Source organism: Pelagibacterium nitratireducens, from assembly GCF_037044555.1.
GTDB lineage: Bacteria > Pseudomonadota > Alphaproteobacteria > Rhizobiales > Devosiaceae > Pelagibacterium > Pelagibacterium nitratireducens.
The window spans coordinates 3,434,680-3,490,488 of record NZ_CP146275.1; the positions used below are offsets into that span (position 1 = coordinate 3,434,680).

The window sequence follows — 55,809 nt, forward strand, 5'->3', positions numbered from 1 at the left end:
TCAAGATGGAACCCTTTCCCCGAGGCGCTGACGATAGTTTCGTACCGCCCGCAAGGTGGATCGGCCAATAGCCATGGGAGACTTGATATGCGGCAGACCTGGCGTTGGTTCGGACCAAGCGACCTCGCAAGAGTCGAGGATATGCTTCAAGCCGGCGTTGAAGGTGTGGTCTCGGCTCTCCACCACATTCCCAATGGCGCCGTATGGACGCCTGCGGAAATCGCGCGTCGGCAAGCACAGATTGCCAGCCGCAGCGACGGCACGCCATCCGGCCTGAAATGGGAGGTGGTGGAAAGCCTGCCTGTTTCCGAAGACGTCAAGAAACAGAAGGGCGACTGGCGCACCCACATTGCCAATTACAAGTCCAGCCTCGAAAACCTTGCCGCCGCCGGCATCGAAACGATCTGCTATAATTTCATGCCGATACTGGATTGGACACGCACCGATCTCAACTGGCGCGTCGCCCATGGCGGCACGTGCATGCGGTTCGACATCATCGATTTCGCAGCCTTCGACATCCACCTGCTGGCGCGGGCCGACGCGGCGTCCGATTATGCCCCCAAAATCGCGGCCAGCGCCCATCAACGGTTCGCCACCATGTCCGAGGCGCGCAAGCTCGAGTTGACAAACAACGTCACCGCGGGCCTGCCCGGCGCGACCGAGCACTTGACGCTCGAGGGCGTGCGTCAGCAATTGGCCGAGTACGATCACATTTCCATCGACCGTCTGCGCGCCCACTTCATCGCCTTTCTCGAAGAAGTGGTGCCCGTGGCCGAACGCCTGGGGATGCGGTTGTGCTGCCATCCCGACGACCCGCCCTTTGCGCTGATGGGCCTGCCGCGCATCATGTCGACGCTCGAGGACTACCTGGCGGTTCTTTCGGCCGTGGACAGCCCAGCCAACGGGGCGACGCTATGCTCGGGTTCATTGGGCGTACGCCCGGACAACGACCTTCTCGCCATGATGAAAGCCCTGGCGCCAAAGGTGCATTTCATCCATCTGCGCAACGTCAGGCGCGACAATGGTGCGATCGCCGGATCGTTCTTTGAGGACGAGCATCTGGCCGGCGACACCGACATGGTTGCACTGATTGCGGCCATCATGACCGAGGAAGCCCGGCGCAAGGCCGAGGGGCGCGCCGACCACCAGATTCCCATGCGGCCCGATCACGGCCAGGACATTCTCGACGATCTGGGCCGCAAGGCGCAGCCAGGCTATCCCACGATTGGAAGGCTCAAGGGTCTGGCCGAATTGCGTGGGGTAATGCGTGCCTTTGGTCATCCCGAACTCGGGCTGAAAGGGACAGGTGCCAATGACTGAACCCCTGCTGCATCCAGACCGCCTGTTCCCCGCAGAACCCTCCGTTCGCGCCATCGCGCGCAATCTTTACGAAACGATCGCGGAGCTGCCCATTGTCAGTCCGCACGGGCACACCGACCCGCAATGGTTTGCCGAAAATGGCGCCTTTGCCGATGCCGCTTCGCTTTTTCTGATTCCCGACCACTACGTGCTGCGCATGTTGCGCTCGCAGAATATCGCCTACGATGCGCTCGCCGTGCCGCGGAAGGATGGCGCGCCGGTGGCCGATGCGCGATCCGCGTGGCGGACGTTCTGCACCAACTGGCCGCTCTTTGCGGGAACACCGTCCGAACTCTGGATCAACCATTCGCTGTCGAGAGAATTTGGCATCGACGCCCCGTTGAGCGCACAGACCGCCGATGCGACCTTCGATCTGATCGGGGCGAGACTGGCCGATGCCGATCTGCGCCCGCTCGCCATTCTCGACCGCGCCAATGTCGAGATGATCGCCACCACCGAATTTGCGCTCGACCCGCTCAATCACCATGCGACGATCAAGGCAAAGGGCCTCGGTGCGCGCATACGCACGACCTATCGACCCGATGATGTGACCGACCCCGAGGCTGCGGACTTCGCAGCCAATCTTGAAACGCTGGCCGAAATCACCGGCGAGGACGTCTCGACATGGTCCGGCATGATCAAGGCGCACGCCACCCGCCGCGCGCACTTCCGCGCCCATGGCGCGACCGCGACCGATCATGGCGTGCCCACAGCGCTCACTGCCGATCTGGGGCCGGCCGAAAGGCAGGCCCTGCTGGACGGCGCGCTGAAGGGCGTGCTCTCCGCCGCCGAAGCCGAGCAGTTCCGTGCCCAGATGCTCACCGAAATGGCCGGGCTTTCGGCCGAGGACGGCATGGTGATGCAGATACACGCCGGATCGCGCCGGGCCACCGACCCGATGCTGCAGGCCGAACGCGGGCGCAACCTGGGTGACGATATCCCCCAGCGTACCGATTTCGTCGGCGGATTGTCGGCCCTTCTTTCGCGGTACGGCAATGCCGAGAATTTCCGGCTGATCGCCTTTACGCTCGATGAAAGCACCTACGCGCGCGAACTGGCGCCCATGGCCGGATACTGGCCGGCGCTGATGGTCGGCCCGCCGTGGTGGTTTCACGACAGCTCCAACGGAATCAGGCGCTATCTCGACGCCATGCATGAGACGGCAGGTTTTGCCAATATGGCCGGCTTTAATGACGACACCCGCGCGCTGCTTTCCATTGCGGCCCGGCACGACGTCTGGCGCCGCGAAGTTGCCGGATTTCTCGCGAAAATGGTTGCCGAGCACAAGATCGGCCAGGCCACGGCGCGCGATCGGGCACGCTGGCTGAGCTATGACGCGGCAAAGGCCGCCTACAGAATTCCATGACCCCGCTTCAGTCACTCTCAGATCTTCCGACAGCCGTTGCAACGCCGCGCTATGATCGCGACGCTGCAGGCGTGGGCATCGTCCATGTCGGGCTCGGCGCCTTCATGCGCGCCCATCTCGCCGTCTATACCGACGACGCATTGGTAGCAGAGGGAGGAGACTGGCGGATCACTGCCATCGGCCTGCGCTCGCGTGACGCAATCGATGTGCTGAATAAACAAAATGGGCTCTATACGCTTCTTGTCCGCGACGCGGAAACGAGCGGTCGAGTGATCGGCAGCATTGCCGATGCCATTCATGCGCCATCGGACCCCGCGGCGGTCCTGGCCGCCCTGGCCGCACCTGGAACCCGCATTGTTTCGATCACCATCACCGAAAAAGGTTACGGCATCGATCCGGCGACCGGGGGGCTGGACGACACCGTTCCCGCCATCGCCGCCGATCTGGCATCGGACCTTTCGGCGCCCCAGAGCGCCGTGGGCCTGATCGTTGCCGGTCTCGAACGGCGTCGGGCGCACGGCGTTGGTCCGTTCACGGCACTAAGCTGCGATAACCTTCCGGAAAACGGCCGCATCCTCAAACGCCTCGTCCTCGATTTCGCCCGCCGCCGCGATGGCGATCTTGCAGATTGGATCGAAGCCAATGCCTGCTTCCCTTCCACAATGGTCGACAGGATCACGCCACCGCAGACCGAAAAGACCCGCACCGATGCCCGGGCACTGACCGGTGCTGACGACCTGGCGGCAATCGAAACCGAACCATTCAGCCAATGGGTCATCGAGGACGATTTCCGCGCTGGCCGGCCGGCCTGGGAAAAGGGCGGCGCGGTGATGGTCAAGGACGTGCATGCTTACGAGCGCATGAAGCTCGTCATGCTCAACGGCACCCATTCCATGCTGGCCTATGCGGGCCATGTGGCGGGACATAGGTTCGTCCGCGACACCATGGCCGATCCTGACCTCAAGCGCCTGATCGACCGTCACATGCAGACGGCCGCCGCCACCCTCGACGCCGTGCCGGGGATCGATCTCGATCAGTACCGTCAGGCCCTGCTGGTGCGGTTCGCCAACCCGGCCATCGATCATCCGACCTACCAGATCGCCATGGATGGCACCCAAAAGCTGCCGACCCGGATTTTCGATGCGACACTTGCCGCGATGACCAGGGGCGCCGATTTTGGAAGCTTCGCCTTCGCCACGGCAGCGTGGATGGCCTATGTCAAAGGCGCGATCGGAGGCGCCTATGCCATCCGCGATCCGCGCGAAGCCGAGCTGCTGTCTGCGGCGAGTTCAGCGCAATTGGCGGACGGTTTGCTCGACGCACTCCTTGCGCTCCCCGGCTTGGTTCCGACCGAGCTAAGGGCTCACGAGACCTTCCGGCAGACGGTCCTGTCGCGGCTGCGCGTGATGCTGGGTAATGGCATGGGCGCTGCCATTGCCAAAGAGGCGGCAGCGCTTTGAAGGCTTATCGCTGCGCCAGTTCGATAACGATGCCGTCCGGATCGAGAACGAAGGCAACCCGGGCGACGATCTCCTTGTTGTACGCTTGGCGGGGTGCCTCGACGATTTCGACGCCGGCAGCGACCAGGCGCGCGAACACCTGATCGATGTCATCGAACCGAAAGGTCAGATGCCGGATGCCCGCCGAGGTGTCAGGCAGGCACGGCGCCGGTGTTGCAACGCCCGGATCGGGGCAGATCAGCTCGAGCTGGCCATTTCCGGTGTCGAGAAACGCCAATTCGCCCTTGCCGTTGGGCATCTGTTTGCGCAGCACCAGATCGAGCCCCAGGAGGTCGCAGTACACCGCAATGCTGGCGTCGAGATCGCTGACCGCCATGCCCACATGCTCAAAGCCCAAAAGCCGCCCGCTCATCGACCGACCGCCAGACCGTCGGCGTCGAACAAGTGCCATTGGCTGCCCCGGGGCGCAATGTGAAGCACGTCGCCGCGCCTGGCCAGGCTTTGCCCGGCTTCGTGGATCAGCACCGGAATGTCGCCCTTGAGCGTGCAGTGAAGATAACTGCTCGCGCCATACTGCTCGGCGACGCCCACGGTGACCGGCCAACCGGCCCCCACTTCCCGGGAAATGACGAAATCTTCAGGCCGAACGCCAAGGGTGACGCGCTCGCGCGCGCCAAGCGAGGGGTTGGTGTCCGGCAGCGGCAAGGGTTGAAGGCCCTCGGCCTCGAACATGATCTGGCCGGTGTCGCTGTGGGACAGGCTGCCTTCGATGAAATTCATGCGCGGCGACCCGATGAACCCGGCCACAAACAGATTGCGCGGGTTGTTGTAGAGATCGAGCGGCGCGCCGACCTGCTCGATCACCCCCTTGCGCAGTACGACGATCTTGTCGGCCATGGTCATGGCCTCGATCTGGTCATGGGTCACATAGATCATGGTATTGCCCAGCCGCTCATGGAGCTTGGTGATCTCGATCCGCATCAAGACGCGCAATTCGGCATCGAGATTGGAGAGCGGTTCGTCGAACAGGAAGATCTTGGGGTCGCGGGTGATGGCGCGCCCGATGGCGACGCGCTGGCGCTGGCCGCCGGACAATTGCTTGGGGCGGCGTTCGAGAAACTGTTCGATCTGCAGCAATTGCGCAGCATCGGACACCCGCCGTTCGATCTCGGGCCTGGCCATCCGGATGTTTTCCAGCCCGAAGCTCAGGTTTTCCCGAACCGTCATATGCGGATAAAGCGCGTAAGACTGGAATACCATGGCCACTCCACGGTCGGCGGCGGGCGTATTGACCACACTGGCGCTGTCGATCCTGATATCGCCATCGCTGACGCCTTCCAGGCCTGCGATCATGCGCAGCAATGTCGATTTCCCGCAGCCCGAAGGGCCGACGAAAACCACGAACTCCCCATCATTGATTTCGAGATCGACGCCCGGGATCACCTCGACGACACCGAACGACTTCTTGAGATTTTCCAGCGTGAGATTGGCCATAAATCGGACCCCTTATTTGATCCCGGTCGAAGCGATGCCACTGGTGATGTAGCGTTGCAGGAAGATGAAGGCGAAAGCGAGCGGCAGGGCCGTAAGCGTGGTCATGGCCAACAGCAGATCGTAGCGGATGCCGTACTCGGTCTGGAACGAAGCCAGCGCCAATTGCAGCGTGTACGATTCCCGTCGGGTCAGAACCACCAGCGGCAGGAGGAAATCGTTCCAGCGCGACAGAATTGAAAAGATCGCAACCACGGCCAGGGCCGGCGCCGACAGCGGCAGAATGATGCGCCAGAAGATACGCCACTCGCTGGCGTGATCCATGCGCGCCGCTTCGATCAACTCGTCGGGAATGGTGAGCATGTATTGCCGCAAAAGAAACACCCCGGTGGGCGTGGCCACGGTGGGCAGGATGACGCCCCATAAATTGCCAACAAGCCCCAGTTGCGCAACGATCATATAGGTCGGCACGAGCACGACCGTGGCCGGGATCATCAAGGTCGCAAGGATGGCGACCAGCGCCATGTTCGACCCCCGAAAGCGGTATTTGGAGAGCGCAAACGCCGCCATCGAGTTCATGATCAGCGTGATGATCGTTGCGACGACGGTTATGAAGAGGCTGTTGAACACATAGCGCCAGATCATCCCGCCGGTGCTCGAGAGCAGGTTGGTATAGTTCTCGCCCGCCAGATAGATCTGGCGCACCGGCTCGGCGTTTTCGACCGGAATGGTCAGCCGCTCCTCGGGATTGGCCGGATCGATCATCTGTGCGTTGATGCCGACGCGGCGCAATTGCGCAAGCCGGACGGTCTCGCCCTCATCGGTCGTCACGTCGAACAATGGCAGCGGATCGTCATAGCCCTCGACGATCACGGTTTCGGCCGCATAGGGCAGAAGCGTTGGCGGGAACTCGGTGAGGTTGGCCGGTGTCTTGAAGGAGGAAACCACCACCCACAACACCGGTGTGAACATGATCACAAGGCCAGCCAGCAAATAGACGTAAGTGAGCCAATCGGTCCAGTCGAGCCTTTTGCGCCCACGCCGCCGTGTGATGAAGGCCCCTATTGATGAGCCTGACTTGACCATGCCGAGATCAGTCATCGGTCCCCCCTCTCGAAATACGCATCTGGATGGCGGTGAAGATCAAGAGCGCCAGCCCCAGAAGCAGCGAGGCTGCGGCGGCGAGCCCGAAATTGCGCGGCTGGCTGGCAAAGCCCACCTCATAAATGTACTGCACCATCAGCATGGTCGCCGAGCCCGGGCCCCCGCCGGTCAGGACGTAGAGCTCGTCGAAGGTTTGCACCGAGCGGATGACGGCAAGGATGAAAACCACGAGCAGCACGGGCTTTAGCAGTGGCAGGGTGATCTTGGTAAACGATCGCCACGGGCTGGCGCTATCCATGCGCGCAGCCTCATAGACATCGCGCGGAATGGCCTGCAGTCCGGCCAGAAGGATGATTGTGTAAAACCCCATATGCGCCCAGACGGTGATGAATACCGACCAGAAAAATGCGGTGTTGGGAAACACCAGCCAGTTGACGGGTGTCAGTCCCACCGCCCCCATCAGGCCGTTGAGGGCACCATTGCGCTGCAGGATCCACTGCCACATCAGCGCAACGACAACCGGAGACAGCATCACGGGGAAAAAGAAGATGCCGCGGAAAAAACCGCGTCCGCGAATGTCGCGATTGAGACAGAGGGCCGTGATCAGCGCCACGCCGATCATGACGGTCACCTGGATGGGCACGAAGACCATAGTGTTGCCCAGGGCGCGCCAGAAAAGATCGCGCGAACAGGTCGATGGATCGAGATAATTTGTGCAATCGAAAAGCGTCGCGTAGTTGGCGCCCCCGATCAGCGTCCGGTCCCAGGGAAAGAGCCGATCGCTGCCGCTGACGGAATAGAAGATATTGATGAACACCGGCAGCAGGGCAAACAGCAGCACCGCCGTCAAATTGGGGATCAGAAAAACCCACGGCATGCGTTTGATGCCGACCAGGCGCTGCACCCCATACATCAACGGCTCGATCACCCGCGCCGGCAATGCTGCGATGGTGCCGGTGGCTGTCGCAAATTGGCTCCGTGCGCTCATCCATCCATCCTTCAATGACCGGGACAAAAGCCGCCCCGCACAGGCGAGACGGCCATTCGCTTGTTAGAGGCCGATCAGCCGCCCGCCTGGATGGCGAGATTGACGTCTTCCTCGATGCGCACGAGCGCCTCATCGACGGTCAATTCATTGTTGAGAACCTGGCTGATGCGGGTGGTCATCGCATTCATCATGGCGCGCTGATAACGCCAGCCCTGGAAACGATAGGCCGCATCATCCATTTTGGGAATCTGGGCAATGAATGTCGCCAAGGCTTCCGATGTGCGCTCGGAGGCCGAGGGATATTCAACGCCGTTCTCGATCTGCGACACAGCGGAAGGAATCTCGACCTCTCTGGAGATATAATAGTCGAGGTTCTCGGGCCGGGCGTAAAAGTCGACCAACTGGCCGGCGATATCGGGATTTTCCGAGTGATTGAAGACGGTCATAGCCCCGCCACCCGGCATCACCGTGCATGAAGACGGACCACAGGGGGCCGGCACCACGGCCCAGTCGAACAGGTCACCGACTTCGGTGTCCATCTGGGCCAGTGTCCACGAGCCGCCGAAATACATCACCGTCGCGGCATTGAGGAAGTCGGAGAACAACTCGCGGTGCGTTGCACCACCGACAGCGCCCCAGAGATCCATGGGCATCGTGCCGTCCTGATGCCAGGCAACGAATTGTTCGATTGCAGCCTTGAGGCCGTCATCGACCACCGGATTGCCCGCTTCGTCGACGAGTTCGGCGCCGTAGCTGATGGCAAGGCTGGCAAAGCGGTGCCCCGAGCGGTCCATTTCCATCGGGAAATCGGTCCCGGTCGCTTCGGCAACCTGGCGTGTGGCTTCGGCCCATTCTTCCCATGTCGCGCCCTCTTCGGGCACAGGCACGCCGGCCTGCTCGAACAGCGTGAGATTGACGTAGCCGCCGTTGACGGTCAGCGTCGTCGGCATGCCGTAAATTGCCGTCGATTCAGTATCGTCGCCGCGCAGCCAGCCAAGGGTCTGACCCCATTCCTGTTCGAAATACTCGGCATCGACGCTGTCTGTAATATCGACATAGAAGCGGCTCAGACCGCCGAGATCGGTAATGACCGCAATATCGGGGCCTTCGCCCGCTTCCAGTTGCACCGGCAGACTTTCGACCAGCGTCTGATAGCTGACCTCCTCGACCACGACGTCGACGCCGGGGTTTTCACTTTCGAACTGCTCGGCCATTTCGGCAAAAATTTCACCACCGGTTCCGGTATCATCAGTCCAGAGCGTGATCGTCTGGCCGACGGCTGTGGTTACGGACGCACTGACCATAAGCAGCGCAAGGGCGGTCGTCGTCGTCAACGTCATTCGTAGCATTGCTTCCTCCTCCTCAGGACGCCATCGCTTGAGATGCGACAGATTTAAAAACCTCTTCTGGTAAGACCAAAATGTCAAGCCTCTGGTTTGACCAGAATTCAACTCGCATCATCGTTTCCGCTCAGGCAAGCGAAAAACAGCGAATTCGTCCATGATTTCCGTGCAAATTGATAAAACGCGATGCCATAATCACGCGGACGGCGGCTCGAAGACCCCCTTGACAGCATAGGTGAATTTCGTTCTGGTTTGACCACAGCGACCATATCGGCCGCGCAATTGGCGGCCAGCCGACGTTCCGGAGGACAGTTTCAAATGCTCAGATTTGCCGCTATCGGCATCGACCACGGCCATATCTTTGATCACGTCAAGGGGCTGATGCGCGCGGGCGCAGAGTTTGTGGGCTACTGCCCCCAGACCTCGATTCCGGGATTGATGGACACTTTCGCCCAAACCTACCCCGACACTCCGCAGATCGATCGCGAGACGCTTCTGGCCGACGAGAGTATCGATATCATCTGCACCGCTGCCATCCCCCGCGACCGTGCCGGTATCGCCATTGCGGCCATGCGGGCCGGCAAGGATGTCATGAGCGACAAACCGGGCGTCACGACGTTCGACCAACTCGATGACATCCGCAAGGCAGTATTGGAAACCAGGAAGATCTTTTCCATCTGCTTTTCCGAACGCCATTGCGTGCGCTCGGCGGTCAAGGCCGGCAAGCTCATCGCCGATGGCGCCATCGGCACGGTGATCCAGACCATCGGCACCGGACCGCACCGGTTGGGCCAGTCGCGCCCCGACTGGTTCTGGAAGCGTGACGCTTTCGGCGGCATCATCGTCGACATCGCCTCGCATCAGATCGACCAGTTCCTGTTTTACACCGGCTCCACCAAAGGCGAAGTCGTGACGTCCCAGGTCGGCAATTTCGCCAATCCCCAGGCGCCCGAGTTCGAGGATTTCGGCGACCTGGTCCTGCGCAGCGACAAGGGCACGGGCTATGTGCGGGTGGACTGGTTCACCCCCGATGGCCTGCCGACCTGGGGTGACGGGCGCCTTACCATCATGGGCACCAAGGGCTACATCGAATTGCGCAAGTACATCGATATCGCCGGCCGCGAGGGTAAGGACCACCTGTTCCTCGTCAACGAAAAGGGCGTCGAACACATCGATTGTTCAAGCGAAGAGCTCGACTATTTCCGCCAGTTCAGCGCCGACGTGCGCGAGCGCACCGAGACGGCCATGTCTCAGGATCACGTCTATGAGGTCTGCCGCCTTTCGCTCGAGGCGCAGACGCGTGCCACCAATATTTCTCCCAAGGCGTAAGGATATATCGACATGACCCGGAAACTGCGCGTCGGCGTGATCGGAGCCGGCATCGCCCAACGGCATCTGGCAGGCTACAACTGGAACAAGGATCTGTTCGAGGTTCCGGTGCTGTGCTCTCTCGATGAGGACCGCGGCCGCAAGGCGGTCGCCGAATTCGGCGTTGGCGCGTTCACCAACGACGTCGATACCCTCTTTGCCCGCGACGACATCGACATCATCGATGTCAGCACTCCGCCTGATTCCCATTTCGAGCTGTCCAAGCGCGCCATAGAGGCCGGCAAGCACGTGATCTGCGAAAAGCCTCTGTTCGGTTCGATCGCCGATGTCGACAGGATGGTCGAGATCGTGTCGAAAACCGATCGAAAGTTCATGCCCATTTTCCAGTATCGTTACGGGTCGGGCCTGCAAAAGCTGAAGCGCCTGATCGCACTCGGCCTGACCGGCAAGCCCTTTCTCACCACCATCGAGACCCATTGGTGGCGCGGGCCGGCCTATTACGACGTGCCCTGGCGCGGAAAGTGGGCGAGCGAGCTGGGGGGCGGGCTGCTGGGCCACGCCATCCACGCCCACGACATGCTCAACTATGTCCACGGCGCCTGCGCGGAAGTCTTTGCCTATGGCGAAACGCTGGTGAACAGGATCGAAGTCGAGGACACCATGGCGCTTTCGGTCAAGATGGCCAATGGCTCTCTTGCGGCGCTGTCCATGACGCTGGGCTCGCGCAAGGAGATTTCCCGCCTCCGCTTCTGTTTCGCCGACATGGTCGCCGAAAGCATTCTCGAGCCCTATACAATGGGCCGCGACCCCTGGGTTTTTACGGCGGGCGATCCCGACCATCAGGCCAAGATTGACTCTGCGCTGGCACAATACGAGGTTGCAGAGGACGGCTACACACGCCAGTTCGAACTCTTCCATGACGCCATCGTCAATGACGGCGAACCGCCTGTAACCCTCGAGGACGCGCGCAATTCGCTGGAACTGGTCACCGCCGCGTATTATTCCCAGCGCACTGGCCAGCCGACGCAGCTTCCTATAACGCCCGATCACCCGCTCTACACATCATGGTTGCCATGAACAGAAAAACCGCCCAGCAAGGAGACGCGACCATCACAGATGATTTCGCCCCGCGTTTGTTCGCTGGACAGCGGCTCTATCAGATCGTCGCGCGCCGCATCGCCCGCATGATCGAAGCCAATGCTGGAAATTCGGGTTGGCACATGCCATCAGAACGCGAACTGGCCGAAGAACTCGAAGTCAGCCGTCCGGTGGTGCGTGAGGCGGTGATCGCGCTCGAAATGCGCGGCATCGTCGAGGTGCGCGGTCGGGCCGGAATCATGGTTCTGCCGGCGCGTTCCGGCCAGATCAATTTCGACCTGGCCGGTGTCGACACCGGCCCTGGCCCCTTTGAACTGCTCGAAGCACGACTGGCGATCGAGTCGAGTGCAGCGGCCCTGGCTGCGGAACGCGCGACCTCATATGACATCATGATGCTCGAGGAATGCATCGCACAGATGGAAAAGGAAACCGAAGTTGTCCTGCTCCAGGAAAAGGGCGACCGCGATTTCCACATGACCATCGCCAAAATGACCAACAATGCCATCATCATATCCATGATCGAGGCCTTGTGGAGCCAGCGCGACGAATCGGTGATGTGGAAAAAGCTGCACGAGCACATCCATGCCGAGAGCGTCCGGCCCTTGTGGATAGGAGACCATCACTCGATCGTCTCCGCCCTGCGCATGCGCCACCCCGATGCCGCCTACAAAGCCATGTCGCGACACATCCGCAATGTGATCAACGAGCTATTGGAAGCTGACGAAAGGGGACGGTTCGCTCCCTGAAGCCCCACAGAGCCGCGGCGCGGGGCATTTTCCATGGCCCGCTCGCTCGATGTCGCCGACAAACGACGATGCCTGTGCGAAAACGCCTTGGATCAAGTCGGGTTTTCACCATCGCGGCCCTTGGGCTTTGCATCGCGGCAACCAATGATGGATGTGCCCGACGCACGTTGATTTTTCGCTTCAAATTTCGAACCCGTCGCGAAATGCGTGCCGATGTCTCTCATATTCTCTCGCTGAAATTCCGGGCACCCCTTCGAACGAACGGGGACGTGTTCACAGGTCTGGCGTAGCCTCCTCAATGAAAAGGGAGCCGGCATTCGAACCACCGGGTGCCCATTGCTTGAGAGACAACCGCGTGAAGAGAACAGCAGTTGCCTTGTCTGTGCTGTCAGGCTTTTTGCCTTTCACAGCATCCGCTGCAGAAGATTGGACAGTCGTGCGTGACGACCGGCAGCAGCTTTCGTGCGTTGCGGAAAGCACCGGCGGAGCGGTTGTTGCCGCGGACGATGCAAGCGTTTTGGGCAGCGCTGGCTGGCCCGCTGCCCGGGAGCGGGAAGCGGCCCAGGACCCCGACCGGATTTTGGCCCGCCCGGCAGGTGCGGCAACGGAACTCACCCTGTCCGATACACCTGGGCAGGATGACGCATGTTTTCTTTATCTGGACGAGCGGACCGCTGCTGGGCGCGCGATCGAGGGCGTCAGGCAATAAATTCCCGGCGCTCGTCATACCAAGGAGGATGCCCATGCGCATCGTGACCACTTTTGCTGCCTGCCTGTCTTTGGCCGCCATACCTGCCCTGGCGGCAGAGCCCGGCGGTACGATGACCGGGACGATCAACGGTGAGAATGTTGAGCTCACCGTCTTTGCCCAGCAGTCGGACTACGGAAATTCGCACATCTCGCTTTACATCATCGGTGATGGACTGAGTGAGCGCGGTCTTGGCGCCATGGGCCTGGGGGCCGAATGGCTGGGCGAGCTCAACGGAGAGTTCTCCCACGCCGAGGCCAGCATGGGCATGCATTCAAACCCCCTGCGCCTCTATTATGGCGACAACGACGAGGGACTGTCGGTGACCCTTGAGAGCTTCATCTATGTGGGCGAATTGTTGGAGATCACCGGTCGGGTTGAGGGGACCCTGACCAATGTGGACAAGGTCGGCCACAGAAACCCCGACCCTGACGATACGCTCAGCATCGATTTGATGTTCGATGCCGTTCTCGAGTGAGGACGGCCACGATGTTTCGCACGTTTTTCCTTATCATCGTTTTGTTTCTCGGCGCCGCGGTTCAGGCCCATGCCCAATCGGGCGATGAAGACTGCCCAACGGCGCCGACGGACCTGCTGGCAGGGCTCGATGGCACATGGTCGGTTCAGCAGGGTGCGGGGGTGATGATCGTTCCGGTCATGGGGGCCATGCCGTTGCCTGCGCATGCACCCTTGCGCCTGACGATGGCCCACGACCCGGCAACCGGCACATCGCAATTGACCGGCAGCGGGCCGGACGAACAGTTGATCATGATTGCGACCCATGAATCGCTGGTCCCGCAAATCCGGGAACTGGTGAGCGCGGCGGACAAGGAAGACCTTCTCAATACCGGGGAAGGCTGCGACTGGTATGCGCTGCCTCTGATGGTCGGGACGAGAACCTATTCGCTTGACGCGCCCGCATCATCTGAAACCGGAACCGTTATTGCGCTGGCTCTTCCGGAGGTCTCGCCGGAATCCGCGCCTATGTTTGCGCCTGTTGCATGTCTGACCAGCCGGGACAAGCAGGGCATTGTTGATTTCCTGGGAGAGAGGAGTCAAGCCGCGTTCGGCGCTCTTGGACGCATAGCGTCTTCTGGAAAACTGTACGTGCAGCATGATGCGGACTGTAACGCCAGCCCGGCCAGTTCCGGCGACATGACCATGACTTTGCTGGTCAAGTTCCAAACCCCTAGTTCCGGCACCGGAATGGTTATCTTCGAAGTCAACCAGAACGGGACACGCGCGATAGCAAAAGCGCCGGTGACAATGAGCCGATAATCCATACGCCAGCACCGCTGCGCCGGCGCCAGGCCCGTTCGCGGTTCGGGCCATGATCCTAAAAGGGAAACAGACAATGCCTCGCCACCTTTCACCCAATCTCGCAATGACAGCGTTGAGCGCGGTGCTTGCCGTGTGCCTTTTGTCCGTGCCCGCTTTGGCGCAAGAAGTCGATGAAATGGTTTTCTGCGAATACTATCCCGATCTGGAAGACCTCATTGGCGAATATACGTTCAGGGCTGGACCGAGCACGCTGGTTTCACGCGATGGCACGGTCGTGCTTCCGGATGTGCAGAGCGGGCAGGTATCGGTTTTCATGCTTGACGGCAGCCTGGTCCTGGTCGGCGATGGCAGGGAACTCGAACTGAGGCCCATGCCCATCGATTATCCGAACGTGGAGATGTATGACGACTTTGGGGATTTGCCCGTCCTGGCCGCCGAGGATATCGGAATTGTCCTCGGTTGCGACGAAACGAGCCTGCGCAGGCTCGCGGGAGATGGGTTCTTCACCTCCCAGGAAGGTATCCAGGCTCCCTTTCAGGCCTATCTGTTTGCGGTTGTCGAGGGGATGCTGACCGGGCGGGTGGCCTGGACCTATGGCGGCATGACGATGCTACAGAATTTCGTCCTGGAAAAAGTCGGTGACTGACCGCAGCGAGATTTCTCTCAGGCAAAGGCCCTCGCTCTTGCGGGCTGCACGGTCGGGCCTGCCCAATCATCGGGGAGCCTGAGGGTAAAGATCGATCCGATACCGGCATGGCTCACAAACTCGAGTGCGCCGCCCAGCAATTGCGCAAGCTGGTGTGAAGTGGACAGTCCCACACCGGTGCCGGGCACGCCCTGAGCGGTGCTGGCGCGGAAAAAGCGGCTGAACAGCTTGGCCTGCTCGTCATGGGGCACGCCGATCCCACGATCCTCGACCGCGAAACGGATCTGTCTGTTTTCAGCCGTCACGCTGACCGATACGGGCTCTGTTTTCGGGGAGTATTTGACGGCATTGGATAAAAGATTGGTCAGGATCTGTTCGGCGAGAACCGGATCGGTGGTCACAGATGGCGGAACGTTGTCTGCGATACTCACGCGTATGGCGCGGCCGGGCGTTTGGGCCAGCTGGCGCGCTTTGACCCGCTCGACAAGCTCGTTTATTGCGCACTGAGCCGGCGTTGCGGTGACCTGCCCCGCCTCAAGCCTGACGACGTCGAGCGTGGCGTCGAGCAGGTTGGTCAGCCCCGCTATTTCAGCGCGAACCTGACTTGCCCTTCGGTCGATTTCGCTGCGTGGCATGGCCTTTCCGCTGCGCAGCACGCGTTGCATTGCCGAATCGATCACCGCGAGCGGCGTCCGGAACTGATGGGAAACCAGAGCCACAAAGCCGCGATAAAGTTCCGCTGTCTCGCGCTCGCGCGACAGGAACTGCCCGACGCGCTGGCGCTCGGCCATGGCACGCAGCAAGGTGAGCGAGAGGAAGATTCCCAACACAATGATCGCCACGATTGAAATGATGACCTGGCCGATGGCCGCGCGCTGGCGGTCCACGCGCGCGCCGGTGGCTTCCCATTGCCTCACCATGGATTGGTTGCCGGCGCGCCCCAGGCCCTCGATGAGCGGAGCCAGGGTTTCGTGAATGGCGATCGCCGTTTCGGCGTCCCCAAAGGACAGACCGAGTATGCGCGGTTCAAGCGCCCTCGTCTCGCGGGCCGCAGCTTCAATTTCATCAGCGAGGCCCAATTCGCCCATATAGCGCAGTTGCGGCCCCTCCGAGAGCAGGGTCAGCCTGCTGAGCACCACATTGTAGCGCCTTTCGACCTCTGCATCGGTCTGCGGGAGGCTCGTCTGGCGCGAAACGGCGGAATCGAGCAGGAGCGCCGCCGACTGGGCGCGCGATATCGCCCAGAGCATGTTGTCCCCTTCGTTCCGACGCATTTCCGCTTCGGTCTCGGCCAGCCGAAGCAAGGCAAATGCGAGAAGAATGGCAAACGCGACGATGGCAACCCCGGCTACCGCATAGGCCACGAGGTCGCGCCGCCGGGTCATTTCACGTCCAGCTCGAGGAGCTGCCAGACCCAGCGATAGTCATAGCGAATGTCCTGCAACTCGGCATGGTCATCGCGCGGATAGACGATCCAGAGCGGCCCCTTGTCGCTGGGCAGAAGGGCCTCGCCATCCATGTGGGTGGCGACGAGAACGTCAAACTGCTCGAAATCGTCCATCGGGATGTCGATGACATAATCGTTGAGCGCCGTGGCGGTCACCACCTCTCCTTGCGCTCCGACGCTTTCGAGCAGGTCGCGCATGAGAAAGCCATCGAACCGCTTTGTGCCATCGGTCACAACAGTGCTCGTTTCAAGAACTGTCGCAGGGAGAGTGGTGAGCATGGCCCGGTCAAAAACCGCCATGTCATCGCGATTGGTCCGCGATATATTGCCGGTCATCGTGAGGACGATCTCGCCCTCGGGTGCGGCCAGTGTTTCGTCTTGCGCCCAGGCTGACGAGGGGGCCAGGGAAAACACAGATATAGCGCATGCTGCCCGCAGTATCGCCAGCGCCGTTTGTCTTACCGGTGCCGCCAAGGCTGGCCGGTCGTTGTGATAGATATCGGCAAGACTATTTTGCACCATCGAGCCGCCCTCTGTTTCCTCAATGAATTTACATCAGGAAACCAGACATATGGCCTTCTGTCCACGCGAGGGTGCTGGAGGGGCGTTTTCGATGCGCCCCTTCCATGGATCAGGCCGGCGCGGTTGCCGGGTCACTCGCCCGCGGCGGCTGATAATTTTGCGCCTTTTCCTTGATCGTTCTGAATTTGCGCGAGAGGTTTTCGAGCTTTGCTTCCCATGCCGGATCGGGGAGCTGGCCTTCGATGGTCCGGAAATAGACGTCCATCATGCAGGTGATGGCGAAAGGTTCAAGCAGCGCGGCCTTGACGGCCCATGCGAACAGCAGCGCGAAGACCACACCGCCTGCCGACCAGGCGCCGGGAATGAGATAGACGGCCAGTGCCGCCGGCGCCAGCATCACCAGGAAAACGAGGAAGGAAAGCCCATAGACGATAAGGGCGAGCCAAGCGGCATTTTTGAGCATGGGTTTGTAGTTCTGGGCATAAAGGACCAGCCCTGTCTGGGCGGACGCCCAGGCATTGGTGGAACCGGTGCGAATGGCGTAGGCGAGGATCACTTCATCGATAAAGCCGACCGCGATCCTCAGAAATGCCTGAAGGACCGAGACCAGTTGCTGGGCACCCGGGATGGGCAGGATGCTGACAATGCCGCGGACCAGTCCGGTGATGGCACGCAGCACGCCTTTGATGAGTTGATCGACCCCGAAAAGCACGCTTGCCTGTGCAAACCGTTGAGAGACCTCCTCGCGCGCATAAGCGATCTGCGAGCGGCCCTGGGGCATCTGCTGGCCGTCAAGCAGCTTGATCAACACGGCGATATGACCTGCCTTGACGATATAGAGGATATATTCGCGCAGCAGGTACATGATTGCAGCCGTGAGGCCGAAGCCGATAAGACCACCCCAAAAGGTCGTGCCGGCCCTGAACCCTTCATCGCCGAAGCCGCCAATGCCCCAGCCGATTCCGGCCCCGGTTCCAGTCGCCAGAACATAGGCGACCGCCACGCCGAAATAGACAGCCACGCGCAGCAATACAAACGGCAGCGTCTTGAGCATCAGCCCCAAGGCGCGCCCGACCGAGAAATCCCACATGTGCCCTGACTCCGCTTCCGGTTTGATCCGGCCATCACCCTAGTGTGTCGAACTTGGATCGTCCCCGTTCGTTTGCAGGGGGAGCAAGGGTTGGAATTGAACTAGAGTTGGTGTGAACTGATCTTGGGCATGATCCTTTGCCGGCAGGGAGGCTATCGCAATTGATCGAATCCGCGAGCAGGGTGAAAAAAGCCATCTTGTGCATCGAAGACGAGGATCACTTGCGACAGGACCTCATCGAGGAGCTGTCGGCCGCGGGGTATGCGGCGTTCGGGGCGTCCGACGGGCGTGAGGCCCTGGCCGTGCTCGAATCAAGAAAGCCTGACCTCATCCTGTGCGATATTTCGATGCCGCACCTCGATGGGTTTACGTTTCTTGATACGGTTCGCGCCAATCGCCCAGACCTGGCCGATGTGCCGCTGGTCTTTCTGACGGCCCTCGACCAACGCCAATCGGTCATAGCCGGAAAGCTGGCCGGTGCGGACGACTATCTGGTCAAACCCATCGACTACGATCTCTTGCTCGCCACGATCAAGGCCCGCCTCGGGCAGGTCGAGCGCATGGACCAAAAGGCCGAGCGCAACATTGCGGCGCTGCGCAAGGCCCTGAGCAGTCCGGCAGCGGAGCGGCGTTCGGGAATCGAACGCATCCTCGATATGTTGTCGTTCGGCGTGGTCGTCGCATCTCGGTCCCGGATCACCTTCGTAAATCGGGCGGCCATGGAGATGGAGGATCCCAACGATAGCCTCATCGCCGGCGGGGCGCTTCGGGCCGGCTCGGCGGTGCTCAATACGGAGCTGAAAGCCCTTGTTGAAACCGCGTGTGCCGCAGCAGCGGGTGGAGAGGACTTTCTTGCGAGCCATTGTGTCTCACGGCAATCGAGCCCGCAGGACCTTCTCTTGACCGTCTGTTCTCTTCCCGAACCGGGTCCTCCCGGTTCACCGGAGCACCTTGCCGTCATCTTCATCTCCGACCCCAGCCGTCGGCCGGACGTGTCCAATGTTGTGTTGGCCGATCTTTTCGGATTGACCCCGACCGAGGCCGAGGTCGCCCGGGCCCTGGCCAGCGGGCGACGGACCGACGAGATCGCCAGAGATATGGCGATCTCGGCAACCACTGTGGCGTTTCATCTGCGGAACCTGTTTGACAAGACGGGGACCCGCCGCCAGGCCGATCTTGTCGCACTGATCCTTACCGGCCTTGCTTCGATCGGCCCGGCCCAAGTGCCCAGCCGAGCAGCCGTCTAATGGGAGTGTGGCCCAGCATAGCTGCACTTGCCGTGGCGATGGTGGCTCTGCCAGCGACGGCAATGGCACAGAACTGGCACAGCGCATACACCGATCTCAATCTGGAGCGTTGCGCGATTGTGCAGCAGGCAAGCCTCTCAACCGATTTTGCCTGCGCCGGGTGGGACGGTTTCCCCGTTCTGGTGCGATACGGAGAGCATCGGGTCTTTGTTTCCTACGGGTCCGACGCCAGGGACGAGATGGTTTGGCAGCAAAGTGTGCCGAGCATAAACCAGACGGGAGAAACCCTTGAATGGTTGCTCACTGACGGGCAGCGCCCGGTGGCAACGATCCTGCGCTACTTCATCGACCGCAGCGAGATCGGGGGGCCTGACGAACAGGTGCTCGTTGTCACCAAGATTGAGCGGGGCAATACCTGCCACCTCGCCTATATCGACGCCCGCCGAAACACCGAGGCAAACCAAATGGCCCGCGAGACCGCCCGCGACCTTGTCCCCGGTTGGGATTGCGAGACGATGCCGGCGAGGCCTGTCGGCATCATGGGTGTCACCGGCTTTTCTCAAGCTCGGTGATCCGCACACCCGGTTCTCTTTGGCTGCGTGGGCGGGCCTGAATTGGGCCTCTCGTGCTCAAAGGATTTTTTATGCGCACCGCCCCGATTCTGACGAACCGAAACGTCGATCCTGTACTGCAGGAAAAGAGCGGGACGGCGTCAGATGACTTGTGGAGGAGATTGACCGGTTGCCGGCTTTCAGGTGTCAGTAATGATGGGCAGGCTCAGCCAAGGGACAGTCTTTTGGGTGGTTTGCCCAATTGATTTCCACAGTGGCATGGCCGATGTCGTAGCGTTGGGCGAGGGTCTTTTTCACGCGCTCTGAAATCGTGCGGTAGTCGGCTCCGGGCTTGAGCGAGACTTCCATGGTCGCGGCGGGCTTGCCCGAGGTGATCGACCAGACGTGGACGTGAGAGACATCCTCGATGTCTTGTACCGTTTCGAGCACATGGGCGCGCAGCGCGTCGATCTCGATGTTGCCCGGTGTTCCTTCCATAAGGATTTGAACGGCATTGCGCAAAAGCGCCCAGGCGGCGCGCAGGATCAGGACCGAGAGCAGTACCGACAGGATCGGATCGATCGGCGTCCAGCCGGTGAAATAGATCACCGCCGCTGCAACGATGGCGGCAACCGAGCCCAGCAGATCGCCAAGGACGTGCAGCAGGGCGCCGCGAATGTTGACGTGGTTGGTGTCGCCCTGACGGAGCATGAAAAAGACGGCAATATTGACCACCAGCCCGAGCACGGCGACCACCATCATGGGCCCGGCCAGAATCGGGTGAGGCATGAACAGGCGCTGGATGGCCTCGTAGGTGATCCATACAACCAGCGCAAAGAGCGTTATGGCGTTGACGAAACCGGCAAGCACCTCGAGACGCATATAGCCGAAAGTGCGCTTTGAATCCGAAAGCTTGCGGCCGAACCTGAACCCCGCCCAGGCGAGCGCCAATGCCGCCGCATCGGTCAGCATGTGCCCGGCATCGGCCACCAGCGCCAATGAGCCCGACAGGATGCCACCGATCAGTTCAGCCACCATGAAGCCGGCGGTCAAAGCGAATCCGGCAAGGACCACGCGTTCATTATTCTCGCCGACCTGGGGCGCATGGCTGTGGTGCCCATCGCCATGGTGATGGCCGGCGTGATCGTGGCTGTGGTTTGCGTCGCTGTGGTTGCTGGTCATCGCCTGTCAAATTTCCGGTAAGGTCATTTGTTCCAACATATAAATATATATTCATTTGTAAATATGAAATGCGCCGTCCGCGCCTGAGAATTTCTGAGACTTGACGCGTGGTCAACGCTCTGCTCTCATAACAGAACAATGATATGTATTACATAACTATGTATCATTGAACAAAGGGAGCATCGTTATGAAGACTTTTCTCAAGGCAGCGGCCATCGCTGCCCTGGCCGGTATCTCATTGCCAAGTTTTGCGCTCGCGCAGACCGAAGGTGGCACGATCGACGTGGCCACCATTGGCGAGCCGCCAACCCTCGACCCCATGACATCGACCGCCGATCTGGTCGGCATCATCACCCAGCACATGTTTGAAACGCTCTATACGTTCGACGCCAACTGGGCCGTTGTGCCGCTGCTGGCGGCGGACATGCCCGAGATTTCCGAAGACGGCACGGTCTATACCATCGCGTTGCGCGAAGGCGTGACGTTCCATGACGGCTCGGACATGACCGCCGAGGACGTTGTCGCATCGCTCGAGCGCTGGCTGCGCATTGCAAGCCGCGGCATGCAGACAGCGGAGACCGTCGAGAGCGTCGAGGCCGTGGACGATTACACAGTGCAGATCACGCTGAGCGGGTCCTATGCGCCGCTTTTGTCCCTGTTGTCGCTCAACAATTCGGCGGCCATTGTCATTCCGTCCGAAATCGCCGGCGAAGACGTCATGGACGATTTCGTCGGCACCGGCCCCTATCAGTTGGCCGAACGCCGCCCGGATCAATATATCCAGCTTACCCGGTTCGACGACTACGCATCGCGTGACGAAGAGTCCAATGGCTATGGCGGCGGGCGTCATCAGTATCTCGATGAAATCCGGTTCGTTCCCGTCCCCGATCCCAACACCCGTATCGAGGGCGCTGTTGCGGGTCAGTTCGATTATGTCGATTCCATCGCCGTGGAAGCCTATGACCGCATCGCTTCTGGCAATACCGAGCCGGTGATGCTGGCCCCCTTCGGCTGGCCGGTGTTCGTCATGAACACCGCCCAAGGCGTCAATTCCGATATCGCAGTGCGCAAGGCCATCCAGGCGGCGCTTGCGCCGCAGGACATGCTGTTGGCCGCGTTCGGGTCGGAGGATTTCTTTACCGCCGACGGGGCGATGTATCCTGAAGGCTATGTCTGGCATACCGAGGCGGGCACCGAACCCTACAAGCCCATGGGCGACACGGAACTGGCCATCGAGCTTCTCGAAGATTCGTCCTATGACGGTTCGCCGCTGCGGATCCTGACCTCGCGCCAGTACGAGTTCCATTACACGATGGCCCAGGTGGCCGAAGCCTATCTCGAAGCGGCCGGGTTCGATGTGCAACTCGATGTCGTGGAATGGGCAACGCTGACCCAGAGGCGCACCGATCCGGCGCTGTGGGACATCTACATCACCCACTCGCCCTTCCTGCCCGAACCATCGCTGACCGGCATCATGTCGGACTCCTCGCCCGGCTGGTGGGTGTCCGACGCCAAGCATGAAGCGCTGGGCGCTTTCAACGCCGAGGCCGATCCCGATGCCCGTGTTGAACTCTGGGCGGCGGTGCAGGAAGCGATCTACGAGGAAGTGCCAGCCTTCAAGGTCGGCAATTTCAATGCGGTTGCTGCCCAATCGCCTGCCCTCGAGGGCATGAACCCGGCGCCATGGCCCTATTTCTGGAACGCCTGGCTCGAACAATAAGCAATCCTCCCACGGGTGCCGGCTTTGCCTGTCCTCCTGACAAAGGCGGCGCCCGGGGAGATCTCGAAGGGAGGGACGGCCAGCGATGTCCCATTGCCAGTCCTTTCCGGCACGGCCATCCTTCCCTTCGCGTCCTTTTTGAAAGTCGTTCCATGCTTGGCGCTGCGCTCAACAGATTGATCGGCATGCTCACGGTGATGGCCATCGTCGTGACGATTGTCTTTATTATTGTCCGGGTGACCCCGGGCGATCCGGCCGCGGTCATGCTCGGTCCCGATGCCACTGCAGCCGATGTCGAGGCGCTGCGCCAACGGCTGGGGCTGGATGGCACGATCCTCGAGCAGTTCATCTCCTATGTCGGAGGCATTTTTCGCGGCGATCTCGGCCAGTCGATCTTTCTCGGTCAGCCGGTGACAACCGCGCTGTGGATGCGGGCCGAGCCGACCTTTTTCCTCACCATCTTTTCGCTGGCCATCGCAACGGTGATCGCCCTGCCGATCGGGGTGGCTTCGGCCTATTGGCGCGGTTCGTGGTTCGATCAGGTGATGACCTCGCTTGCCATGTTCGCGGCTTCGGTTCCCAGTTTCTGGCTGGGGCTGATCTTTATCCAGACCTTCGCGGTGAGCCTTGGCTGGTTTCCGACCTCGGGTTATGGCGGGCCTTATTCGCCGCTGGGCGAGCGGCTCTATCACCTCGTGCTGCCCGCAACCACGCTGGGGATCGTCTCCTCGGCGCTGATCATGCGCTTTACCCGCGCCTCGATGCTTGACGTGCTCAACGATGATTATGTGCGCACGGCGCGCTCCAAGGGTATGAGCGAATGGCGGGTTGTGGTCCGTCACGCGCTCAAGAATGCTCTGATCCCCATTCTCACTGTTGTCGGGCTGACGGCGGCGCTGCTGATTTCCGGCGCCATCGTCACCGAGACGGTGTTCGCTCTGCCCGGCGTCGGCAATCTGATCGTTTCGGCGGTGTTGCGGCGCGACTATCCGGTCATCCAGGGGGCGCTGCTGATCGTTGCCGGGCTCTATGTTCTGGTCAATTTCGTTATCGACATGCTCTATCTGCTCGTCGATCCGCGTGTGAGGTATTGATGGCCGCGCTCGCTTCTCCCGCACAGGGCAAACCACCCAATCTCTTGATCCGCCTTCTGGCGAGACCGACCGCGGCGGCCGGGCTGATCGTCATTACGCTGGTGGTGCTGGCCGCAATCTTTGCGCCGCTGCTTACGCCCCATAGCCCGAGCCAGCTTTCGATCGTCAACCGGCTGACCGCGCCCAATAGCCAGTTCTGGCTGGGCACGGACGAATTGGGCCGCGATATCCTGACACGCGTTCTCTATGCCGGGCAGACCTCGCTTTCGGTGGCCTTTTCGGTTGTTATCGTCTCCTCGCTGATCGGCATCGTTCTCGGGCTCGTGGCCGGGTTCTTCCGCAAGGCCGACGCGCCGGTCTCGCGGGTGATCGACGCGATGATGGCGTTCCCCGATATCTTATTGGCCATTGCGCTGGTCGCGGCGCTGGGCGCTTCGGCGTTCAACGTGGTTCTGGCATTGGGGATCGTTTACGCGCCGCGCATGGCGCGGGTGGTGCGCGCCTCGACGCTGGTGATCCGCGAGTTGCCCTATGTGGAGGCGGCCCGCGCGCTGGCAGTGCCGACCCCGGTCATTCTCGTGCGGCACGTTCTGCGCAACGTCACCTCGCCGCTTCTGGTGCAGGGCACGTTCATTTTCGCGCAGGCCATTCTGGCCGAAGCGGGACTGTCGTTTCTCGGCGTTGGGATTTCGCCAGACATCCCGACCTGGGGGACGATGATTTCGGCTGGCCGCCAGTTCATGAATTCGGCAAGCTGGCTGCTGTTTTATCCGGGCCTTGCCATCGTCGTCACCGTGCTGGCGCTCCAGCTTCTGGGCGACGGCTTGCGCGACCTCCTCGACCCCCGTCTTGCAAAGGACATCTAAATGATCGGCAACCAGTTTTCTCTCGCCGAAAAGCCGCTTCTGATCCGCAATGCAAAGCCTGTCGGGTTCGCCAGCGTCAAGGCCCCGGTACTCGATATTCTTGTCGGCACAGACGGAAAGATCATCGAGACAGGAACAACCATTGCCGTGCCCGACGATGCCGAAATCCTCGATGCCGGGGGCAGTTATCTTTCGGCGGGCTGGACCGATATCCATACCCATATCTGGTATGGCGGCACCGATATTTCGCTTAGGCCCGAACAATGCGGCGCGCGGCACGGAGTGACCACGATGGTCGATGCCGGGTCGGCGGGCGAAGCCAATTTTCATGGCCTGCGCGAATTGATGATCGAGCCGGCCCTCGAAAATGTCTATGCGTTCTTGAATATCGGCTCGATCGGTCTTGTGGCCTGCAACCGGGTGACCGAGCTTCAGGACATGCGCTCGATCGATATCGACCGGATCGCGGCGACCGTCGAGGCCAATCGCGACGTGATCGTTGGGCTCAAGGTGCGGGCCAGCGCGGTGATTTCCGGTGGCTGGGATCTGGTGCCGGTCAAGCTGGCCAAAAAGCTCGGCCGGGTGCTCAAGCTGCCGATCATGGTGCATGTGGGCGAACCGCCCCCGCTTTACGATGACATTCTTTCGCTGCTGACCGAAGGCGACATCGTCACCCACTGTTTCAACGGCAAGGTGGGTGGATCGATCCTCGAGGACGACGATCTTTACGCTCTCGTCGAGGATGCCGCTGCGCGCGGTGTGGTGCTCGATGTCGGACATGGGGGGGCGTCGTTTTCGTTCGAGGTGGCCAAGGCGGCGCTGGAAAAGAACATGCTGCCCCAAACCATTTCGACCGATCTGCACAACCGCTCAATGGATGGCGCGGTCTGGGACATGGGCACCACGATGTCCAAACTGCTCTCGCTGGGCATGGGGTTCGAACAGGTGATTCACGCGGCGACCATCGCCCCGCGCAAGGCGATCAGGCGCGATTACACCGACCTTCTGGCCAAAGGCAAACCGGCGGAATTTACGATATTCGATCTCGAAAAGAGCGACATCGAGGTCAAGGATTCCAAGGGCATCACGTCGACGCTGCACGAGATTTTCGAGCCACGTCATGCCATCCTTGGGGCGCGGGCCATCGCCGCGCATCGCTACCAACCGGCGCCGGGCACCCAGCTTGCCAACTGCCCTCATTGCGGGTGGGCGCTATGAGAGAACTCGCCCCCGATACGATCCTTTCGGTGCGCGATCTGCGCACCTGGTTTACGACCAGACGGTTGACCGCCAAGGCCGTGGACGGGGTGACGTTCGAGCTCAAACGCGGCCAGACGCTGGCCGTGGTCGGCGAGTCGGGATCGGGGAAATCAGTAACCTCGCTTTCGATCATGGGGCTCCTGTCGCGTCCCGGCGCAATCGAAAGTGGAGAGGTGCTGTTCCGGGATTCAAAGGGCATCGTCCACGATCTGGCCAGAACCTCGCAACGGGGGTTTCGCAAGCTGCGCGGCCGGGAGATCGCCATGATCTTTCAGGAGCCCATGACCAGTCTCAACCCGCTCTATACAGTGGGTGAGCAGATCGGGGAAATGATCGCGCTGCACGACAATATCGGGCGCGATGAGACCCGCAAGCGGGCGCTTGAAATGCTCGGGCATGTGGAAATTCCCGATGCGGCCAACCGGCTCGACGACTATCCGCACCAGATGTCGGGCGGCATGCGCCAACGGGTAATGATTGCCATGGCTCTGGCCTGCAATCCCTCGCTTTTGATTGCCGACGAACCCACAACGGCGCTCGACGTCACCATCCAGGCGCAGATTCTCGATCTGTTGCGCCGACTGCAGTCCCAGTTCGGTATGTCGATTTTGTTCATCACCCACAATCTGGGGGTGGTGGCGGAAATCGCCCATGAGGTGGTGGTGATGTATGCCGGGCGCGTTGTGGAACAGGCGCCGGTCATCCCATTGTTTCAAAAACAGAAGCATCCCTATACCGAAGGGCTTCTGGCCTGCACGCCCAATGCGGAGCGTGATCTGGACCCCGATGGGGAGCGCAGGGCGCTTTATTCCATTCCCGGCTCGGTTCCGCCGATCACGGCCCTGCCGGCGGGCTGCGCTTTCGAGCCACGCTGCCGCTACGCGATTTCCGCGTGTACGACCATCCCGCCCCAACTCGAAAGCGCCGGTTCCGGTCGACTGTCGCGCTGCCTGAGGAGTTCGGAAATATGAGCGTTGCAATGGAAACGGTGCCTCCGCTGCTGGCTATAGAAGGACTGGTCAAACGTTTTACGGGCCGGGGCGGCAGGACCGTCCATGCCGTCGAAGATGTCAGCTTTTCGATCAAGCGCGGCACGACGGTCGGACTGGTCGGTGAATCGGGATCGGGCAAGACGACGGCAGGCCGCACCCTGTTGCGGCTGATCGAGCCGACAGGTGGCAAGGCTGTGTTTGACGGTGTCGATATTTTTGCGCTCTCCGAGCGTGACATGCGGGCCTACCGCCAGCGCATGCAGATCATTTTCCAGGACCCGTTTTCCTCGCTCAATCCGCGCATGCGGGTCGAAGCGATCCTTGGGGAGGCGCTCGATGCCTGCAATTATCCCAAGGGTGAAAAACGTAAGTACCGGGTTGCAGAGCTTTTGACGCTTGTGGGCCTTGCGCCCGAACATGGAAAGCGCTTTCCACACGAATTCTCCGGCGGCCAGCGCCAGCGCATCGGGATTGCCCGGGCGCTCGCCGTGGAGCCTGAATTCGTGGTGGCCGACGAGCCGGTTTCCGCGCTCGACGTCTCGGTGCAGGCGCAGGTTCTCAACCTTCTGAGCGACCTGCAGAAGCGGTTGGGGCTGACGCTGCTGTTCATCGCCCATGATCTTTCGGTCGTTGAATATCTGTGCGACGAGGTTGTGGTGATGTATCTGGGGCGCGTCATGGAAAGGGGACCGTCGCGAGCGGTCTATGCCGATCCGCGCCATCCCTATACCAGGGCGCTTCTGGCGACGGCGCCTATTCCCGATCCGACGCGGCGGCGCGAGCATGTCCCCCTGGCCGGAGACATCCCCAGCCCGATCAACCCGCCATCGGGGTGCGTGTTCCGCACCCGCTGCCCGCATGCCATCGCGGCGTGTGCCGAGACCATCCCGCCCACCGACCATCTCGGCGGTGACCACCACGTTGCCTGTATCCGCCACAATGAATTGGCCCAGGCCTCCTAGAGCCCACGCCCGATCGAACCGGGTTTGGGGCATCAGGAGTTTTGTTTTGTCGTGCGATCTCGCCGGAAAAGTCTTTTCCCGATCGCATTCTAACTGGAGTTTCCCATGACTGTCTCCGAGGCGAAAAAGCGCGCGGATCAAGGCCCCTACGACCGGCTGGCCGCACTGGGGCTGAGCTTGCCTCCGGCCGCGCCGCCGATCGCCAACTTCGTCACCCACGTGATCGAAGGCAATATGCTCTATCTCTCGGGCCAGGGTCCGACCTATCCCGATGGCCGGCGGCATTCGGGAAAAGTGGGCGATACCGTCTCGACCGAGGAGGCCTATGAACACGCCAAGCTGACCGGGCTCAACCTGATTGCCGTGATGGCCGAGGCGCTGGGCGATCTGGGCCGAGTGCGCCGTATCGTCAAGGTTCTGGGCATGGTCAATGCGACGCCCGATTTTACCGAGCACCCCCAGGTCATCAATGGCTGCTCGGACCTGTTCAATGCCGTATTTGCCGAAAAGGGTATCCATGCCCGCTCCGCTGTCGGCTTTTCCTCGCTCCCCAACGCGATCACGGTGGAAATCGAAGCCATCGTCGCCATAGACAATTGAGTACGCCCCAATGACCGATATCCGCAAAACGCTTGGCCTGCGCCCCGTCATCAACTGTTCGGGGACCATGACGTCTCTGGGCGCCTCGATCGTCGTGCCACACGCCGTCGAGACCGTGGCTGCGGTCCTCTCGCAGTGGACCGAAATGTCCGATCTGCAGCGCATCGCTTCGCGCACCATTGCAAGACTGACCGGGGCGGAAGCGGGATGCGTGACGGCGTCCTGTTCTGCAGCCATCACGCTGGCCTGCGCAGCCGCGATGACCGGCAAGGATCTGGCCGCCATCGAGAGGCTGCCGGATGCGAGCGGGCTCAAGGACGAAATCGTGATCCAGACCGGGCACATGGTCTCCTATGGCGCGCCGGTGGAACAGGGCATCCGGTTGTCCGGTGCCAGGGTGGTGCCGGTGGGCCAGGCGACCAGCGCGCATGCCTACCAATTGGCCGGAGCCATCACCGACAAGACAGCGGCGGCGGTTTATGTGATTTCGCACCACGTTGTCGATTACGGGCAGATTCCGCTCGAAACGTTCTGCGAGGTTGCCCATGAAAAGGGTGTGCCGGTGATCGTGGACGCGGCATCCGAATACGATCTGGAGAAATTCCTGAACGCTGGGGCCGATCTGGTGCTTTATTCTGGACACAAGTTTCTGGGCGGTCCGACATCGGGGATTGTGGCGGGCAACAAGGATTTCGTTGCGGCGTGCTATTTGCAGAACCGAGGCGTGGGTCGCGGCATGAAGGTGGGCAAGGAAGGCGTGGCGGGGGTTATTGCAGCGCTTGAGGCCTGGGAGACGCGCGACCACGCCGGGATCAGGGCGCGTGAGCAAAAGGCGCTCGATCTCTGGCAGTCGACGCTGGAGGGTCGCGCCGGCATCACGGCCATCATCGACCCCGATCCCACCGACAACCCGCTCGACCGGCTCAAGGTATTGGTTGACCCCGAGGGCGCCAACATTTCGGCCTGGGATCTTGCCGACCGGATGGCGCAGGGGGCCAGGCCGGTGATCGTGCGCGACCACGAGGTCGAGCACAATTACTTCTATCTCGACCCCTGCAACCTGCACCCCGACGAAGAATTCGTCGTCGCCGAGCGGCTAACCGAGGAACTGGACGCGGCGCGTAAATCCAACACGCCGATCGTTTCCGATTTGCGGCTGCGCGTGCTGGCGCGGGAAAAGGCCATTCTCAACTGGCCCGACTGAGGACGCTGTATTTGCGCGCCGGAGAGAATAATGCAAACTGAACCCGGCGCGGCACTCATGGGAGGATCGCCAAATGAGCACATTGGAAACATCCAAGGACGCGGTGAAGACCAAACGCACGCGGACGAGTGCGCTCGACCGCATCCTGCAGGTGCTCGATTTCCTCCAGAGCAATGACGCGCCGGCTACCGCCTATGAAATCGCCCGCGCCGTAGGGGCGCCGCTTTCAACGGTCTATACGCTGGTCGAGGATCTTGTCGAAAAGGACATGCTGGACCGGTTCGAGGATGGGACGTTGTGGTTCGGGCACCGGCTCTATCATTACGGGCTGACCTATGCCCGCCACGTCGATCTCCTGACCGCCGCCAATCACGAAATGAGCGACCTTGCGCTCGCCTCCGGCGAGACCGTGCAGATATGCGGGCGCGATGGCGATTTCATGGTGGTGCTGGGGATGGTCGACGGGCCCGACCATTTCCAGGTCGCCTCGCAGGTTGGCAGCCGCACGCCACTCAACTGGTCGGCGTCAGGGCGCTTGCTTGTCGGGCATCTTCCCGAGGACGAGCGGCGCGCGATTTTCTCGCATGCCAGTTGCCCCTCACCAACCGGCCGGGCCGAAACCGATATCGAAATTCTCACGGCCACATCACGCCAGGCGCTTGATGCCGGGCTTTCGATACAAGCCGGGGAGTCGGCCTATTCGATTGCCTGTATAGCAGCTCCGATCCTCGATACGGCGGGCACCTGCCGGGCGACCATTTCCATTGTGGTGCCCGACCAGAAGGTCGAGCAGACCGATCCCGATCTCAAGGAACTGGTGCGCTCAAGTGCGATCAACATCGCCAGACGTCTGGGGTGGTCGCGCTGATCGGCGTTATCAGGCCGGAGCGAACGCCGTGCGGTTGGCGGTAACCCGAGTGGCGATATCGACGACAAGTTCGGTGGCCAGCGTATCGGGGGATTCGAGCCAGCTTGCGCAAAAGGTCAGTTGCGGCATGGCAATGTCGGTCCTGATGAGTTCGAGCCGGCCGGCGTTGAGCTCGGCTTCGACAAGCTCATAGGGGATGACCGCGACCCCGATCCCCTCTAGCGCCAGATGCACGACCGTCGCCATAGACGCACTGGCGTGGAGCTTGATGGCAGGAAGATCGGGGCGGTTGAACAGGGATTTGACCAGTTCGTAGGGCTGGGTCTTGCGCGCGAAGGTGATAAGCGGGAATTGGGCAAGATCATAAACGGTGGCCGGGTTGGGGACGTTGAGCGCGGGGCTGGCGATAAAGCCCAAAGGATATTCGCACAGCAGCCGATTGCGCAGCAGCGGGGCGCTTAGAGGACCGAGCAGGAAGGCGATATCGATTTCCTGGGCCAGAAGGCGGTTGCGCAGCGAAGGGGAAATATCGACCTCGATTTCCACCGACAGGTGGGGATAGGCGCGGCTGACCTCCTTGATGAAATGGGGCAGCCATGTGTGAACGATGGTTTCGGCGACCCCGAGACGGATGACGCCGCGGATGGCCGATGCATCGCGCAGGGCGGCCAGCATTTCGGCACGCATGGCGATCATCTTTTCAGCATAGGCGAGCAATTGCCGGCCCGGCGCTGTTGGCGTGATGTTGCGGGTCTCCCGGGTCAGGAGTTTGGCGCCGATCTCTTCTTCGAGCTGGGCGATGCGGTGGGAGATGGCGGGCTGGGTCGTGTTGAGTTTTTGCGCCGCGCCACGAAAGCTGCCCAGCGAAACCACCCACACGAAGGTTTCCAGTCCCTTGAAATCAACCATCGGCATCCCGTTTCTTGAACTCGCAGCTGGGGTTCACAATGCGCGGAACCGGGCACCCAGTGCAAGCTGGCGGGTCAGTTGCGTCATCACAGCGGTCAGCACCAGCGATGCTGCAAGCGCGGAAAGATAGGCAGGCCATGGCGGCAGCACCAGCAGCGTGGCCGACAGCACGCCGCTAAAGGTTGCCAGGCTTGCGACGCCCAAGAGACCGGCAAAGGCCGTGCGACCGGCCATGGTGCTGCCGTGATCGAGATTGAGCGAGAGCAGGATCACGCAAAAGCCGATGGGAAAGCCCAGAAGCGCACCCGCCAGCGCCGGGCCGAGAGCAGGCGAGAGCAGCGTTACAACACCCACGAGAATGCCGGCGGCAACGCCCCGGGCGACCAGGGCGGGCCAGCGCGTCGGCGTTGCAACGGGGGCAAGCGGGAGAACAAGATTTTTGCCGACCAGCCGGGCGAAAACGGTTGCGGCGACAAAGATCAGAGCACCCAGGACGAGATGGTGGGGCACAAGCGAGAGCGGCACAGCGAAGACACACCAGGCGGCGATGGCCAAAATGGTTGCGCCGAGCGGGCCGGCTGTACGCACCGACCAGAGATAGGCGAACAGAAAGCCCTGGGTGGCAATCATCGAAAAGAGCGTCCCGGCGGCCATGTCGGAGACGAAGAGCGGGTGTTGATCGCGCACGAGAAAGAAAAAGCCCGGCGCCAGAACGATGGGCAAGCCGGCCAAAACCCCGCCAATGGCCGGTCCGAGCCGGGCAGCAGACCAGGCGATGAAGACAACCACAAAGCCGGTTGCTGTCGCCCGGATGAAGAACTCGGCCCAAAGGCCCCAATCTGTCATGATGCCAGGAGGGTCTGGATGTGTTCAGCGATACCCAGAACCGTCCAGTCATCCCCGCCGGGCGCAAAAATCATCAGGCCGGTGGCGAGGAGCTGGTCGGCGTGCATGGGCACCGTGGCAGCGCACCCATCGAGGAAATTGATGGCCGAGGGATTGCGCAGCATCAGGCCGTTGAGGCGGTCGAAATCGGCCTCCACATCGGCAATCAACGGCGCGACGGTCGGCAGCGTTGGTGCGATAAACACATCGTAATTTTCCGCCTGCGCCGAAAACGCGGCGATAGCAGCTGCCCTTTGAGCGCGAGCATCCGCTTCGTCGTTGGGCGCGAAACTTTCGGCGGCGCGGATGCGGCGCAGGACGTGGGGATCGCCCTCGGCTTCCATGCGAGCCAGATGGTCGGCATGAATGCGATGCGCTTCCGAAGCAACGATGATGCGGTTGACGTTTCCGAAGCCCTCGAGCATGGGCAGCTCGATATCGGAAAGGATAAATCGGGCGGCGGAAAGCCGCTCTATGGCGCGCTGAAAATCGCCGGCGACCTGGGTGTCGAGCCCTTCGGTCAGAAGGCCGTTTGCCACGCCGATGCGCAGATTTTCGCCGTTTTGTGGCGATGCGGCAGTAGCGGAAAGGATGGCATGTGCCGCGCTGCATTGTTTGATCGTTATGGCCAGCGGGCCAATGCTGTCATAGCTCTGGGACAGCGGGAACGCACCATCGAGCGGCACCGCGGACTGGCTGGGCTTGAAGCCGCACAATCCGTTGAGCGCTGCGGGAATACGAACCGATCCGCCGGTATCCGATCCCAGAGCGACATCGGCGATGCCCAGGGCAACCGATAATGCACCGCCAGAGGTTGAGCCGCCGGAAATCCGGGCAGGATCGAAGATATTCCCCGGATTGCCAAAGTGCGGGTTGAGGCCGACGCCCGAATAGGCAAATTCCGACATGGCGGTGCGTCCGCATCCGATGGCCCCGGCAGCCCGCAGGCGCTCGACGGCGATGGCATCGCGGCTGGCCGGTTCGCCATCGGCGAGAATGGTTGAGCCGGCCGAGGTCACCTGCCCTTTTTCGTCGAAGAGATCCTTGATCGACACCATGATGCCGGCCAGAGGCCCTGCCCTGCGCTCGGCGTCGCCATCGAGCGCCCTGGCTTCAGACATGATCCGATCAGCATCGAACCGGGTGAAGATGGTTTGCAGGACTGACGGCTCCACGTTCATGGCCGTGTCTATGGCGCGGCGGGCGCGATCCTCGGCGCGGAAGGTGATGCCACCAGAATTGCTGCGCAGCGGTGAGATGTCGGTCATAGCGGGCTTCCTACGAAATAACGGGCAGGGTCCTTGTTTCGTAGCAGTGTTCGATGGTGCGGCCCAGCACGGGATCAGTCATTTCCATGCGGAAAAACCGGGCCGGGCGCACGCCGCCGGAAAGGACCGCGAAGGTGCCGCACATCATGGCGGTGCCGGGCTCCAACCGCGACGGGGATGCGGCAGAGGGCGAGGCATCGATCAATTCGAGGAGCGGGCGGATGGAAGCCAGCGTGCCCTCCTGATAGGGGATCCAGGCCGCGTTTTCATCGTCGCGGATGAAAGATCGGATGGCGATTTGGTCGAGGTGGGAAACAACTTCGTCAAAAGCCCACAGTGCGGGGGCCATGGGCTTGGCGCAGATCTGCTTGGAGAGAGCCACCGAATGGGTTTCGAGCTGGCGGTCGGTGTGGTCGGAGCCAAGCCCGAGATAGAGCTTTTTTCCGTCATCGATCACCAGCGGCTCGGCTTCGCCCGAACCGGTTGCATCGACAGTTTCCATTGCCTCGTCGGTGGTGACCAGGCCTGCAGCGACGCGGTAGAACAGCGGCACGGCGCTGGGCGGGGGAACGCCGATGGCTTCCAGTTCTGCAATATGATGATTGACCGCATCGGTGTTGCGGCCCGTCCAGCCGGCAATGATGGCGCGTTCTATTGTGATGGTGACAGGTTCTGCGCCGGCCACGGCGAAGGTCAATGTATTGGGCATTATTGCGCCTTTGGAAAAATCTGCGGCCGATCAGGCCGGAGCGAAGACAAGAGCGATGGCGGGGAACGCAACGAGCAGGGCGATCATCACCAGCATGACAAAAACAAACGGGATGGCGCCGACCATGACGTCGCCCAGCCGGCCCTCCTTGCGGGCGCCCTGCACGACGTAAAGGTTGAGACCGACAGGGGGCGTAATCAGCGCCATTTCGATCAGGACGATCAAAAGGATGCCGAACCAGACCTTGTCGAACCCCATCTCCACGATGATCGGCACGACAATGGGGATGGTTGCGATCATCAGCGCCAGGGTTTCGATGAAAAAGCCCAGGACGATGTACATCAGAATAATGACCAGCAGCATGCCGTACGGGCCGAGGCCCATGCCTTCGAGGAAGGTGGTGAGCTGGCGGCCGAGCCCGGTGGCGCCGAGCGCGTAGTTCAGGAAATAGGCGCCTACGATCACAAACATGACCATGGAGGTGGTGCGGATGGTGCCCAGCAGCGCCTCGCGCATGTTTTCGATGGTCAAGGCGCCATAGAACGCGGCGATGACCATGGCCATGGCGACGCCGACGGCGGCGGCTTCGGTGGGTGTGGCCCAGCCGGTATAGATCGAGCCGATAATTACGGCGAAGACCAGGAGCACCGGAATGAGATGGGGCAGGCCGGCGAACCGTTCACGCCACGTAAAATGCCGGCTGGGGCCACCGAGATCGGGCCTGATCGAGCAGATGATGGCGGTGATGGCCATAAAGCCGAGGGCCATGAGCAGGCCGGGGACGATGCCGGCCATGAACAATTGGGGCACCGAGGTCTGGGTGAGAAAGCCGTAAACGATCAGATTGATCGAGGGCGGCAGCAGGATGCCCAGCGCACCGCCCGCGGCGATGGCTCCGGCAAAGAGCCGCTGGTCATAACCCTGCTTTTTGGCCTGCGGCATGGCGACCGTTGCCACTGTCGCCGCGGTCGCGACCGAAGAGCCCGATGTTGCCGAAAACATTGTCGCGGTGCCGATATTGGCGTGGACCAGCCCGCCGGGCAGCCAGGAAAACCAGGCATCGAGGGTTGCATAGGTGCGCTCGGCAATGCCGGCGCGCACCAGGATTTCACCCAGCAGGACAAAGAGTGGGATGGCGATCAAAAGGAAGCTGTCGGACGAGGAATAAACCATCTGGCCCAGACCGCGAATGAGCGGCAGGGGCGCAAAGAAGGCATCGAGGCCGAAACCGAGAAGGAACAGGGCCGCACCGACGGGAATGGACAGCGCGAGAAGGACGGCAAGGCCGATGGCGACGTACCAGATCATGAAGCCTCTCCCGTCTCGGACACGATGCCCGAAAGATCGTTGATAAGGCCCCATTGACGCCCGAGGGTAAGTATCAGCGTGCAACCGAGCAGCGTGGCCGACGTGATGGTGAGCCAGGCCCAGCCGGCAAACCAGACGATCTGGGGTATCCACAACTCGATGGCCAACGGTGTGTTGGAGCGCGAACCGCGGGCGATCGATTTGGCAAGAACGTCATAGGCATAAAACGAGACCAACGCGGCAACGAACAGGACGCTGGCCAGCGCAAGGATATCGAAAGCCGCCCGCCCGGGGGCAGGCAGCTTGGCATAGACGAGGTCGATGCGCACATGGGCGCGCTCGACCAGAGCGTAGGCAAAGCCCCAGGTGGCAATGCCGGCCATGACATAGCCGGAAAGCTCATCGGCGCCGCCGATCCTGAACAGCGATATGCGCCGGCCAAGCACCTCGAGAAGAATGAGGGCGACGGCAACCAGCAGGACCACACCGCAGATCAACGCGATACTGCGGTTGAGGGTTTTCATCAGTGCTGCCAGGCGCATCACCCTGGCTGGCATGGATCCGTTGTCTGGCATTTTTGTCGCCCCTTTTCGCAATTTACTGGGCGATCGAGACGTTGAGGGCTGCGCCCACTGTCTCGTTCCAGCGGGTGGCCCAATCGCTGCCGGCGCGTTCGGCCCAATCTGGGAGGATCGAATCCTCGAGGACGGCCAGCGCCTGCGCCTTGTCCTCTTCGGAGAGCTCGACCAGCGTCATGGACGCAGGTGCGCCCGCTTCACATTCGCCGCCGGTGAGGCAGGCGATATCGCGGTCGAGTGCGCCACCGGCGTCGGCCCAGGCGGGTTCTTCGAATTCGGTTGCGATCTGGTCTTCAAGAAAAGTCTGGACGGCGGGGTCGAGCGCATTCCAGGCGTCGAGATTGACAGCGGTGATGACCGGGTCCCAGCCGCCGAGCGGGAGATTGACCAGATGTGTCGATGATTCGTACCAGCCCGAGGCATAGCCCGAACCCGCACCGGTAACCGCGCAATCGATGACGCCGCGTTCGAGCGCGCCGGGGACTTCGGAAAACGCCATGGTGATGCCTTCGGCGCCCAGCGCTTCGAGGAACAGCGACGTCATGCGGCCAGAGCCACGGATCTTTTTGCCTTCAAGATCGGCAAGACCACTGATCTCGGCGTTGCAGAAGACGATCTGCGGGGGATAGGGGGCGATGGCGAGCATGTGGGAATTGAAGCGGGTTTCCATGATCTCGGCAACCATGGGCTTGGCCGCTTCGGTCATGGCGTAGGCGGTTTCGGCATCGGTGGCGATGAGGGGGACATCGAGGCCTTCAAGCTCGGGGGCATCGGCGACGGTATAGTCGCCAACGGTCATGCCGATATCGAAAACGCCATCGCCGAGCATACGGAAGACGTCGGCACCGGCAACGCCCATCTGGTCGAAGGTGGTCATGTTGACGGTAATCGCGCCGCCTGAGGCTTCGGGGACGGTTTGTTCCCAGAAGCTGCGCTCGAACTGCTGGTAGAGCGGCAGGTTGGACCAGCTGCCGACCACGTTGAGGGTGGTTTCAGGCAGGTCCTGGGCGAGGGCCGCGGCGGGGGCCAGGGCGATGGAGGCGAGGAGGAGAGGTTTTAGCGCTTTCATTTCAGTTCCCTTTGCGTTGGTTGATCATGCCGCTTGTGCGGTCTTTTTGCATGTCCGGTCTCAGCCGATATCGGCCCTGAGATCGGTGACGAGCATGTGCCCGGGTTCATGGGTTATGGCGATGGGCGGCCTTGCATGGCGGATGGCCGATTGGGGGGTGACGCCGCAGGCCCAGAAGACCGGGACGTCGCCATCATGGATATCGGGGGCATCGCCGAAATCGGGGGCCGTAATGTCGGCGATGCCGATGGCTGCAGCGTCGCCGAGGTGGACGGGCGCGCCGTGGGCTTGCGGCAGATAGGACGAGAGGACGATGGCGCGGATGGCGTCGGCGGGGGTGAAGGGGCGCATGGAGACGACCATGGGGCCGCCGAAGGGGCCGGCACGCTCGGTCTGGATGTTGGTGCGATACATGGGCACGTTGCGGCTGGCATCGATGTGGCGGACGGGGATGGCGGCGCGCAGGAGGGCGGTTTCGAAGGAAAACGAGCAGCCAAGAACGAAGGTCACGAAATCATCGCGCCAGAGGGCGTTGAGGTCGGTGAGGGCTTCGGCGGGTTCACCGTCACGGAAGACGCGGTAGCGGGGGACGTCGGTGCGGATGTCGATATCGGCGCCGAGGGTGGGGAGAGAAGGGTCGCCGGGTTCGGAGACGCCGAGAATGGGGGCGGGCTTGGGGTTGCGGGTGCAATAGCGCAGGAAATCATCGGCCAGGGCGCGGGGCAGGATGACGATATTGCCCTGCTGGAAGCCCTGCGCCAGCCCGGAGGTCGGACGATCCCACAATCCGGCGCGGCAGGCGGCGCGCAGGGCGGCGCCGGTATCGAAACGCTGGAGGGTGGCGGCATCATCCATCAAGGGCTGTTCCCGTCTGCGGTGCGCGGCGAAGCGATCACCAAATCTGATGGGTTCAGTTAAGCGCCTTGATGGGCGATGAGTCGAATTTTAGTTTTTGATCGATCCCGATCAATTGGATTTATCAGTTTTGTCCGATTTCGATCGATAGGACGATATCGGCGTAGCGGCTTTCGGTGAGCGAGGCGCCGGTCTTAAGGTGGGCGACGAGGTCTTTTGTGGTCGAAGCGCGGGTGAGCATGGCGCAAGTGACATCGCCGGCGAAGACGCGGGTGGCGTGCCAGCAGTTCTGGGCCATGACGACCCCCTGCCCCGGCGCGATGGCGAAGGCCTTTAGCGTTTGCGGGTCGGGCGTGCCGTCGGGGGCGGAGCGGGCGACGATGTGGACGATGGTGCCGGTGAGGGGAACGAGGGCCTGTTGGGTTGCCGTGTGGGCTTCGAGCCGGGCAATGGCGGGATCGGGGCTGCGATAGACCACCCAGAGGATTTCGGTTTCCGCCTCGCCGGAGGCAAAGCCGTGCTCGTGCCAGAAATCGGAAGCAGGAGAGAAAAAGGCGGTGTCGGGGGTGTGGCGGGCGGCGAAACCGAGCGCGGTGCCATAGAGGGCGAAGGCGTCTGGCGTGAGGGGTTCGATGGAGATCATGGGGCGTCCGGTGGGATGGGCTATGATGGCATGGTGCGCCGGATGGGGTGTTGCGTTCAAGCATGCAAAAGCGTCCGACGGCCAATGGCCCCGGGCTATGATGGGATGAACGGCATGGGGCGATGAACGCTCCGCACTGTATTGTTTGTATATGAAGCGTCCATCGCCCCATGCGCTCCGGGTTTTGGGCTGTACGTTCCCTCGCTCAGGGACACGTTCGTCCCTGTCGGTGTTGCGGGCCGAACTAAAGCCAGCCTCGCGGAAGTGGAACGCTCGCCTCCGGCAGGACGACTCCCGCCGAACCAGAGCCAAACCCGCCAAACGTTCGTCGCGCTTTCGTCCATCAACCGGGTTCGTGAGAGCGAGTATGGGGCAAGGGGAGAACGCGGGGATAAAGTTTCTCGTGCGGCTCCACCCCTCCCCATCGCTGTCCCGGACCTGATCGGGGACCCAGCAGCCTTGCCGCCCCTCCGGTGCGTGAGGAGAGGCACATGGGCCCCGGCGTGCGCCGGGGCAGCGCGGGTGGGGGGCGGGAGAACGGCGGGAGCGGAGGGAACGGGAGGGGCCGGTCGGCATTGGCGAAGACAGGCACAAGGAGGCGGTGATGTTTTTTGATGGATGGGACGATCTGGTGCGGCTGGTGGTGATCGGGGTGCTGTCCTATGTGGGGCTGGTGGTGATCCTGCGGGCCACGGGCAAGCGCACGCTTTCGAAAATGAACGCGTTCGACCTGGTGATCACCGTGGCGCTGGGGTCGACCCTGTCTTCGGCGATCCTGAGCCAGGACGTTTCGCTCTCGGAAGGGCTCTTGGCGTTCGTCCTTTTGTGCGCGCTGCAATATGGGGTGACGTTCCTCTCGGTGCGGTCCGAGGCCGTTCAGGGGTTCGTCAAGGCCGAGCCGAGCCTTTTGTATTTCAAGGGGCGGTATCTGGACCGGCATCTCAAGCGCGAGCGGGTCACGCGCGCGGAAATTCTGGCAGCCATGCGGGCGAGCGGGGCGGGGTCGCTGGGCGATGTGGAGGCCGTGGTGCTGGAAACCGACGGATCGTTTTCGGTGGTCGGAACGCTGGGGGACGACAAGGGCGCCATGGACACCGTTGAGGGGATGGCGGCGCATTCGGGGGCGTGAGGGCTCCCCGCTTATGCGGATGCATAGGTGGGTGGGATTGCGCCCTCTCCAGCATCTCACCCCGCGTCATCCTCGGGCTTGACCCGGGGATCTGCACGGCGTCCGCACGCCCAGCAGAAATGGGGGTCCGCCGCGCTTCATTGATCACCAACCCCTTCACCGGCTGCCAAATGCAGCGGATCCCCGGGTCAAGCCCGAGGATGACGATGGGGGTGGGTGAGTGTTTGGTGATGGAGCCGAGAGCCTGACCCGAAGGGGCAAACGCTATGCGCGCGGGCAGAACCACATCCAATGGGTGCGCTTGTGGCCGGCGCGGCGTTCGGCGAGGGCGGTTTCGGAGATGGGGGCTTGGGCGGTGAGGAAGTGGTTCATGGGTCCTTTTTTGCAGGACCCGCACGGGAGGGGTGCGGGTCCTTAATTCAGGCTCAACGCCTTCTATTGGGACGCTGGGTGAGGGCGGAAGCAGCTGCCGTCTTCGCTGCCCTACTTGACCTCGGATTTCTGAGCACCCGAGAGGCCGCCGAAGCGGCCCTTGCGCTGGTTACTTCGCTATTTCGACTTCTAGCCATTTTCGATCCTGCTAACTAGTGTGGCATTCAGAGCTGCAAGTCGCGCACCCGTTTGAATCGGAATAAATGCGCTTCGCGGCCGCAACAGCTGTTGCGCAACCTGAATGGCTTCCGAGAGAAGTCACGCTGTTAGCCTGAGCCAACCAGAAACACCCCTCTTTATGGACTTCATGATCGCCACTGTCGTCTTGTGGCCTATCGTTGACATAGTATTGCGGCAAAGTTGCCTCCTTCGTTCGTATCGCTTGACTGCCGGAATCGGCCTGTGATTCACTGGAAGTGTTTCACAGGCTGGTACGATGCCCTGATTCCATCAGACTGTCCAGTCTGTGGCACACTAATATCAACTACCGGCACACATGGAGAGCTAATGCGCATAGATCAACTGGGCGCGCTCGTGGCAAGAAAGCGGGGCAGCATGGGAATCCGTGCGGCCGCGGCAGAAGTAGGTGTAAGTCCCACCACGCTTTCGCGTATCGAACGGGGACACGTCCCAGACGTTGGAACACTGCAAAAGGTCTGCGAATGGATCGAAGAAGATCCGGCCCAATTTACCGGCATCGGTGGATTGCAAATTGCCTTCAAGAAACAGCAGGCCGTATCTGCCGCAACGGCAAAGTCGCTCGCTGTTCTTATCGAACTTGCAAGCAAGCAGTTTGCCGAGAAGATTGATGCCGAAGGGCACGACAACTCGTGAAGCGCGGATTTAAGTCGCAATGCGAACGGCGGTCGGCAGAGGTGCGAAAATCCCTCGGTCTAGCGCCGCATATGCCCCTCAGCGCATTTGCGCTCGCCGAGCAGCAAAAAGTCACGATTTGGCGGGAAAGAGAAATTGCCGGTCTGTCCGCCGAACATCTAAATCAGCTGGCGGTTGTTGCAAATGATGAATGGCTCGCGCTTACACTTCGCCTGAAAGACAATTTCCTTGTCGTTTACAACTCGTCGCAATCCCCTGATCGCGTCAACAGCATGATTATGCATGAGCTTTCGCACATTATCCTCGGTCATGAACTAACGTCTGCAGGGTTGTCGGAAGAAGGGTATTTGATGCCCACGACGTATGACCAAGAACAGGAAGATGAGGCAAACTGGTTGGGAGGCACCCTGCTGCTGCCACGCCCGGCGCTATTGCATGTCAGATATCATGCTATGTCCGATAGTGAGATTAGCCAGAGGTATGGCGTAAGTAGCCATATGCTAAAGTGGCGCTTTCGAATGACAGGCGTAGACTATCAAATTTCTCACGCTAAGCGGCGCGCATAGGTCATATTTGCTAGCCTCCCCTAATGCGCCGCTTCCCAATTCTCCGCAGCCTTCGCATCCACCTGCAACGGCACTGACAGCCGCAGCGCCGGTTCCGCAGCCCCCTCCATCACCCGCTTGATGATCGGAATCGCCTGTTCGGCCTTGTCGGCGGGGGCCTCGAAAATCAATTCGTCGTGGACCTGCAAGAGCATATCGGCGGGAACGTTCTCTTCAGTTAAAATGCGTTCCATGCGGATCATGGCGCGGCGGATGATATCGGCGGCGCTCCCCTGAATTGGGGCGTTGATCGAGGCGCGTTCGATGAAGGCGCGTTCCGACGGGTTCTTGGTGTTGACGTTTTCGAACGGGATCTTGCGGCCGAAAATGGTCGACACGTACCCCTGGGCCTTCACGATGCGGCGCTGTTCGGCCATGTAATCCTGAATGCCGGGGAAGCGGGCGAAATAGGTTTTTATGTACTCCCCCGCTTCCGAGCGGGCGATGCCGAGTTGGTTGGCGAGGCCAAAGGCGGAAATGCCGTAGATGATGCCGAAATTAATCGCCTTGGCGCGGCGGCGGACCATGGGGTCCATGTCCTTGATGGGCACATTGAACATTTCGGACGCCGTCATGGCGTGAATGTCCAGACCTTCCTCGAAGGCATCCTTTAGCGCATCGATATCGGCGATGTGGGCGAGAACGCGCAGCTCGATCTGGGAATAATCGGCGGAAATCAAAAGATTGCCCGGCGCGGCGACGAAGGCTGTGCGGATCTTGCGGCCATCCTCGGTGCGGATGGGGATATTTTGCAGGTTCGGTTCGTTGGACGAGAGGCGCCCTGTGGCGACCGAGGCCTGATTGTAGGAGGTGTGGACGCGGTTGGTGCGCGCATTGATATAGGTGGGCAACGCGTCGGTGTAGGTCGAGCGCAGCTTGGTGACGCCGCGCCAATCGAGAATGGTCTGGGCCAGCGGCACCTCTTGGGCGGCCAGATCGTCGAGCACCGAGGCGCCGGTGGCCCAGGCGCCGGTCTTGGTTTTGGTGCCGCCTTCGAGCCCCATCTTGCCGAACAGGATATCGCCCAATTGCTTGGGGGAGCCGAGATTGAACTTTTCGCCGGCCAGAGCGTGGGCGGTTTCCTCTAACGCGGCGGCGCGCTGGGCGAAATCGCCCGACAGGCGCGACAGGATCTGGCGATCGACCGAAACGCCGCGCGCTTCCATGCGGGCGAGGACCGGGGTCAATGGGCGGTCGAGGGTTTCGTAAACGGTGGTGACGCCTTGGGCGACGAGGCGGGGTTTGAGAATATGCCAGAGGCGCAGGGTGATATCGGCGTCTTCGGCGGCGTATTTGGCGGCGGGCTCGATTTCGAGTTTGTCGAAAGTGAGCTGGTTCTTGCCGGTGCCAGCGAGGTCGGTGAATTTGAGGCAGGTGTGATCGAGCCAGCGCAGGGCGAGCGCATCCATGCCGTTGTTGCGGGCGCCATCGAGCGCGTAGCTCATCAGGAGCGTATCGTCGATGGGGGCCATGGTGATGGCATAGCGGGCAAAAATGCCCATGTCGTATTTGACGTTCTGGCCGATCTTGAGGATTGCCGGGTCTTGCAGCACCGGGCGCAGCATGTCGAGGGCGAGGCGCATATCCATCTGGCCCTCGGCGCGGCCGCCGCCGAACATGTCATCATTGCCGGTGGTGTGGCCGAGGGGGATATAGCACGCCTTGCCGGGGCGCGTGGAGAGGCAGATGCCGACCAGGTCGGCGGCCTGATTGTCGAGCCCGGTGGTTTCGGTATCGACGGCGACGTAGCCGGTGGCGATGATATCGGCGACCCAGGCGGCAAGGGCGGTTTCATCGCGGACGATCTCGTAATCGTCGAGATTGCAGGGGATGGCGCGGATGGCCTCCAGCACTTTTTCGGCGTGGGCGTCGGGGCCGGCCACGCCCGAGGCGGGGGCCGGGCCATCGGAGACATCGACGGCGCCGGGGATCGAGGCGCCCTTGACCGCCAGTTCGGGATCGGGCTCGAAATCGTCGGGGTCGACCTCGAGCAGCGCGGCGATGCGGCGGGTGATGGAGGTGAACTCCATGGCCTTCAGGAACGGGATCAGCGTTTTGGCCTCAAGCGGTTCACGGGCCAGGGCGTCGAAGGGGAGTTCGACCGGCGTGTTGCAATCGAGCGCGACGAGCTTTTTGGAAATGCGGGCCAGTTCGGCGTTTTCGATGATCGATTCGCGGCGCTTTTGCTGCTTGATCTCGGACGCACGGGCGAGAAGGGTTTCGACGTCGCCATATTCATTGATGAGCAGGGCGGCGGTCTTGATGCCGATGCCGGGAATGCCGGGGACGTTATCGACCGGATCGCCGCACAGGGCCTGTACGTCGACCACCTTGTCGGGGGTGACGCCGAATTTCTTGACGACCTCGTCCGGGCCGATCCAGCGCAGGGGCGGCTGGCCGGGACGGGCGATGGTGTCGAGCATGGTGACGTTGGGGCCGACAAGCTGCATCAGATCCTTGTCCGAGGAGACGATGGTGACCTTGCCACCGGCGTCGCGGAACTGGCAGGCGTAAGTTGCGATGATATCGTCGGCCTCGAAGCCTTCCTGTTCGATCGAGGGCAGGCAGAAGGCGCGGGTGGCGGCGCGGGTGAGCGGGAACTGGGGGATCAGGTCTTCGGGCGCTTCGGGGCGATGGGCCTTGTACTGATCGTAAAGATCGTTGCGGAAGCTCTTGCCGGAATAATCGAAGATCACCGCGAAATGGGTGGGCTCGTTTTCGCCCTTTAGATCCTCGGTGAGCTTATAGAGCATGTTGCAAAAGCCCGAGACGGCGCCGACCGGCAGGCCATCAGACTTGCGCGTCAAAGGCGGCAGCGCGTGATAGGCGCGGAAAATGAAGGACGAGCCGTCGACGAGGACGAGATGCATTTAGGGCTCCCCGGGGCGCGGTGACGCGCCTTTACGATTCTGGTTGGGCGGACTTTCGCGCGATTATGCCGAACGGGCAAGCTTCGTGGCGATCAGGGACGGCCGGCGGGGGAGCGGACGCCCATGAGCAGCGCCCAATAGGTGCCGTAGGTATTATACGTCGTGGCCGGGCCGCGCTCGATGGCGATGCCGAACTGGACGTAATCGGGGTTGACCATGGTCTTGTGGTGCGAGGGCGATTTGAGCCAGCCGTCGATGGTCGCGTCGAGATTGGGTGAGCCGCCGGCGAGGTTTTCCCCTGCCCCACCGCCAAAGCCCATGCGGCGCAGGCGGGTGTGAAGGGTCTGTTCGGGGGCGGCGGTGTGCGCCACGAGCGAATTTTCGGCCATCAGGCGGGCCTGCTCTTCGGCGACTTTTTGCAGGGTGGCGTTATGGGTGAGCAGGGGCAGGTCGCGCTCGGCCCGCATGGCGTTGAGCTTGAGGGTGGCTTCGGCAATCGAGACCGAGGACACAGGGGCGGCCCGCTCGGTGGTCATGATGACGGCGCCCGAGGAACAGGCGGCCAAAACGAATGCGGCGCCGCCGGATGCGGAAAGGGTGAGGAATCGGCGGCGGGTGACTTCAATCATTGGGGGACTTTAGCGAAACGGGCTCACTTTGGAAGCTGTTAAAGTGGCGCAGACATGAGCGGATATCCCCCTTGCGCTCGGCGGCCAATCTCCCTATAACGCGCCGTCTCCGGTTGGCCCAATGGGTCCGCCGCAGGTTTCTATTGTACGGACCGTCCGGCCAAAAGGCATGCCGTGGCGGTTCATGAAAGCGGAAGCCCGGACCATCAGGGCATCCATCAAGATCAAAAAGGACCCGCAAAATGCCCAAGATGAAGACCAAGTCTGGCGCCAAGAAGCGCTTCAAGGTGACTGCCACCGGCAAGGTCATGGCTGGCCCCGCCGGCAAGCGCCACCGCCTTATCAGCCACAACGCCAAGTACATCCGCTCCAATCGCGGCACCTCGGTCATGTCCGAGCCAGATGCCAGGATTGTCAAGAAGTACATGCCGTACGACCGCTAAGCGGCCGCCCGCTAGAGCGTTCACGTCAGATTTGAGGAATTGAGATATGTCCCGCGTTAAAAGAGGCGTTACCGCCCACGCCCGCCACAAGAAGGTGATCAAGGCCGCCAAAGGCTATTACGGTCGCCGGTCCACCAATTACCGCTCCGCCGTACAGGCCGTCGAGAAGGCCGGTCAGTACGCCTATCGCGACCGCAAGCAGAAAAAGCGCAATTTCCGCGCCCTGTGGATCCAGCGCATCAACGCCGCCGTGCGCAGCCATGGGTTGACCTATGGTCGATTTATCGACGGCCTCAGCAAGGCTGAGGTTGCTGTGGACCGCAAGGTCCTTGCCGATCTGGCAGTGCGCGAACCGGCCGCTTTCGAAGCGCTGGTTGTCAAGGCCAAGGAAGCCCTCGCCTATCTGGGCGACGTCGAAGCGACCACACACGAGCGCATTTCCGCCTAAAAGGCATCTGCGACTCCTCCAGCCTTTATGGATCGCGTTGTCGAACCGAAAAACCGGTTCCCACTTTCTGACAACGCTCCAGCCTGCTGAGGCCGAATTTGAAAGCCTTGCGCTGCCCCTTTTGGGGTGGCGCGAGGCTTTTTCGTTTGCTACCGCTTCGCCCGCGTAAAAAGTTTCCCATGTTAGAGAACATCATGTCCGACGAGATCGCCGACCTCAGCCAATCGATCCATGCCGCCATCGCCGAGGCGCAGGACGAAGCCGCGCTCGAAGTGGTGCGCGTTTCAAGCCTGGGCAAGAAGGGGTCGATCTCGGCGCTGCTTGCCACGCTGGGAAAAATGACCCCCGAGGACCGCAAGGAGAAGGGCCCCGCGATCAACGGGCTCAAAGCCGAAATCGGGGCTGCCATTGAGGCAAGGCGCGAGGCGCTGGCGGCGGCGGCGCTCGAGATGCGCCTCAAGACCGAAAAGCTCGACGTGACCTTGCCGCTGCGTCCGGCCCCCACCGCCATCGGACGCGTCCACCCGGTGAGCCAGGTGATCGACGAGATCACCGCGATCTTTTCGGACATGGGGTTTGCGATCGCCGAAGGGCCGGACGTCGAAACCGATTACTATAATTTCACCGCGCTCAATTTTCCCGAGGGCCATCCGGCGCGCGAAATGCACGATACGTTCTTTTTCGAGCCCGATGCCGAGGGCAACCGCAAGCTTTTGCGTACCCACACCTCGCCGGTGCAGGTGCGCACCATGGAACAGAGCGAGCCCCCGATCCGCATCGTCATTCCCGGCCGCACCTATCGCAACGACTCCGACCAGACCCACACGCCGATGTTTCATCAGGTCGAGGGGCTGGTCATCGACAAGCAGAGCCATATCGGGCAGCTGCGCTGGGTACTCGAAGAATTCCTCAAGGCGTTTTTTGAGGTCGAGAGCGTTACGACCCGGTTTCGCCCGAGCTTTTTCCCCTTTACCGAGCCGTCCATGGAAGTGGACGTGCAATGCGACCGCTCGGGCAACGAGGTGAAAATCGGGCAGGGCAATGACTGGCTGGAAATTTTAGGCTGCGGCATGGTGCATCCCAATGTGATCGAAGCCGGTGGGCTGGACCCCGATGTCTATCAGGGCTTTGCCTGGGGTATGGGAATCGACCGGCTCGCCATGCTCAAATACGGCATGGCCGATCTGCGCGCGTTCTTTGACGCCGACAAGCGCTGGATCGACCATTACGGGTTTCGGCCGCTCGATCTGCCGACGCTGTTCGGTGGATTGTCGAGCTGAGTTTTTGAGCAGGATTTTAAGGTAGAAGACAAATGAAGTTCACGCTGTCCTGGCTCAAGGATCACCTCGAGACCACCGCTCCCAATGCCGAAATCATCGACACGCTGACCATGGTGGGTCTCGAAGTCGAGGAGGTGACCGATACCGGCGCGGCGCTGAGAAGCTTTGTGACGGCCCATGTGGTCTCGGCCGAGCAGCACCCCAATGCCGACAAGCTGCGGGTGTGCAAGGTGGATGCGGGAACCGGCGAGTTGATCGACGTTGTGTGCGGGGCGCCCAATGCCCGTACGGGGATGAAATCGGTCTTTGCCTTTGCGGGCACCTATATCCCCGGCAAGGACATCACCATTGGCAAGGGCAATATCCGCGGACAGGTGTCCAACGGCATGCTGTGCTCGAATGCCGAGCTGGAACTGTCCGACGATCATGACGGGATCATCGAGTTGCCCGAGGACGCGCCGATTGGCGTGCCCTACCCCGATTATGCGGGGATCAACGAGGTGGTCATCGATATCGGGCTGACCCCGAACCGGGGCGACTGCGCCGGAGTGCGCGGCATTGCACGCGACCTGGCGGCAGCGGGTGTGGGCGATTTCAAGGATCCCGCCATCAAGCCAATTCCGGCAAGCGCTGGGGCATCGCCCATTGCGGTGAGCGTGGATGGCGACATCTGCAAGATGTTTGCCGGCCGCCTGATCCGAAACGTTACAAACGGCCCTTCCCCGCAATGGATGCAGGAGCGGCTGCGCGCCGTGGGACTGCGTCCCATCAACGCACTTGTCGATATCACCAATTACGTTTCGCTCGACCGGGCGCGCCCCCTGCATGTCTATGACGCCGACAAGCTGACAGGCAACATCGGCGCGCGCATGGGCCGGACCGGAGAAAGCTTTGAAGCGCTCGATGGCAAGACCTATGCCGTTGACGAAACCATGTGCGTGATCGCCGACGACCAGAAGGTTCTCGGGCTTGGTGGCATCATCGGCGGCGAAGAGAGCGGCTCGAGCGAACAGACCACCAATGTGTTCATTGAATGCGCCTGGTTCGAGCCGACGGCAATTGCCGCTACCGGCCGCAAGACCGGAATCAATTCGGACGCGCGCTACCGGTTCGAGCGCACCGTGGACCCCGAAAGCGTCATGCCGGGAATCGAGCTGGCCACACGGCTGGTTATGGAATTGTGCGGCGGCGAACCCGCCGAAACGGTGATTGGAGGGCATGTGGGTTCGCCCGAGACGGTGATCGATTTCCCGTTGAGCGAAATCGAGCGCCTGACCGGGCTCAAAGTGCCGTTCGGCGAGGTCAAGGCCATCCTGACCCGGCTGGGATTCTGGGTTTCGGGATCGGGTGATATCGTCAAGGTGGCGGTGCCTTCCTGGCGCCCCGATGTCACCATGAAGGCCGATCTGGTCGAGGAAGTGATGCGCATTGTCGGTGTTGACCGCGTGCCGGTCGAGCCGCTGCCGCGGCTTTCGGGCGTGGCCCCGAAAATGCTGACCCCAATCCAGAACCGGCGCCGTATCGTGCGGCGGGCGCTGGCGGCGCGTGGCATGGACGAGGCCATGACATGGTCGTTCATTTCCACCGACCTCGCCGAGGCGTTTGGCGGGGGCTCCCCCCAGTTGCGACTGGCCAATGCCATTGCTTCGGACATGACCGACATGCGGCCCTCGCTGTTGCCGGGCCTGCTGTCGGGCGCGGCGCGCAACGGCAATCGCGGGTTCGACGATGTGGCGCTCTATGAAGTGGGGCAGGTGTTTTTCTCCGATGCGCCCGAGGGCCAGCGCACCCACGCCACCGGCATCAGGACCGGCACCTCCCGGTTTACCGGGGCCGGACGGCACTGGCAGGGCCGTGCCGAAAAGGTCGGGGTTTACGACGCCAAGGCCGATATCGGCGCGGCGCTCGATGCTCTGGGTGTCGATATCGACAAGGTACAGGTGGTGGCCGAGCCGGCGTCCTGGAGCCATCCGGGGCGGGGCGGGCGCATCCAGCTCGGACCCAAGCTGATCCTTGGCTGGTTTGGGGAACTGCATCCGTCCATGGCGGAAAAGTTCGACCTCGATGGACCGGTCGCGGCCTTCGAGATCGATCTCGATGCGCTGCCCGAGCCGCGGAAAAAGGCGACCAGGGCCAAGCCGGCGCTGGCGCTTTCCACGCTGCAGCCGGTCAGGCGCGATTTCGCCTTTGTCGTGGAAACAGACGTCGAGGCCGCCAATATCCTGCGGGCCGCGAAGGGTGCCGACAAGACCCTCGTTACCGAGGTGACGATTTTCGACGTTTTCTCCGGCGCGCATGTAGGCGAAGGCAACAAATCGGTGGCTATCGAGGTTACCTTGCAGCCAAAGGACAAAACGCTGACCGACGAGGAGATCGAAGCGGTGTCGGGAAAGATCGTGGCAGCTGTGGAAAAGGCGACTGGGGGCATGTTGCGTGGATAATGTGGCCCTCCGCCGGGCCGGAGCGCAGATTGCCCGCGTGCAACTGAGCTTTGCCGCGCTGTCTGCGGACAATCCCGTAAAGCGTTTGCCGCGTTCGCCCCGGCGGCCGCGGCCGGCCGCCTTCTGGACGGCGTTCGAAGACCGGGCGCTCTATTATGATGCGTTCCGGGCGGAGAACGGCAGAGATGTGCTATTGGTCGGGCCTACACCGCTCAACCTGCGCGCGGGCCTTGAAGCGGCCCGCTACAGCGCTCTTCCTTCAGGGGCGGCGCTTGGGGCCGAGTTGTTCCTTTCACGCTCGACAATGCTGACCCGGCTGGCCGATGTGCCGGACGATGCCAGTGCGGTGCGGGTCGAAGCCTTCGGGGAAATATTCGATCTGGCCATCCAGCCCAATTTTTCCGCTTCGCTTTCCGGCGCGCGTATTCTGTTTACGATCAACAAGAACAACCGGCTCGAATGGGTTGCCGACTGGGCAAACTGGCATGCGAGCCTGCACGGCACCGATACGGTGATCCTGTTCGATAATGGGTCGACCGAATACACGATCGATAAGCTCGAAGCCACGCTGGCCGCAGTCGAAGGGCTCAAGACCGTGATCGTTATAGATGTACCGCACAAGTTCGGACCCATCGATACCTCGGTATTGGTCACCAAGTTCTATCCGCGCTTTTTGCAGATATCGATGACCAATCTGGCCCTGCGCCGGTTCGGAATGCGAGCCGAAGGCTTGCTCGATTGCGATATCGACGAGTTGGCCTGGGCCGGTGGACAATCGGTTTATGAGCGGGCCGAGCTCAGCGCTCTGGGTGTTGTGCGCATGCGCGGACGGTGGATCGAATCGGCACGCGCTCCTGACGCCCCGGCCCGCCATCACGCATTCCGCCACCGGCTCGCCGATTTCCGCCACCGCCTTTCCCCCTCCAAATGGGTTTTGGACCCGCGGCGCGAATGGGTTCGATCGCTCGAGGTTCATCCTTATCTTCACCGCATTCACGGCGCCCCCCCGGCGGCCCGAAAGCACGACGACAAGACGGTCTTTTTTCATTTCAGGGGGATCAATACCAATTGGAAAGAAGAGCGGACAGGGGACGGAAAACGGGTCGGGCGCATGAGAACCGATGATAGGCTTGCGGCTGCCTTTGCAGCTTTTGCCAGGCAAACCAACGGGAACTGAGCAAGCAGATGTTTGAAGCGATACGTGGGACGCTTTTGGTATCAGGGTTGGTATTTCCCGGAATTGCCGCCTATACGGCAGTGTATCTGACTCTGGCAACGATGCTGGCCATGGCGCCTTGCGTCCGAAGCGGCCACCTACAATCTCCCGTCGCGCTGGCCGTATTCGCGGCATTCGGCGGGCTCGTGCTTTCCATCCTGCTCAATGGCGCCAGTGCGGGGAACTGGACGACCCTTGCGATGGCGCTTCCTTTTATCGCCGTGCCCATGACGGGTGCAGGGCTTGCAAGCGTCACACCGCGCCAGTTCGCGACGTTCTGTCTTTTGGGTGCATCGGCCGCGTTGGCCGTTGGCCTCATAGACATCTTCGCATTGGACCTTAGCCGGGCCGGGGGAGAAAACAACCCAATCCATTATGCTAGCCTGGCTGGCATGCTGGGCATGGTGAGCCTTATTGGCGCGGTGGGGCAAACCGACCGGCTGCGCTACGTCTTTCTTCTCGGGCCGGTCGCTGCTTTTGCCACGGCGCTGCTTTCGGGCTCACGCGGGCCGTTGCTGGCAGATGGGGTTATGTTTGTCATTGCGTTCGGCGTTTTCTGGCGGGACCGGCGTTTTATTCTGGCGCTCTTGATCTTTCCCTTGGTCGGGCTCGCCGCAATCGTGCTTTCGGGCGCGGGGCAACGGGCACTGCTTTTGTTCAGCGGCATTCTGTCTGAAAGGACCATGCAATCGGACGGCAACAGGCTGATGATGTATCAGGCGGCCGGCCATATGTTCACGACCTCGCCATTTTGGGGGCATGGGTTCGAAAATTTCATGGAGATCGCTGGCGCGCTTTATCCCCCCATCGCACGCTATGATAATCTGCATTCCGATATTTCCAACCTCGTAGCAGTTGGGGGCATGCTGGGCGGTATCGCCTATATCGGCCTAGTCGGTGCGCCACTTTTTGCGCTGATCAACCCGTTGGCGCGGCAGAACCGACCGCTGATTGCGCTGGCATTGATGGTTTCCGTGGGCAACGGCGTTCTGGGGCTGACCAATGCAATTATCGGATTGTTGCCGCAAATGACGCTGATGGTGCTGATGACCGGATACGTGCTCGCGCTCGAGCGCCGTGCGATCACCGTTTCCGACAAGCGCTGAAAGACCTAGGAACACTCGGTGAGCCATCCCATCAAAATCCTCGCGATCTATAAATTCGTCGATCAGCCGGACTTTGAATCCCTCAAGGCACCGCTGGCGGAGTTTTGTTGTGGGCGGGGGATCAGGGGGACGTTGCTTGTGGCGCCCGAGGGGATCAATGGGACCGTGGCAGGGACGCCCGGGGCGATCGATGAGCTGGTGGGGTGGCTGAGTGACGGCAATGTTTTCGGAGGGCGGTTTCGGGGGGCCGAGATCAAATATTCATTCGCCGACAGCCAGCCCTTCTATCGCATGAAGGTGCGGCTGAAGCCGGAGATCGTGACGCTTCGGGCCCCCGAGGCCAATCCGGGGCGGCAGGTGGGGACCTATGTCGATCCTGAGGACTGGAACGATCTGATCGACCAGGACGATGTGGTGGTCATCGACACGCGCAATGATTACGAAGTGGCGCTGGGGACATTCCGGAAGGCGCAAGACCCGCATACATCGAGTTTTACCGAGTTCAAGGACTACGTCGCGTCCGAGCTGGACCCGCAAAAGCACAAGAAAGTCGCCATGTTCTGCACCGGAGGCATACGGTGCGAGAAAGCCTCGTCTTACATGCTGGCGCAAGGGTTTGAGGAGGTGTTTCACCTCAAGGGCGGCATCCTCAATTATCTCGAGAAGGTGCCCCAGGACAAAAGCCTTTGGGATGGGGAGTGCTTCGTTTTCGACGAGCGGGTGTCTGTGCGCCATGGGCTGGAAATCGGCGACGCGCAATTGTGCAGAGCCTGCCGGCAGCCCTTGACTCCGGCCGACCGGGAGCGCGAAGCGTTCATCGAAGGGGTGCAGTGCCACCATTGCGCCGGTGAGGAGAATGCTTCCAAGCGTGCGGCTGCGGCCGAGCGGCAAAGACAGATCGAGTTGGCTGCGGCGCGCGGGGAGGCCCATATCGGCGCAGACGTCAGAAAGGCCGCAGAGGAACGGCGGCTGGCCAACACGGCGCGGCGCGAGGCGGATCGGGCCCGAAACCGAAAGGGATAGAGATGGCGGTCAAACGGATCGTTGCCAATATCGAAGGCTCGCCTGAAAAGGCCGCGCGGTTCTATGGCGAGCTGCTCGGGCTGGACATTGTGATGGACATGGGCTGGATCCGCACCTATGGCGCCGATGGGCAGATGTCGGTTCAGATGAGCATCATGTCGGAGGGCGGGTCGGGCACGCCGGTGCCCGACATATCCATCGAAGTCGACGATGTCGATGCGGTGCTGGAAAAAGCACGGGCCATGGGCATTGGCATCGAATACGGCCCGGCGGATGAGCCCTGGGGCGTGCGGCGCTTTTACGTGCGCGATCCGTTCGGCAAGCTCATCAACATTCTTTCACACGTTCAGTAGCCACGCGGCGGGGCGGGGTCGTCGTTGAGGATCAGGTACATATTGACCTGATCGAGCCAGCGGCCGTGTTTGAAGCCCGATTGGGGCAGAACGCCGAGCATCTCAAAACCGTGCCGGACGTGAAAACGGATCGAGCTTTCGTTTTTTGAATCGATCACGCCGACCATGAGGTGAAAGCCCTTGGCTTTGGCGTCATCGATCAGCGCTGCCATCAATGCCGAGCCTACGCCCCTGCCCTGCGCCTCGTCGCGCAGATAGATCGAGTGTTCGACGGTCTTTCTGTAGCCCGAACGCGAACGATAGGTGCCGTAGCTGCCGTGACCGAGAACATGACCGTCCTCTTCGGCGACAAGAACGGTAAAGCCATTGGCGTTGCGTTCATCGAGCCACGCCTTGCGATCGGCCAGGGTTTCCTCGGCCTCGCTCCAGATGGCATCGAGCCTGCGGATGGCGTCATTGTGGATATCGAGGATCTGGGGCAGATCGCTGTCGGTGGCGGGGCGAATATTCATTGCAAGGATTGCACCTGTTCAAATCGGAATGACTGATGATAAAGTGATATGTTACAGAAGTATCAATTCGATCAATAGAAATTCCTTATGGATATCGATCAACTCCGCACCTTCGACCGGATCGCGCGCGACCTGAGCTTCACCAAGGCCGCAGCCCGGCTCAATGTCACGCAGGCCACGGTTTCGATGCGCGTGCGGGTGCTCGAAGATTTCCTCGGTGTGCAGCTTTTTACACGCGGGCGCAAGGTGGCACTCACCGATCAGGGCATGACCTTTCTGCCCTATGCGCGGCGCATTCTCAGTGCCGTGGAGGAGGGTCGCGAGGCTTTGCGGCGCGTCGAGCGCGGGCGGATCACCGTGGCCTCGCTGCGCTCGATGGTGACGCCGCTGATTTCGGAAAGCCTGTTGCGTTTTCAGGAACGGCACCGGGAGGTCGATGTCATCGTGCGCGAGGGACACCACAACCACGTCACCGCCATGCTGCATGACCGGGTGGCGGAGTTGGGGATCATCGCCTGGCCCAATCTCGACCCGCTGGTGCCCGAGATCTACCCGATCGTGGTGATGCGCGAGCCGGTGCCATTGGTGCTGGCACCGCATCTGGCGGCGCAGCTCGAGCCCAATCCGAGCCTGACCGATGTGCTGGAGCTGGTGCCAAGGGTGATTTCGCTGCGCTGGTGGCAGGTGGACCCCGAGGGCGCCACGGCGTTGGTGCGGCGAGCCCAGACGAGCGTGGAGATTCCCACCGGTCCGGCGCGGCGGCTGGCGCTTGCCGGAGAGGGGCTGGGATTTTTTGTGCGCTCGACGGTCCGCCAGGAAATCGAGCGGGGCGAACTGGTCGAGATCAGGCCGCGCGATTTCAATCCGCTGCATCGCGACATTGCCATCGTGGCGCTGTCGAAATCGGCTTTCGAGCGCGAGATGGTGCGCGATTTTGCGCGCGAGGTGGCAAAGGAAGCCGCAATGCTGGGAACAATCCTCGAGGATCGGCTTGGCGATTAAAGCAACCGCTCGATGGTCTGACGCAGCAGATCGAGATCGCTGTCGCGCGAGAGGCGATGATCGCCATCGGGGATGAGGGTGAAGGTGACCGGATCGGAGACGAGGTGGCTGACCAGCTTGAGCGCATGGGCAGGAGGCACGTCGGTGTCGTTGCCGCCCTGCAGGATGGCCACGGGGCAATGGGTGCGGATGGGCGCGCCGAACAGGAGATGGTTTTCTCCGTCCTCGATCAGCGCGCGGGTGAGGATATAGGGCTCGTCCGAATAATCGGAGGGCTGTTCCACCCTGCCCTTTTCCCAAAGATCGAGCAGTTCGGCATCGGTGAAGGTCTCGCGCATAAGATCGCGCGTCATGTCGGCGGCCGGGGCGATCAGCACCATGGCCAGCACCCGTTCATCGCCCCGCTGGCGCAGGGCGCGATTGACGAGCAGTGCCAGCCAGCCGCCCATCGACGAGCCGACGACGATCTGGGGGCCCTCGGTGGTCTCGAACACGGCAAGGGCCTCTTCGAGCCAGCGCGAAATGGTGCCGTCAAGAAAATCACCGCCCGATTGCCCGTGGCCGGAATAATCGAACCGGGTGACGGCGAGGCCCCTTTGCACGCCGAGAGCATCGAGCGCCTGGGCCTTGGAGCCCATCATGTCGGAGCGGAACCCGCCCAGCCAGAACAGGCCGGGTGCATTGCCGGGGCGGCGCAG

At 61.5% G+C, this 55,809-nt stretch carries 56 protein-coding genes (1 of these 56 only partly in view); 33 read left to right on the plus strand and 23 right to left on the minus strand.

The features are described 5' to 3' along the window. Positions 1-87: 87 nt before the first annotated feature. From uxuA to V6617_RS16875, 3 genes are read left to right on the plus strand one after another with little or no spacing between them, the layout of a single operon-like run. Positions 88-1,320 carry a mannonate dehydratase gene (gene uxuA, locus V6617_RS16865; RefSeq protein ID WP_338608080.1) on the plus strand — a complete coding sequence of 411 codons (1,233 nt, stop codon included), beginning with the start codon at positions 88-90 and terminating at the stop codon, positions 1,318-1,320. Beyond that, complete coding sequence (uxaC, locus tag V6617_RS16870) at positions 1,313-2,725, plus strand: glucuronate isomerase (RefSeq protein WP_338608081.1); 1,413 nt, start codon at positions 1,313-1,315, stop codon at positions 2,723-2,725. The genes uxuA and uxaC overlap by 8 nt, the downstream gene beginning before the upstream one ends. Further along, complete coding sequence (locus V6617_RS16875; protein ID WP_338608082.1) at positions 2,722-4,185, plus strand: mannitol dehydrogenase family protein; 1,464 nt, start codon at positions 2,722-2,724, stop codon at positions 4,183-4,185. The genes uxaC and V6617_RS16875 overlap by 4 nt, the downstream gene beginning before the upstream one ends. A gap of 4 nt (positions 4,186-4,189) precedes the next feature. On the opposite strand, the gene V6617_RS16880 is transcribed toward V6617_RS16875, so the two are convergent. The 5 genes from V6617_RS16880 to V6617_RS16900 all read right to left on the minus strand — a co-directional run bounded on the left by V6617_RS16880 (position 4,190) and on the right by V6617_RS16900 (position 9,117). Next, positions 4,190-4,597: a VOC family protein gene (locus tag V6617_RS16880; RefSeq protein WP_338608083.1), complete on the minus strand. Its 408-nt coding sequence runs from the start codon at positions 4,595-4,597 to the stop codon at positions 4,190-4,192. Further along, entirely contained in the window at positions 4,594-5,679 is a 1,086-nt protein-coding gene (locus V6617_RS16885; protein ID WP_338608084.1) for a sn-glycerol-3-phosphate ABC transporter ATP-binding protein UgpC, read from the minus strand. Before V6617_RS16885 ends, V6617_RS16880 begins: the two co-directional genes overlap by 4 nt. A 12-nt stretch (positions 5,680-5,691) precedes the next feature. Continuing rightward, a complete protein-coding gene (locus V6617_RS16890) occupies positions 5,692-6,777 on the minus strand; it encodes a carbohydrate ABC transporter permease (RefSeq protein WP_338608085.1) in 1,086 nt (361 codons plus the stop codon). Beyond that, positions 6,770-7,768, minus strand: a complete 999-nt coding sequence (locus V6617_RS16895; protein WP_422394791.1) for a carbohydrate ABC transporter permease — start codon at positions 7,766-7,768, stop codon at positions 6,770-6,772. Before V6617_RS16895 ends, V6617_RS16890 begins: the two co-directional genes overlap by 8 nt. A gap of 74 nt (positions 7,769-7,842) precedes the next feature. Next, positions 7,843-9,117, minus strand: a complete 1,275-nt coding sequence (locus V6617_RS16900) for an ABC transporter substrate-binding protein (RefSeq protein WP_338608086.1) — start codon at positions 9,115-9,117, stop codon at positions 7,843-7,845. Positions 9,118-9,429: 312 nt separating this feature from the next. On the opposite strand from V6617_RS16900, the gene V6617_RS16905 reads away from it, so the two are divergent. The 7 genes from V6617_RS16905 (at position 9,430) to V6617_RS16935 (ending at position 14,959) form a co-directional block, all read left to right on the plus strand. Continuing rightward, positions 9,430-10,440, plus strand: coding sequence for a Gfo/Idh/MocA family oxidoreductase (locus tag V6617_RS16905; protein WP_338608087.1), 1,011 nt, complete (start codon positions 9,430-9,432; stop codon positions 10,438-10,440). Positions 10,441-10,452: 12 nt separating this feature from the next. Then, complete coding sequence (locus tag V6617_RS16910) at positions 10,453-11,517, plus strand: Gfo/Idh/MocA family oxidoreductase (protein ID WP_338608088.1); 1,065 nt, start codon at positions 10,453-10,455, stop codon at positions 11,515-11,517. Then, complete coding sequence (locus V6617_RS16915; RefSeq protein ID WP_338608089.1) at positions 11,514-12,284, plus strand: FadR/GntR family transcriptional regulator; 771 nt, start codon at positions 11,514-11,516, stop codon at positions 12,282-12,284. Before V6617_RS16910 ends, V6617_RS16915 begins: the two co-directional genes overlap by 4 nt. 355 nt (positions 12,285-12,639) lie before the next feature. After that, positions 12,640-12,993, plus strand: coding sequence for a hypothetical protein (locus tag V6617_RS16920; protein WP_338608090.1), 354 nt, complete (start codon positions 12,640-12,642; stop codon positions 12,991-12,993). Between the two features lie 34 nt (positions 12,994-13,027). Further along, on the plus strand, positions 13,028-13,510 hold the full coding sequence (locus V6617_RS16925; RefSeq protein ID WP_338608091.1) for a hypothetical protein: 483 nt from the start codon (positions 13,028-13,030) through the stop codon (positions 13,508-13,510). A gap of 11 nt (positions 13,511-13,521) precedes the next feature. After that, complete coding sequence (locus tag V6617_RS16930) at positions 13,522-14,310, plus strand: hypothetical protein (RefSeq protein ID WP_338608092.1); 789 nt, start codon at positions 13,522-13,524, stop codon at positions 14,308-14,310. Between the two features lie 76 nt (positions 14,311-14,386). Continuing rightward, positions 14,387-14,959 (plus strand): hypothetical protein, encoded by a 573-nt coding sequence (locus V6617_RS16935; protein ID WP_338608093.1) that lies wholly within the window; start codon positions 14,387-14,389, stop codon positions 14,957-14,959. 17 nt (positions 14,960-14,976) lie between these two features. On the opposite strand, the gene V6617_RS16940 is transcribed toward V6617_RS16935, so the two are convergent. The 3 genes from V6617_RS16940 to V6617_RS16950 form a co-directional block, all read right to left on the minus strand. Next, positions 14,977-16,344, minus strand: coding sequence for a HAMP domain-containing sensor histidine kinase (locus V6617_RS16940; protein ID WP_338608094.1), 1,368 nt, complete (start codon positions 16,342-16,344; stop codon positions 14,977-14,979). Further along, positions 16,341-16,928, minus strand: a complete 588-nt coding sequence (locus V6617_RS16945; protein ID WP_338608095.1) for a molybdopterin-dependent oxidoreductase — start codon at positions 16,926-16,928, stop codon at positions 16,341-16,343. Before V6617_RS16945 ends, V6617_RS16940 begins: the two co-directional genes overlap by 4 nt. Before the next feature lie 109 nt (positions 16,929-17,037). Next, entirely contained in the window at positions 17,038-18,018 is a 981-nt protein-coding gene (locus V6617_RS16950) for a hypothetical protein (RefSeq protein WP_338608096.1), read from the minus strand. 161 nt (positions 18,019-18,179) lie between these two features. Here V6617_RS16950 and V6617_RS16955 point away from each other — a divergent pair, with 161 nt between their 5' ends. Then, positions 18,180-19,265 (plus strand): response regulator, encoded by a 1,086-nt coding sequence (locus V6617_RS16955; protein WP_338608097.1) that lies wholly within the window; start codon positions 18,180-18,182, stop codon positions 19,263-19,265. Beyond that, on the plus strand, positions 19,265-19,837 hold the full coding sequence (locus tag V6617_RS16960) for a hypothetical protein (RefSeq protein WP_338608098.1): 573 nt from the start codon (positions 19,265-19,267) through the stop codon (positions 19,835-19,837). Before V6617_RS16955 ends, V6617_RS16960 begins: the two co-directional genes overlap by 1 nt. A 186-nt stretch (positions 19,838-20,023) precedes the next feature. Here the strand turns inward: V6617_RS16960 and V6617_RS16965 are convergent, their stop codons facing one another. Next, entirely contained in the window at positions 20,024-20,998 is a 975-nt protein-coding gene (locus tag V6617_RS16965) for a cation diffusion facilitator family transporter (RefSeq protein WP_338608099.1), read from the minus strand. A gap of 187 nt (positions 20,999-21,185) precedes the next feature. Here V6617_RS16965 and V6617_RS16970 point away from each other — a divergent pair, with 187 nt between their 5' ends. The 9 genes from V6617_RS16970 (at position 21,186) to V6617_RS17010 (ending at position 30,564) form a co-directional block, all read left to right on the plus strand. After that, on the plus strand, positions 21,186-22,718 hold the full coding sequence (locus V6617_RS16970) for an ABC transporter substrate-binding protein (RefSeq protein WP_338608100.1): 1,533 nt from the start codon (positions 21,186-21,188) through the stop codon (positions 22,716-22,718). Between the two features lie 152 nt (positions 22,719-22,870). After that, entirely contained in the window at positions 22,871-23,812 is a 942-nt protein-coding gene (locus V6617_RS16975; RefSeq protein ID WP_338608101.1) for an ABC transporter permease, read from the plus strand. Continuing rightward, the gene (locus tag V6617_RS16980; protein ID WP_338608102.1) at positions 23,812-24,678 is read left to right on the plus strand and encodes an ABC transporter permease; all 867 of its coding nucleotides are present in this window, start codon (positions 23,812-23,814) and stop codon (positions 24,676-24,678) included. The genes V6617_RS16975 and V6617_RS16980 overlap by 1 nt, the downstream gene beginning before the upstream one ends. Next, on the plus strand, positions 24,679-25,896 hold the full coding sequence (locus tag V6617_RS16985) for an amidohydrolase/deacetylase family metallohydrolase (RefSeq protein ID WP_338608103.1): 1,218 nt from the start codon (positions 24,679-24,681) through the stop codon (positions 25,894-25,896). It begins immediately after the preceding gene. Next, complete coding sequence (locus V6617_RS16990; protein WP_338608104.1) at positions 25,893-26,909, plus strand: ABC transporter ATP-binding protein; 1,017 nt, start codon at positions 25,893-25,895, stop codon at positions 26,907-26,909. The genes V6617_RS16985 and V6617_RS16990 overlap by 4 nt, the downstream gene beginning before the upstream one ends. Further along, on the plus strand, positions 26,906-27,892 hold the full coding sequence (locus V6617_RS16995) for an ABC transporter ATP-binding protein (RefSeq protein WP_338608105.1): 987 nt from the start codon (positions 26,906-26,908) through the stop codon (positions 27,890-27,892). Before V6617_RS16990 ends, V6617_RS16995 begins: the two co-directional genes overlap by 4 nt. Positions 27,893-27,997: 105 nt before the next feature. Beyond that, positions 27,998-28,492 (plus strand): RidA family protein, encoded by a 495-nt coding sequence (locus V6617_RS17000; RefSeq protein WP_338608106.1) that lies wholly within the window; start codon positions 27,998-28,000, stop codon positions 28,490-28,492. 10 nt (positions 28,493-28,502) lie between these two features. Further along, positions 28,503-29,696, plus strand: coding sequence for an aminotransferase class V-fold PLP-dependent enzyme (locus V6617_RS17005; protein WP_338608107.1), 1,194 nt, complete (start codon positions 28,503-28,505; stop codon positions 29,694-29,696). A gap of 73 nt (positions 29,697-29,769) precedes the next feature. Beyond that, a complete protein-coding gene (locus V6617_RS17010) occupies positions 29,770-30,564 on the plus strand; it encodes an IclR family transcriptional regulator (RefSeq protein WP_338608108.1) in 795 nt (264 codons plus the stop codon). Between the two features lie 9 nt (positions 30,565-30,573). On the opposite strand, the gene V6617_RS17015 is transcribed toward V6617_RS17010, so the two are convergent. From V6617_RS17015 to V6617_RS17055, 9 genes are all read right to left on the minus strand, one after another. After that, positions 30,574-31,473, minus strand: a complete 900-nt coding sequence (locus V6617_RS17015; RefSeq protein ID WP_338610755.1) for a LysR family transcriptional regulator — start codon at positions 31,471-31,473, stop codon at positions 30,574-30,576. A 33-nt stretch (positions 31,474-31,506) separates the two neighbouring features. After that, a complete protein-coding gene (locus V6617_RS17020; protein ID WP_338608109.1) occupies positions 31,507-32,319 on the minus strand; it encodes a hypothetical protein in 813 nt (270 codons plus the stop codon). Beyond that, positions 32,316-33,626 carry an amidase family protein gene (locus tag V6617_RS17025; RefSeq protein ID WP_338608110.1) on the minus strand — a complete coding sequence of 437 codons (1,311 nt, stop codon included), beginning with the start codon at positions 33,624-33,626 and terminating at the stop codon, positions 32,316-32,318. Before V6617_RS17025 ends, V6617_RS17020 begins: the two co-directional genes overlap by 4 nt. Before the next feature lie 10 nt (positions 33,627-33,636). After that, entirely contained in the window at positions 33,637-34,335 is a 699-nt protein-coding gene (locus V6617_RS17030) for a DUF2848 domain-containing protein (protein ID WP_338608111.1), read from the minus strand. 30 nt (positions 34,336-34,365) lie between these two features. After that, complete coding sequence (locus V6617_RS17035) at positions 34,366-35,643, minus strand: TRAP transporter large permease (RefSeq protein WP_338608112.1); 1,278 nt, start codon at positions 35,641-35,643, stop codon at positions 34,366-34,368. Beyond that, on the minus strand, positions 35,640-36,218 hold the full coding sequence (locus tag V6617_RS17040) for a TRAP transporter small permease (RefSeq protein ID WP_338608113.1): 579 nt from the start codon (positions 36,216-36,218) through the stop codon (positions 35,640-35,642). Before V6617_RS17040 ends, V6617_RS17035 begins: the two co-directional genes overlap by 4 nt. A gap of 22 nt (positions 36,219-36,240) precedes the next feature. Further along, the gene (locus V6617_RS17045) at positions 36,241-37,290 is read right to left on the minus strand and encodes a TRAP transporter substrate-binding protein (RefSeq protein ID WP_338608114.1); all 1,050 of its coding nucleotides are present in this window, start codon (positions 37,288-37,290) and stop codon (positions 36,241-36,243) included. Positions 37,291-37,350: 60 nt separating this feature from the next. Beyond that, positions 37,351-38,145 (minus strand): putative hydro-lyase, encoded by a 795-nt coding sequence (locus V6617_RS17050; RefSeq protein WP_338608115.1) that lies wholly within the window; start codon positions 38,143-38,145, stop codon positions 37,351-37,353. A gap of 124 nt (positions 38,146-38,269) precedes the next feature. Beyond that, positions 38,270-38,848 (minus strand): ureidoglycolate lyase, encoded by a 579-nt coding sequence (locus tag V6617_RS17055; RefSeq protein WP_338608116.1) that lies wholly within the window; start codon positions 38,846-38,848, stop codon positions 38,270-38,272. A 544-nt stretch (positions 38,849-39,392) separates the two neighbouring features. Here V6617_RS17055 and V6617_RS17060 point away from each other — a divergent pair. Beyond that, the gene (locus V6617_RS17060) at positions 39,393-39,917 is read left to right on the plus strand and encodes a DUF421 domain-containing protein (RefSeq protein ID WP_338608117.1); all 525 of its coding nucleotides are present in this window, start codon (positions 39,393-39,395) and stop codon (positions 39,915-39,917) included. Positions 39,918-40,181: 264 nt separating this feature from the next. Here the strand turns inward: V6617_RS17060 and V6617_RS17065 are convergent, their stop codons facing one another. Further along, positions 40,182-40,289 carry a DUF1810 family protein gene (locus V6617_RS17065; protein WP_338608118.1) on the minus strand — a complete coding sequence of 36 codons (108 nt, stop codon included), beginning with the start codon at positions 40,287-40,289 and terminating at the stop codon, positions 40,182-40,184. 567 nt (positions 40,290-40,856) lie between these two features. On the opposite strand from V6617_RS17065, the gene V6617_RS17070 reads away from it, so the two are divergent. Further along, the gene (locus V6617_RS17070; protein ID WP_338608119.1) at positions 40,857-41,183 is read left to right on the plus strand and encodes a helix-turn-helix transcriptional regulator; all 327 of its coding nucleotides are present in this window, start codon (positions 40,857-40,859) and stop codon (positions 41,181-41,183) included. A 71-nt stretch (positions 41,184-41,254) separates the two neighbouring features. Next, complete coding sequence (locus V6617_RS17075; protein ID WP_338608120.1) at positions 41,255-41,749, plus strand: ImmA/IrrE family metallo-endopeptidase; 495 nt, start codon at positions 41,255-41,257, stop codon at positions 41,747-41,749. A 20-nt stretch (positions 41,750-41,769) separates the two neighbouring features. On the opposite strand, the gene polA is transcribed toward V6617_RS17075, so the two are convergent. Continuing rightward, positions 41,770-44,658: a DNA polymerase I gene (polA, locus tag V6617_RS17080; protein ID WP_338608121.1), complete on the minus strand. Its 2,889-nt coding sequence runs from the start codon at positions 44,656-44,658 to the stop codon at positions 41,770-41,772. A 92-nt stretch (positions 44,659-44,750) separates the two neighbouring features. Further along, positions 44,751-45,287, minus strand: a complete 537-nt coding sequence (locus V6617_RS17085; RefSeq protein ID WP_338608122.1) for a CAP domain-containing protein — start codon at positions 45,285-45,287, stop codon at positions 44,751-44,753. Positions 45,288-45,529: 242 nt separating this feature from the next. Between V6617_RS17085 and rpmI the strand changes: the two genes are divergently transcribed. From rpmI to V6617_RS17125, 8 genes are all read left to right on the plus strand, one after another. After that, positions 45,530-45,730 (plus strand): 50S ribosomal protein L35, encoded by a 201-nt coding sequence (gene rpmI, locus V6617_RS17090; protein WP_338608123.1) that lies wholly within the window; start codon positions 45,530-45,532, stop codon positions 45,728-45,730. A 46-nt stretch (positions 45,731-45,776) separates the two neighbouring features. Further along, the gene (rplT, locus tag V6617_RS17095; protein ID WP_338608124.1) at positions 45,777-46,178 is read left to right on the plus strand and encodes a 50S ribosomal protein L20; all 402 of its coding nucleotides are present in this window, start codon (positions 45,777-45,779) and stop codon (positions 46,176-46,178) included. A 194-nt stretch (positions 46,179-46,372) separates the two neighbouring features. Next, positions 46,373-47,458, plus strand: a complete 1,086-nt coding sequence (gene pheS, locus V6617_RS17100) for a phenylalanine--tRNA ligase subunit alpha (protein WP_338608125.1) — start codon at positions 46,373-46,375, stop codon at positions 47,456-47,458. A gap of 32 nt (positions 47,459-47,490) precedes the next feature. After that, positions 47,491-49,899: a phenylalanine--tRNA ligase subunit beta gene (gene pheT / locus V6617_RS17105; RefSeq protein WP_338608126.1), complete on the plus strand. Its 2,409-nt coding sequence runs from the start codon at positions 47,491-47,493 to the stop codon at positions 49,897-49,899. Then, positions 49,892-51,076: a hypothetical protein gene (locus tag V6617_RS17110; RefSeq protein WP_338608127.1), complete on the plus strand. Its 1,185-nt coding sequence runs from the start codon at positions 49,892-49,894 to the stop codon at positions 51,074-51,076. Before pheT ends, V6617_RS17110 begins: the two co-directional genes overlap by 8 nt. An 8-nt stretch (positions 51,077-51,084) precedes the next feature. Then, complete coding sequence (locus tag V6617_RS17115) at positions 51,085-52,221, plus strand: O-antigen ligase family protein (RefSeq protein WP_338608128.1); 1,137 nt, start codon at positions 51,085-51,087, stop codon at positions 52,219-52,221. An 18-nt stretch (positions 52,222-52,239) separates the two neighbouring features. Continuing rightward, positions 52,240-53,244 (plus strand): rhodanese-related sulfurtransferase, encoded by a 1,005-nt coding sequence (locus V6617_RS17120; RefSeq protein ID WP_338608129.1) that lies wholly within the window; start codon positions 52,240-52,242, stop codon positions 53,242-53,244. Positions 53,245-53,246: 2 nt separating this feature from the next. Further along, the gene (locus V6617_RS17125; protein WP_338608130.1) at positions 53,247-53,597 is read left to right on the plus strand and encodes a VOC family protein; all 351 of its coding nucleotides are present in this window, start codon (positions 53,247-53,249) and stop codon (positions 53,595-53,597) included. Here V6617_RS17125 and V6617_RS17130 read toward each other — a convergent pair. Beyond that, the gene (locus V6617_RS17130; RefSeq protein WP_338608131.1) at positions 53,591-54,109 is read right to left on the minus strand and encodes an N-acetyltransferase family protein; all 519 of its coding nucleotides are present in this window, start codon (positions 54,107-54,109) and stop codon (positions 53,591-53,593) included. The genes V6617_RS17125 and V6617_RS17130 overlap by 7 nt on opposite strands. 87 nt (positions 54,110-54,196) lie before the next feature. On the opposite strand from V6617_RS17130, the gene V6617_RS17135 reads away from it, so the two are divergent. Then, positions 54,197-55,111 carry a LysR family transcriptional regulator gene (locus V6617_RS17135; protein WP_338608132.1) on the plus strand — a complete coding sequence of 305 codons (915 nt, stop codon included), beginning with the start codon at positions 54,197-54,199 and terminating at the stop codon, positions 55,109-55,111. Here the strand turns inward: V6617_RS17135 and V6617_RS17140 are convergent. Continuing rightward, positions 55,108-55,809, minus strand: partial view of an alpha/beta hydrolase gene (locus tag V6617_RS17140; RefSeq protein ID WP_338608133.1) — the 3' portion only. The gene runs 63 nt beyond the window's last position; only the last 702 of its 765 coding nucleotides appear in the window; its start codon lies off the right edge, out of view; the stop codon is at positions 55,108-55,110. The two genes, V6617_RS17135 and V6617_RS17140, sit on opposite strands and share 4 nt — an antisense overlap.

What these genes read in the sequence shown, in the direction of transcription:
- V6617_RS17050 (WP_338608115.1), bottom strand. Translation starts at nt 38,145, where the DNA reads ATGGATGATGCCGCCACCCTCCAGCGTTTCGATACCGGCGCCGCCCTG.
- V6617_RS16935 (WP_338608093.1), top strand. Translation starts at nt 14,387, where the DNA reads ATGCCTCGCCACCTTTCACCCAATCTCGCAATGACAGCGTTGAGCGCG.
- V6617_RS16875 (WP_338608082.1), top strand. Translation starts at nt 2,722, where the DNA reads ATGACCCCGCTTCAGTCACTCTCAGATCTTCCGACAGCCGTTGCAACG.
- V6617_RS16890 (WP_338608085.1), bottom strand. Translation starts at nt 6,777, where the DNA reads ATGACTGATCTCGGCATGGTCAAGTCAGGCTCATCAATAGGGGCCTTC.
- V6617_RS16980 (WP_338608102.1), top strand. Translation starts at nt 23,812, where the DNA reads ATGGCCGCGCTCGCTTCTCCCGCACAGGGCAAACCACCCAATCTCTTG.
- rplT (WP_338608124.1), top strand. Translation starts at nt 45,777, where the DNA reads ATGTCCCGCGTTAAAAGAGGCGTTACCGCCCACGCCCGCCACAAGAAG.
- V6617_RS17035 (WP_338608112.1), bottom strand. Translation starts at nt 35,643, where the DNA reads ATGATCTGGTACGTCGCCATCGGCCTTGCCGTCCTTCTCGCGCTGTCC.
- V6617_RS16885 (WP_338608084.1), bottom strand. Translation starts at nt 5,679, where the DNA reads ATGGCCAATCTCACGCTGGAAAATCTCAAGAAGTCGTTCGGTGTCGTC.
- V6617_RS16995 (WP_338608105.1), top strand. Translation starts at nt 26,906, where the DNA reads ATGAGCGTTGCAATGGAAACGGTGCCTCCGCTGCTGGCTATAGAAGGA.
- V6617_RS17030 (WP_338608111.1), bottom strand. Translation starts at nt 34,335, where the DNA reads ATGCCCAATACATTGACCTTCGCCGTGGCCGGCGCAGAACCTGTCACC.
- V6617_RS16970 (WP_338608100.1), top strand. Translation starts at nt 21,186, where the DNA reads ATGAAGACTTTTCTCAAGGCAGCGGCCATCGCTGCCCTGGCCGGTATC.
- V6617_RS17075 (WP_338608120.1), top strand. Translation starts at nt 41,255, where the DNA reads ATGCCCCTCAGCGCATTTGCGCTCGCCGAGCAGCAAAAAGTCACGATT.
- V6617_RS17005 (WP_338608107.1), top strand. Translation starts at nt 28,503, where the DNA reads ATGACCGATATCCGCAAAACGCTTGGCCTGCGCCCCGTCATCAACTGT.
- V6617_RS16965 (WP_338608099.1), bottom strand. Translation starts at nt 20,998, where the DNA reads ATGACCAGCAACCACAGCGACGCAAACCACAGCCACGATCACGCCGGC.
- V6617_RS17070 (WP_338608119.1), top strand. Translation starts at nt 40,857, where the DNA reads ATGCGCATAGATCAACTGGGCGCGCTCGTGGCAAGAAAGCGGGGCAGC.
- V6617_RS17010 (WP_338608108.1), top strand. Translation starts at nt 29,770, where the DNA reads ATGAGCACATTGGAAACATCCAAGGACGCGGTGAAGACCAAACGCACG.
- V6617_RS16950 (WP_338608096.1), bottom strand. Translation starts at nt 18,018, where the DNA reads ATGTGGGATTTCTCGGTCGGGCGCGCCTTGGGGCTGATGCTCAAGACG.
- rpmI (WP_338608123.1), top strand. Translation starts at nt 45,530, where the DNA reads ATGCCCAAGATGAAGACCAAGTCTGGCGCCAAGAAGCGCTTCAAGGTG.
- V6617_RS16910 (WP_338608088.1), top strand. Translation starts at nt 10,453, where the DNA reads ATGACCCGGAAACTGCGCGTCGGCGTGATCGGAGCCGGCATCGCCCAA.
- pheT (WP_338608126.1), top strand. Translation starts at nt 47,491, where the DNA reads ATGAAGTTCACGCTGTCCTGGCTCAAGGATCACCTCGAGACCACCGCT.
- V6617_RS17040 (WP_338608113.1), bottom strand. Translation starts at nt 36,218, where the DNA reads ATGCCAGACAACGGATCCATGCCAGCCAGGGTGATGCGCCTGGCAGCA.
- V6617_RS17065 (WP_338608118.1), bottom strand. Translation starts at nt 40,289, where the DNA reads ATGAACCACTTCCTCACCGCCCAAGCCCCCATCTCCGAAACCGCCCTC.
- polA (WP_338608121.1), bottom strand. Translation starts at nt 44,658, where the DNA reads ATGCATCTCGTCCTCGTCGACGGCTCGTCCTTCATTTTCCGCGCCTAT.
- V6617_RS16900 (WP_338608086.1), bottom strand. Translation starts at nt 9,117, where the DNA reads ATGCTACGAATGACGTTGACGACGACGACCGCCCTTGCGCTGCTTATG.
- V6617_RS17015 (WP_338610755.1), bottom strand. Translation starts at nt 31,473, where the DNA reads ATGGTTGATTTCAAGGGACTGGAAACCTTCGTGTGGGTGGTTTCGCTG.
- V6617_RS16945 (WP_338608095.1), bottom strand. Translation starts at nt 16,928, where the DNA reads ATGGTGCAAAATAGTCTTGCCGATATCTATCACAACGACCGGCCAGCC.
- pheS (WP_338608125.1), top strand. Translation starts at nt 46,373, where the DNA reads ATGTCCGACGAGATCGCCGACCTCAGCCAATCGATCCATGCCGCCATC.
- V6617_RS17025 (WP_338608110.1), bottom strand. Translation starts at nt 33,626, where the DNA reads ATGACCGACATCTCACCGCTGCGCAGCAATTCTGGTGGCATCACCTTC.
- uxaC (WP_338608081.1), top strand. Translation starts at nt 1,313, where the DNA reads ATGACTGAACCCCTGCTGCATCCAGACCGCCTGTTCCCCGCAGAACCC.
- V6617_RS17060 (WP_338608117.1), top strand. Translation starts at nt 39,393, where the DNA reads ATGTTTTTTGATGGATGGGACGATCTGGTGCGGCTGGTGGTGATCGGG.
- V6617_RS17085 (WP_338608122.1), bottom strand. Translation starts at nt 45,287, where the DNA reads ATGATTGAAGTCACCCGCCGCCGATTCCTCACCCTTTCCGCATCCGGC.
- V6617_RS16940 (WP_338608094.1), bottom strand. Translation starts at nt 16,344, where the DNA reads ATGACCCGGCGGCGCGACCTCGTGGCCTATGCGGTAGCCGGGGTTGCC.
- V6617_RS17045 (WP_338608114.1), bottom strand. Translation starts at nt 37,290, where the DNA reads ATGAAAGCGCTAAAACCTCTCCTCCTCGCCTCCATCGCCCTGGCCCCC.
- V6617_RS16990 (WP_338608104.1), top strand. Translation starts at nt 25,893, where the DNA reads ATGAGAGAACTCGCCCCCGATACGATCCTTTCGGTGCGCGATCTGCGC.
- V6617_RS16915 (WP_338608089.1), top strand. Translation starts at nt 11,514, where the DNA reads ATGAACAGAAAAACCGCCCAGCAAGGAGACGCGACCATCACAGATGAT.
- V6617_RS17130 (WP_338608131.1), bottom strand. Translation starts at nt 54,109, where the DNA reads ATGAATATTCGCCCCGCCACCGACAGCGATCTGCCCCAGATCCTCGAT.
- V6617_RS16985 (WP_338608103.1), top strand. Translation starts at nt 24,679, where the DNA reads ATGATCGGCAACCAGTTTTCTCTCGCCGAAAAGCCGCTTCTGATCCGC.
- V6617_RS16895 (WP_422394791.1), bottom strand. Translation starts at nt 7,768, where the DNA reads ATGAGCGCACGGAGCCAATTTGCGACAGCCACCGGCACCATCGCAGCA.
- V6617_RS16975 (WP_338608101.1), top strand. Translation starts at nt 22,871, where the DNA reads ATGCTTGGCGCTGCGCTCAACAGATTGATCGGCATGCTCACGGTGATG.
- V6617_RS16880 (WP_338608083.1), bottom strand. Translation starts at nt 4,597, where the DNA reads ATGAGCGGGCGGCTTTTGGGCTTTGAGCATGTGGGCATGGCGGTCAGC.
- V6617_RS16960 (WP_338608098.1), top strand. Translation starts at nt 19,265, where the DNA reads ATGGGAGTGTGGCCCAGCATAGCTGCACTTGCCGTGGCGATGGTGGCT.
- V6617_RS16925 (WP_338608091.1), top strand. Translation starts at nt 13,028, where the DNA reads ATGCGCATCGTGACCACTTTTGCTGCCTGCCTGTCTTTGGCCGCCATA.
- V6617_RS17000 (WP_338608106.1), top strand. Translation starts at nt 27,998, where the DNA reads ATGACTGTCTCCGAGGCGAAAAAGCGCGCGGATCAAGGCCCCTACGAC.
- V6617_RS16905 (WP_338608087.1), top strand. Translation starts at nt 9,430, where the DNA reads ATGCTCAGATTTGCCGCTATCGGCATCGACCACGGCCATATCTTTGAT.
- V6617_RS17135 (WP_338608132.1), top strand. Translation starts at nt 54,197, where the DNA reads ATGGATATCGATCAACTCCGCACCTTCGACCGGATCGCGCGCGACCTG.
- V6617_RS17115 (WP_338608128.1), top strand. Translation starts at nt 51,085, where the DNA reads ATGTTTGAAGCGATACGTGGGACGCTTTTGGTATCAGGGTTGGTATTT.
- V6617_RS17020 (WP_338608109.1), bottom strand. Translation starts at nt 32,319, where the DNA reads ATGACAGATTGGGGCCTTTGGGCCGAGTTCTTCATCCGGGCGACAGCA.
- uxuA (WP_338608080.1), top strand. Translation starts at nt 88, where the DNA reads ATGCGGCAGACCTGGCGTTGGTTCGGACCAAGCGACCTCGCAAGAGTC.
- V6617_RS17125 (WP_338608130.1), top strand. Translation starts at nt 53,247, where the DNA reads ATGGCGGTCAAACGGATCGTTGCCAATATCGAAGGCTCGCCTGAAAAG.
- V6617_RS16930 (WP_338608092.1), top strand. Translation starts at nt 13,522, where the DNA reads ATGTTTCGCACGTTTTTCCTTATCATCGTTTTGTTTCTCGGCGCCGCG.